50 protein-coding genes and 2 pseudogenes (1 of these 52 running past the window's edge) are annotated in these 56,789 nt (G+C 64.5%); 35 read left to right on the top strand and 17 right to left on the bottom strand.

Annotated features, from left to right (window positions below; translation table 11 throughout):
• Positions 1-142 precede the first annotated feature (142 nt).
• The 3 genes and pseudogenes from AB3X89_RS05500 (at position 143) to AB3X89_RS05510 (ending at position 1,086) form a co-directional block, all read left to right on the top strand.
• On the top strand, positions 143-265 hold the full coding sequence (locus AB3X89_RS05500; protein WP_368582233.1) for a hypothetical protein: 123 nt from the start codon (positions 143-145) through the stop codon (positions 263-265).
• Positions 219-557 (top strand): annotated as a pseudogene (locus AB3X89_RS05505) (transporter substrate-binding domain-containing protein); the annotation flags it as partial. The gene AB3X89_RS05500 and the pseudogene AB3X89_RS05505, both read left to right, overlap by 47 nt.
• Before the next feature lie 217 nt (positions 558-774).
• Positions 775-1,086, top strand: a complete 312-nt coding sequence (locus AB3X89_RS05510) for a hypothetical protein (RefSeq protein WP_368582234.1) — start codon at positions 775-777, stop codon at positions 1,084-1,086.
• 66 nt (positions 1,087-1,152) lie between these two features.
• Here AB3X89_RS05510 and AB3X89_RS05515 read toward each other — a convergent pair whose 3' ends face one another.
• The 3 genes from AB3X89_RS05515 to AB3X89_RS05525 all read right to left on the bottom strand — a co-directional run bounded on the left by AB3X89_RS05515 (position 1,153) and on the right by AB3X89_RS05525 (position 4,656).
• On the bottom strand, positions 1,153-2,952 hold the full coding sequence (locus AB3X89_RS05515) for a chloride channel protein (RefSeq protein ID WP_368582235.1): 1,800 nt from the start codon (positions 2,950-2,952) through the stop codon (positions 1,153-1,155).
• A gap of 2 nt (positions 2,953-2,954) precedes the next feature.
• Positions 2,955-3,371, bottom strand: a complete 417-nt coding sequence (locus AB3X89_RS05520; RefSeq protein ID WP_176106657.1) for a MarR family winged helix-turn-helix transcriptional regulator — start codon at positions 3,369-3,371, stop codon at positions 2,955-2,957.
• 118 nt (positions 3,372-3,489) lie between these two features.
• Positions 3,490-4,656: an HPP family protein gene (locus tag AB3X89_RS05525; RefSeq protein ID WP_368582236.1), complete on the bottom strand. Its 1,167-nt coding sequence runs from the start codon at positions 4,654-4,656 to the stop codon at positions 3,490-3,492.
• Positions 4,657-4,955: 299 nt separating this feature from the next.
• On the opposite strand from AB3X89_RS05525, the gene AB3X89_RS05530 reads away from it, so the two are divergent.
• The 5 genes from AB3X89_RS05530 (at position 4,956) to AB3X89_RS05550 (ending at position 9,105) form a co-directional block, all read left to right on the top strand.
• Positions 4,956-5,273 carry a DUF1840 domain-containing protein gene (locus AB3X89_RS05530; protein ID WP_368582237.1) on the top strand — a complete coding sequence of 106 codons (318 nt, stop codon included), beginning with the start codon at positions 4,956-4,958 and terminating at the stop codon, positions 5,271-5,273.
• 482 nt (positions 5,274-5,755) lie between these two features.
• Complete coding sequence (locus AB3X89_RS05535; RefSeq protein WP_368582238.1) at positions 5,756-7,555, top strand: chloride channel protein; 1,800 nt, start codon at positions 5,756-5,758, stop codon at positions 7,553-7,555.
• 38 nt (positions 7,556-7,593) lie between these two features.
• Positions 7,594-8,091 carry a universal stress protein gene (locus AB3X89_RS05540; RefSeq protein WP_368582239.1) on the top strand — a complete coding sequence of 166 codons (498 nt, stop codon included), beginning with the start codon at positions 7,594-7,596 and terminating at the stop codon, positions 8,089-8,091.
• Positions 8,092-8,148: 57 nt separating this feature from the next.
• Positions 8,149-8,286, top strand: a complete 138-nt coding sequence (locus AB3X89_RS05545; protein ID WP_013092287.1) for a hypothetical protein — start codon at positions 8,149-8,151, stop codon at positions 8,284-8,286.
• A 387-nt stretch (positions 8,287-8,673) separates the two neighbouring features.
• On the top strand, positions 8,674-9,105 hold the full coding sequence (locus AB3X89_RS05550) for a response regulator (protein WP_368582240.1): 432 nt from the start codon (positions 8,674-8,676) through the stop codon (positions 9,103-9,105).
• Between the two features lie 98 nt (positions 9,106-9,203).
• Here the strand turns inward: AB3X89_RS05550 and AB3X89_RS05555 are convergent, their stop codons facing one another.
• Positions 9,204-9,995, bottom strand: coding sequence for a DUF4410 domain-containing protein (locus tag AB3X89_RS05555; RefSeq protein ID WP_368582241.1), 792 nt, complete (start codon positions 9,993-9,995; stop codon positions 9,204-9,206).
• 826 nt (positions 9,996-10,821) lie between these two features.
• Between AB3X89_RS05555 and phaP the strand changes: the two genes are divergently transcribed.
• From phaP to AB3X89_RS05570, 3 genes are all read left to right on the top strand, one after another.
• Positions 10,822-11,247, top strand: a complete 426-nt coding sequence (phaP, locus tag AB3X89_RS05560) for a TIGR01841 family phasin (RefSeq protein WP_368582242.1) — start codon at positions 10,822-10,824, stop codon at positions 11,245-11,247.
• 417 nt (positions 11,248-11,664) lie between these two features.
• Complete coding sequence (locus AB3X89_RS05565; protein ID WP_368582243.1) at positions 11,665-12,123, top strand: DUF2844 domain-containing protein; 459 nt, start codon at positions 11,665-11,667, stop codon at positions 12,121-12,123.
• Between the two features lie 32 nt (positions 12,124-12,155).
• The gene (locus AB3X89_RS05570) at positions 12,156-13,427 is read left to right on the top strand and encodes a DUF3443 domain-containing protein (protein ID WP_368582244.1); all 1,272 of its coding nucleotides are present in this window, start codon (positions 12,156-12,158) and stop codon (positions 13,425-13,427) included.
• A gap of 54 nt (positions 13,428-13,481) precedes the next feature.
• Here the strand turns inward: AB3X89_RS05570 and AB3X89_RS05575 are convergent, their stop codons facing one another.
• Complete coding sequence (locus AB3X89_RS05575) at positions 13,482-14,582, bottom strand: putative zinc-binding metallopeptidase (RefSeq protein ID WP_368582245.1); 1,101 nt, start codon at positions 14,580-14,582, stop codon at positions 13,482-13,484.
• A 285-nt stretch (positions 14,583-14,867) separates the two neighbouring features.
• On the opposite strand from AB3X89_RS05575, the gene AB3X89_RS05580 reads away from it, so the two are divergent.
• The 4 genes from AB3X89_RS05580 to AB3X89_RS05595 all read left to right on the top strand — a co-directional run bounded on the left by AB3X89_RS05580 (position 14,868) and on the right by AB3X89_RS05595 (position 22,204).
• Entirely contained in the window at positions 14,868-18,353 is a 3,486-nt protein-coding gene (locus AB3X89_RS05580) for a DUF2126 domain-containing protein (RefSeq protein ID WP_368582246.1), read from the top strand.
• Between the two features lie 68 nt (positions 18,354-18,421).
• Positions 18,422-21,013, top strand: coding sequence for a circularly permuted type 2 ATP-grasp protein (locus tag AB3X89_RS05585; protein ID WP_368582247.1), 2,592 nt, complete (start codon positions 18,422-18,424; stop codon positions 21,011-21,013).
• A complete protein-coding gene (locus AB3X89_RS05590) occupies positions 21,010-21,900 on the top strand; it encodes a transglutaminase N-terminal domain-containing protein (protein WP_368582248.1) in 891 nt (296 codons plus the stop codon). Before AB3X89_RS05585 ends, AB3X89_RS05590 begins: the two co-directional genes overlap by 4 nt.
• 76 nt (positions 21,901-21,976) lie before the next feature.
• A complete protein-coding gene (locus AB3X89_RS05595; protein WP_368582249.1) occupies positions 21,977-22,204 on the top strand; it encodes a hypothetical protein in 228 nt (75 codons plus the stop codon).
• Between the two features lie 26 nt (positions 22,205-22,230).
• Here AB3X89_RS05595 and AB3X89_RS05600 read toward each other — a convergent pair whose 3' ends face one another.
• Together AB3X89_RS05600 and gcvA are read right to left on the bottom strand one after the other, a co-directional pair.
• On the bottom strand, positions 22,231-22,734 hold the full coding sequence (locus AB3X89_RS05600) for an isoprenylcysteine carboxylmethyltransferase family protein (protein ID WP_368582250.1): 504 nt from the start codon (positions 22,732-22,734) through the stop codon (positions 22,231-22,233).
• A gap of 97 nt (positions 22,735-22,831) precedes the next feature.
• Positions 22,832-23,740 (bottom strand): transcriptional regulator GcvA, encoded by a 909-nt coding sequence (gcvA, locus tag AB3X89_RS05605; protein WP_368582251.1) that lies wholly within the window; start codon positions 23,738-23,740, stop codon positions 22,832-22,834.
• Positions 23,741-23,853: 113 nt separating this feature from the next.
• Between gcvA and AB3X89_RS05610 the strand changes: the two genes are divergently transcribed.
• Positions 23,854-24,807 (top strand): DMT family transporter, encoded by a 954-nt coding sequence (locus AB3X89_RS05610; protein ID WP_368582252.1) that lies wholly within the window; start codon positions 23,854-23,856, stop codon positions 24,805-24,807.
• Positions 24,808-24,821: 14 nt separating this feature from the next.
• Here the strand turns inward: AB3X89_RS05610 and AB3X89_RS05615 are convergent, their stop codons facing one another.
• On the bottom strand, positions 24,822-25,505 hold the full coding sequence (locus tag AB3X89_RS05615) for a winged helix-turn-helix domain-containing protein (RefSeq protein ID WP_368582253.1): 684 nt from the start codon (positions 25,503-25,505) through the stop codon (positions 24,822-24,824).
• A gap of 171 nt (positions 25,506-25,676) precedes the next feature.
• Here AB3X89_RS05615 and AB3X89_RS05620 point away from each other — a divergent pair, with 171 nt between their 5' ends.
• Positions 25,677-26,372, top strand: a complete 696-nt coding sequence (locus AB3X89_RS05620) for a phosphatase PAP2 family protein (RefSeq protein ID WP_368582254.1) — start codon at positions 25,677-25,679, stop codon at positions 26,370-26,372.
• A gap of 95 nt (positions 26,373-26,467) precedes the next feature.
• Here AB3X89_RS05620 and AB3X89_RS05625 read toward each other — a convergent pair whose 3' ends face one another.
• Positions 26,468-27,397: a LysR family transcriptional regulator gene (locus AB3X89_RS05625; RefSeq protein ID WP_368582255.1), complete on the bottom strand. Its 930-nt coding sequence runs from the start codon at positions 27,395-27,397 to the stop codon at positions 26,468-26,470.
• Between the two features lie 87 nt (positions 27,398-27,484).
• On the opposite strand from AB3X89_RS05625, the gene AB3X89_RS05630 reads away from it, so the two are divergent.
• Complete coding sequence (locus AB3X89_RS05630; protein ID WP_368582256.1) at positions 27,485-28,021, top strand: hypothetical protein; 537 nt, start codon at positions 27,485-27,487, stop codon at positions 28,019-28,021.
• 275 nt (positions 28,022-28,296) lie between these two features.
• The gene (locus tag AB3X89_RS05635; RefSeq protein ID WP_368582257.1) at positions 28,297-29,109 is read left to right on the top strand and encodes a DUF4377 domain-containing protein; all 813 of its coding nucleotides are present in this window, start codon (positions 28,297-28,299) and stop codon (positions 29,107-29,109) included.
• A 57-nt stretch (positions 29,110-29,166) separates the two neighbouring features.
• On the opposite strand, the gene AB3X89_RS05640 is transcribed toward AB3X89_RS05635, so the two are convergent.
• The gene (locus tag AB3X89_RS05640) at positions 29,167-29,457 is read right to left on the bottom strand and encodes a hypothetical protein (RefSeq protein WP_368582258.1); all 291 of its coding nucleotides are present in this window, start codon (positions 29,455-29,457) and stop codon (positions 29,167-29,169) included.
• A 110-nt stretch (positions 29,458-29,567) separates the two neighbouring features.
• Here AB3X89_RS05640 and AB3X89_RS05645 point away from each other — a divergent pair, with 110 nt between their 5' ends.
• The 8 genes from AB3X89_RS05645 to AB3X89_RS05680 all read left to right on the top strand — a co-directional run bounded on the left by AB3X89_RS05645 (position 29,568) and on the right by AB3X89_RS05680 (position 37,231).
• The gene (locus AB3X89_RS05645; protein ID WP_368582259.1) at positions 29,568-30,533 is read left to right on the top strand and encodes a GlxA family transcriptional regulator; all 966 of its coding nucleotides are present in this window, start codon (positions 29,568-29,570) and stop codon (positions 30,531-30,533) included.
• Between the two features lie 63 nt (positions 30,534-30,596).
• A complete protein-coding gene (locus AB3X89_RS05650) occupies positions 30,597-31,019 on the top strand; it encodes a MarR family winged helix-turn-helix transcriptional regulator (protein ID WP_368582260.1) in 423 nt (140 codons plus the stop codon).
• 83 nt (positions 31,020-31,102) lie between these two features.
• Positions 31,103-31,525: a MarR family winged helix-turn-helix transcriptional regulator gene (locus AB3X89_RS05655; RefSeq protein WP_368582261.1), complete on the top strand. Its 423-nt coding sequence runs from the start codon at positions 31,103-31,105 to the stop codon at positions 31,523-31,525.
• A gap of 81 nt (positions 31,526-31,606) precedes the next feature.
• Positions 31,607-32,707: an HlyD family secretion protein gene (locus tag AB3X89_RS05660; protein WP_368582262.1), complete on the top strand. Its 1,101-nt coding sequence runs from the start codon at positions 31,607-31,609 to the stop codon at positions 32,705-32,707.
• 7 nt (positions 32,708-32,714) lie between these two features.
• Positions 32,715-34,286 (top strand): DHA2 family efflux MFS transporter permease subunit, encoded by a 1,572-nt coding sequence (locus tag AB3X89_RS05665; protein WP_368582263.1) that lies wholly within the window; start codon positions 32,715-32,717, stop codon positions 34,284-34,286.
• Between the two features lie 9 nt (positions 34,287-34,295).
• Positions 34,296-35,720 carry an efflux transporter outer membrane subunit gene (locus AB3X89_RS05670; protein WP_368582264.1) on the top strand — a complete coding sequence of 475 codons (1,425 nt, stop codon included), beginning with the start codon at positions 34,296-34,298 and terminating at the stop codon, positions 35,718-35,720.
• A gap of 187 nt (positions 35,721-35,907) precedes the next feature.
• Positions 35,908-36,843 carry a 2-dehydropantoate 2-reductase gene (panE, locus tag AB3X89_RS05675; RefSeq protein ID WP_368582265.1) on the top strand — a complete coding sequence of 312 codons (936 nt, stop codon included), beginning with the start codon at positions 35,908-35,910 and terminating at the stop codon, positions 36,841-36,843.
• Between the two features lie 88 nt (positions 36,844-36,931).
• Positions 36,932-37,231 carry a hypothetical protein gene (locus AB3X89_RS05680; protein WP_026228439.1) on the top strand — a complete coding sequence of 100 codons (300 nt, stop codon included), beginning with the start codon at positions 36,932-36,934 and terminating at the stop codon, positions 37,229-37,231.
• Positions 37,232-37,258: 27 nt separating this feature from the next.
• On the opposite strand, the gene AB3X89_RS05685 is transcribed toward AB3X89_RS05680, so the two are convergent.
• Positions 37,259-37,696 carry a carboxymuconolactone decarboxylase family protein gene (locus tag AB3X89_RS05685; protein ID WP_368582266.1) on the bottom strand — a complete coding sequence of 146 codons (438 nt, stop codon included), beginning with the start codon at positions 37,694-37,696 and terminating at the stop codon, positions 37,259-37,261.
• A 118-nt stretch (positions 37,697-37,814) separates the two neighbouring features.
• Here AB3X89_RS05685 and AB3X89_RS05690 point away from each other — a divergent pair, with 118 nt between their 5' ends.
• From AB3X89_RS05690 to AB3X89_RS05715, 6 genes are all read left to right on the top strand, one after another.
• A complete protein-coding gene (locus tag AB3X89_RS05690; RefSeq protein WP_368582267.1) occupies positions 37,815-39,302 on the top strand; it encodes a PLP-dependent aminotransferase family protein in 1,488 nt (495 codons plus the stop codon).
• 375 nt (positions 39,303-39,677) lie between these two features.
• Positions 39,678-40,130 (top strand): HU family DNA-binding protein, encoded by a 453-nt coding sequence (locus AB3X89_RS05695; RefSeq protein WP_013092256.1) that lies wholly within the window; start codon positions 39,678-39,680, stop codon positions 40,128-40,130.
• A 411-nt stretch (positions 40,131-40,541) separates the two neighbouring features.
• Positions 40,542-41,951 carry a circularly permuted type 2 ATP-grasp protein gene (locus AB3X89_RS05700; RefSeq protein ID WP_368582268.1) on the top strand — a complete coding sequence of 470 codons (1,410 nt, stop codon included), beginning with the start codon at positions 40,542-40,544 and terminating at the stop codon, positions 41,949-41,951.
• Positions 41,952-42,063: 112 nt separating this feature from the next.
• Positions 42,064-43,014: an alpha-E domain-containing protein gene (locus AB3X89_RS05705; RefSeq protein ID WP_368582269.1), complete on the top strand. Its 951-nt coding sequence runs from the start codon at positions 42,064-42,066 to the stop codon at positions 43,012-43,014.
• 12 nt (positions 43,015-43,026) lie between these two features.
• The gene (locus tag AB3X89_RS05710; RefSeq protein WP_368582270.1) at positions 43,027-43,827 is read left to right on the top strand and encodes a transglutaminase domain-containing protein; all 801 of its coding nucleotides are present in this window, start codon (positions 43,027-43,029) and stop codon (positions 43,825-43,827) included.
• Between the two features lie 118 nt (positions 43,828-43,945).
• Positions 43,946-44,818, top strand: coding sequence for a peptidase (locus tag AB3X89_RS05715; RefSeq protein WP_368582271.1), 873 nt, complete (start codon positions 43,946-43,948; stop codon positions 44,816-44,818).
• A 155-nt stretch (positions 44,819-44,973) separates the two neighbouring features.
• Here AB3X89_RS05715 and AB3X89_RS05720 read toward each other — a convergent pair whose 3' ends face one another.
• Both AB3X89_RS05720 and AB3X89_RS05725 read right to left on the bottom strand, forming a co-directional pair.
• A complete protein-coding gene (locus AB3X89_RS05720) occupies positions 44,974-46,164 on the bottom strand; it encodes a porin (RefSeq protein ID WP_368582272.1) in 1,191 nt (396 codons plus the stop codon).
• A 386-nt stretch (positions 46,165-46,550) separates the two neighbouring features.
• Positions 46,551-47,822 carry a YhjD/YihY/BrkB family envelope integrity protein gene (locus AB3X89_RS05725; protein ID WP_368582273.1) on the bottom strand — a complete coding sequence of 424 codons (1,272 nt, stop codon included), beginning with the start codon at positions 47,820-47,822 and terminating at the stop codon, positions 46,551-46,553.
• Between the two features lie 193 nt (positions 47,823-48,015).
• Here AB3X89_RS05725 and AB3X89_RS05730 point away from each other — a divergent pair, with 193 nt between their 5' ends.
• The gene (locus AB3X89_RS05730) at positions 48,016-48,555 is read left to right on the top strand and encodes a YbaK/EbsC family protein (protein ID WP_368582274.1); all 540 of its coding nucleotides are present in this window, start codon (positions 48,016-48,018) and stop codon (positions 48,553-48,555) included.
• 126 nt (positions 48,556-48,681) lie between these two features.
• A complete protein-coding gene (locus tag AB3X89_RS05735) occupies positions 48,682-50,241 on the top strand; it encodes a methyl-accepting chemotaxis protein (RefSeq protein WP_368582275.1) in 1,560 nt (519 codons plus the stop codon).
• A 70-nt stretch (positions 50,242-50,311) separates the two neighbouring features.
• On the opposite strand, the pseudogene AB3X89_RS05740 reads toward AB3X89_RS05735, so the two are convergent.
• The 4 genes and pseudogenes from AB3X89_RS05740 to AB3X89_RS05755 form a co-directional block, all read right to left on the bottom strand.
• Positions 50,312-51,123 (bottom strand): annotated as a pseudogene (locus AB3X89_RS05740) (SulP family inorganic anion transporter); the annotation flags it as partial.
• 326 nt (positions 51,124-51,449) lie between these two features.
• Positions 51,450-52,040 carry a YSC84-related protein gene (locus AB3X89_RS05745; RefSeq protein ID WP_176106616.1) on the bottom strand — a complete coding sequence of 197 codons (591 nt, stop codon included), beginning with the start codon at positions 52,038-52,040 and terminating at the stop codon, positions 51,450-51,452.
• A 278-nt stretch (positions 52,041-52,318) separates the two neighbouring features.
• The gene (locus tag AB3X89_RS05750; RefSeq protein WP_368582276.1) at positions 52,319-53,707 is read right to left on the bottom strand and encodes an FAD-binding oxidoreductase; all 1,389 of its coding nucleotides are present in this window, start codon (positions 53,705-53,707) and stop codon (positions 52,319-52,321) included.
• An 879-nt stretch (positions 53,708-54,586) separates the two neighbouring features.
• A protein-coding gene (locus AB3X89_RS05755) for a hypothetical protein (protein ID WP_368582277.1) crosses the window boundary here: on the bottom strand, positions 54,587-56,789 show its 3' portion. The gene runs 158 nt beyond the window's last position; only the last 2,203 of its 2,361 coding nucleotides appear in the window; its start codon lies beyond the right edge, outside the window; the stop codon is at positions 54,587-54,589.

Here is a 56,789-nt window from a genome sequence, read left to right on the forward strand (position 1 = left end):
TCAAGGCGTGCGACGACGCGGGTATTGCGGCGCTGGTGCCAAAGAGCCAAACCTCCGGTGCAAAGGCTGACGGTCGGTTCGACCGGGCCGACTTCATTTACATCGCCAAAGATGACCAGTACCTGTGACCACACAGCATCGCATGGACGAGCATATTGGCCAGCTGGTAAGCGAGCTATTCTATGAAGGTCGTCTGCAGTCAAGCCGCCAGGACGGAGCGCCTCACGCTCGAAAGCGGCCGTGCCGTCGCGTACATGATGGATGACGTGTTGCTGGCCGGCACGCGCACGCTGACCGCCAAGCCGTCGGACTGGATCATCACCGGCACGCCGCAATCGTCGGAAGCGTATGGCTTCATGTTGCGCCGCGACGATCCCGAGTTCAGAAAGCTCGTCGACGACACGCTCGAACAGGTGATGAAAGGACCCGAAATCCACACGATGTACGACCGTTGGTTCGTCAAGCCGGCGCCGCCGAAGAACATCAGCTTCGACTTTCCGATGAGCGATTCGCTGAAGCAACTGTGCGCGCAGCCGAACGACAAGGCGCTCGAATAACGGCTTTTGCCGCGACTGCATGCAGGAATCGGTTTCTGCGTGGCAGTGTTTGGCTCTTTACTCTATACCTGGCTATAGGCGGCGCGTTTCTGTTCAGCGTCGCCTATAGCGGCAACGGAGGTGAAAAGTGAAGAAGCCGATGGAAACTTCACGGCGCGGACGGGTTTTCCTCTGTGGAATCCTTCCTGCCGCGCTAGCGTTAGCAAGCGGCGTATTCATGGTGTCCGCCAACGCTGACGCGCCCATGCGCGCGATCACGATCGTATCGGGCACCTATGGCGAGAATTGCGGCGCGCCGCGCGGCAACCTGACTCGCGAACTCGAGCGTCATTGCAACGGACGGGAAACTTGCGACTACCCGCTGCCCGGCCTGCACAAAGGCGGCACGACGCTGGCATGCCCACGCGACTTCCGCGCCGAATGGCATTGCGACCACGCGGACTTCCACACCGCGGCGCTGGGTCCCGGCGCGAAATCGGGCGACACGCTCGTGCTGGGTTGCGTCGAGTCGCGCGGCGCGGGCAAATAGCTGCATGCGCGAATAAAAAGGCCGAAGCCCTCACGGGACTCGGCCTTCGACTATTGCCGCGGTTTTTCAGCTGGCTTTACGAACCGGCGCGAAGCGCCGCTTGCCGAGCGACGGCCCGATCCGACGGAACCGCTCCCGTTTGTGTTCCTCTTCGAAGTGAGCGAGCGACGGCTTGACCAGATCGCTGCGCGACACGATTCCGATCAGACGCATGCTGTTGCCATCGGCGACCACCGGCAGGCGTTCGAGTCCCAGCACGGCGAGCCGCGTCGCCACGAGCCGGCAGGTTTCGGATGAAAACGCAAAGGCGGTGTTGTGCTGCGCGAACACGTCGGCGAGCGTCATCGCGCGCTTGCGCTCCGGGTCCTCGGCGCAGAAGCGTTCGAGCGACAGGCGGTCGGCCACGCCGATCACGGCGCCGTCGCGTACCACCGGATACGCGCGGCGCAGCTGGTTCGCGCCGAATAGCGTTTGCAGCGTTGCGCCGACCGTCGTGGCTGCATCGACCGATTCGACCGAGGCGGTCATCACTTCGTCGACATAGTGGCGCTCGAGCGGATCGACGCCGTACTCGCGATAGATGTGATATCCGCGTCGCGCGATTTTCTCGGTCATGATCGAGCGCCGCATCACCACCGTGGAGAAGCCGTGCGCGATCAGCGTCGCCGTCAGCAGAGGCAGCAGCGCGTTGGCGTCGTGCGTGAGGCCGAACGCGAACACGATGGCCGTCAGCGGCGCGCCGAGCGTGGCGCCAAGCGTCGCGGCCATGCAGACGAGCGGCCACAGCGCCGGCTCGCTGCCCGGCAGCCAGTGCGCGAGTACCGTGCCGAGTCCGGCGCCGAGCATCAGCAGCGGCGCGAGCACGCCGCCGGACGTGCCCGAGCCGAGCGCGATGACCCACATCACCGCCTTCACGGTCAGCAGCAAAAGCGCGACCTGCACCGCGATGTGCTGATGCAGCAAATCGCCGATCACGTCGTAACCGACGCCGAGCGCGCGCGGTTCGAGCCAGCCGCCAATGCCGACGACGATGCCGCCGAGCGCGGGCCACCACATCCAGTGGATCGGCAGCTTGCCGAACAGGTCTTCCACTTTGTAGAGCGCGGCGGACAGGCCGGACGCGAGCGCGCCCGACAACACGCCCGCGACCGCGCATGACAGCAGCGACCAGCCATCGGGCGCGGCGGTCTGCAGCGGAAACAGCGGACCTGTACCGAAGAAAATCGCGCGCGCGAAGCCGGCGACCGCGCAGGCCACCGCGACCGGCAGGAAGCTGCGAGGGCGCCACTCGAACAGCAGCAGCTCGACCGCGAGCAGCACGGCCGCGAGCGGCGTGCCGAACACCGCGGTCATGCCGGCCGCGGCGCCGGCCACGAGCAGCGTCTTACGTTCCGCCGACGTGACCTTCACGCATTGCGCGATCAGCGAGCCGAGCGCGCCCCCGGTCATGATGATCGGGCCTTCCGCGCCGAACGGCCCGCCGCTGCCGATCACGATGCCCGACGACAACGGCTTGAGCACGGCCACTTTCGGCGACATCTTGCTCTTGCCGAACAGGATCGCTTCGATCGCCTCGGGAATGCCATGGCCGCGAATTTTTTCGGAGCCAAAGCGCGCCATCAGTCCGACGATCAAGCCGCCGATCACCGGCACGCCGATCACCCAGATGCCGAGCGTACTGGTGGCGGGCGAGCGGTCGACGAACGACAGCGTGCCGAAGAAAAACAGGTTGGTGAACAGGCGAATCAGGTTCAGCAGAACAAAAGCGGCAAACGTACTGACGAGGCCGATGCACGCGGCGAGCGCGAAAATGCCGGGCAGCCGTGCATTTGCCGCGAAGTCGCGTTTGTGGGAATCCATGCTCATGGTTAGTCGAGGTCGATCTGAGGAATCTGAAAGGAGCCTTCGAGCGATCTCAATTCGGCGCGATGCAGTTCCGCGAGCCGCTCGAGTACCCGTTCTCCCGCTTTTTCGATGTGTACTTCAACCTGGCGACGATCGGTTTCGCTGACCTGGCGGCGCACGAGACTCAGTGCCTCGCAGCGCGATACCAGTGCGACGACGCCGTGATGTTGCGCCTGCAGACGCTCCGCGAGTTCGCCGACGGTCGCCCAGTCGCGCTCGGGATAGCCCTTGATATGCAGCAACAACAGGTATTGCAACGGCGTGATGCCCTCGTTCTGCGCGGCCTGCTCCGAGAAGCGCTCGAAGCGCCGCATCTGGTAGCGAAACTCCGACAACTGCTCGAAATCGCTCTTGACGAGCTTGCGAGTCCGTACTTTCATGAGATATCCACCGTTGAGAAGAAAAGCCGAAAATATATCACGGCATGATGTATTTGAGTGGATTGCGGCCGTGGCAACGGCATCGCACGGCAGGTCTCCTTGCTCTTTTAACTGAAAATCAGGCCGCCTCGCGGGCTTGGGTGGCGGTCTGCCGATACAGGCCGGAGATCAGGTCCACCTGCGTGATCATGCCGACCACGCGCCCCGCGCGATCGAGCACCGGTACGTGGTGGTGTCCGTAGTTCGCGAACATCGGCACGAGTTCCGTGATCGGATCGGAGGCGGCGACGGTGCACACGTCGGTGGTCATCAAGCTGCCGACGTTCGACGTGCGAAGCGCATCGCCGCGCAGCCAGCCGTCGAAGTAGTTCAGGATCGGACCGAGCGCGCCGAACTTTTTCCTGTCGACGAAATCGGCGCGCGTGACGATGCCGAGCAGCTTTTGCTTCACATCGACGACCGGCAGCGCCTTCACGTTGTGGCGCCTGAACAGCTCCCATGCGGCGGCGGCGCGCGTGCCCGGCGACACCGACACGACATGGCGCGACATCACGTCTTCGCAGCGCAGTTCGTCGAAGCTGCGTGAGAAAGCCTGCAGCTGCGTTTCGCGCAGCAGCGAATAGAGGTCGTCGGTGCCGATGTCGAGCATTTCGTCACGGCGTCGCAGCACGGCCTTGACGTCGTCGCGGGTGAAGCCGACACGCGCGGCTTCGTCGGCGGCCTGGTTCGGCGTCGCGCGGTCCTGGCGTCCCGCATGCGGATAGCGATGGCCGGTTGCCGCGTGATAGACGAGCGCCGCGAACAGCAGCGCGGCCGACTGGATCGCGATCGGTTCGAGCACGAAGCGGTAGCCGAGCGCATGAATGACCGGGCCGCCCAGCACCGCGGTCAACGCGACCGCGCCCGACGGCGGGTGCACGCAGCGCAGCGCGAACATGCCGGAGATCGACAGCGCCACCGCGAGGGCGGCCGCGAGTGTCGGATCGCCGATCAGCATCGCGCAGGTCACGCCGACCGTCGCGGACACGAGGTTGCCGCCGATGATCGACCACGGCTGCGCGAGCGGGCTCGCGGGCACCGCGAACAGCAGCACTGCGGAGGCGCCCATCGGCGCGACCAGCAGCGGAATGTTGGCGGTGGGGCCGAGCAGCAGATACATCAGACCGCCGGTGAACGCGATGCCGAGCAGTGCGCCGAGGCACGAACGCGCACGCTCGTGCCACTTCACGGTGACCGGTGCGGGGAGAAAGCTGGCAAGCCAGCCGAGAGCAGGAGAGCGGGACAAGATAGGAGCGGAAAGTAGTCGATGATGCCGGGCCCGACATTACCGGGGAAACCCTGGCAACGCGAATACAGTCTGGTCATGATTATATTTCAATATGATATAAAAAGTTCTCCAGCCCCCGCGCGACACGCGAAATCTGTCGCATATCGCAGACAGTCGAGCGCGGGCCGACGTCCTTCAGCCTGGCCCCAAATCGCCAAGCCTCACGTTCTTGTTTATCACGTTGTGATATAAAATGATGGTGACCGAGTGGCAGCACTCGTTGGCCGGTTGCCTGATAGACCGATAAGGGAGCCATCATGATGATCACATTTCAATCGACGGCGTCGCCGGACGTCGTCATGCTGAGGGATCTCGCGCAATATCTGCTAGGACTGATCGGCAAGCGGCTCGGCGAGCGGGGCGTCATCAGCCACGACGAGCTGGTCCGCGCGATCGATCGTCTCGAAGCCGCCATCACCGAAGACGCGGCCGCGGAAACGACGCTCGAAGCATTGCACTGTTCAACGAGTAATCAGCGCGAGTCGCGTAACCGGCTGTCGCAGCGCGCGTGGCCGTTTCTGGACATGATGCGTGCGGCGCGCGACTCGGACGCGGACATCATCTGGGGGCTGTAGTTCGTCGAGGGAATCGCGATGAAACGATTGACGTCGCGTCGACGCTTCGCAATCCTCGTTATTTCGGTTTGCGCCGTCCCGCTTGCCCATGCGTTCTCACCTGCGCAGGAAACCGGACGATACCAGCAGCCGATGCGCGACCCATGTGCCGCGTCGCGCGACACCGGGGTGCGAAGCAAAGTGATCGGCGTGTATGGCGGCACCGTTGTCGACCAGTTGTCCAGTGGAGCGGTGGTGCTCGTGAAATGGCCGAACGGTTCGCCGCACGAGGCATGGACCCCTCGGTCGCACAGCCATGGTTTGCCAGTCGATCCCGCGGCAAACGCTGCTCATGTTTTCTTTCTGTGGCCGGAGTCATAGCCCGCGGCGTTCCTGATCGCCGCGCCGAACAAGCGCATGCGTTCAGGTACGGCTAATGCGCGCGCGATGCTGTTACGACGGCACACCCATTCCCTATCTCGATCCGACCATGAGGAGCGGCAGTGCAGACCCACGCGTCAAAAGGCGACTTCGCCACCGATACCCGGCTTCTGCGAATCACGGTGATTGCCGCCGTGGTCGGCTTGTTGAGCACCTTCGCCGCGGACTTCCTGCTGCACCTGATCCGCTTTTTCACCAACCTGTTCTTCTTTCAGACGTTGTCGATCGCGAACCGCTCGCCGCGCAGTCATATGCTAGGGCTGTGGGTGATCGTCGTGCCGGTGGTCGGCGGTCTGATCGTCGGGCTCATGGCGCGCTTCGGATCGGAGCAGATTCGCGGGCACGGTATTCCCGAAGCGATCGAGGCAATCCTGTTCGGCAAGAGCAAAATGTCGCCGAAGGTCGCCGTGCTGAAGCCATTGGCGTCGGCGATCGCGATCGGCAGCGGCGGACCGTTCGGCGCCGAAGGGCCGATCATCATGACGGGCGGCGCGCTCGGGTCGTTGATCGCGCAGTTCTTCCATCTGTCGAGCAGCGAGCGCAAAACGCTGCTGGTCGCGGGTGCGGTCGCCGGCATGACCGCGGTGTTCGGCACACCGGTCGCCGCCGTGTTGCTCGCGGTCGAGTTGCTGCTCTTCGAATTGCGGCCGCGTAGTCTGCTGCCGGTTGCGGTGTCGTGCGCGGTGGCGGGTTTTTCGCGGCCGCTATTTCTGGCCAGCGGCCCGCTGTTTCCGCTGCAGACCTTGCCGCTCGGCGCGCTCGGGCTTGCGTCGTGCGCGCTCGCGGGGCTGATCGGCGGCGCGCTGTCGTGGGGATTGTCGACGCTGCTCTACAAGGTCGAGGACGCGTTCGCGCGGCTGCCGTTTCACTGGATGTGGTGGCCCGCGCTCGGCGGCATCGCGGTCGGCATCGGCGGCTATTTTCAGCCGCGCACGCTGGGTGTCGGTTACGACGTGATCGGCGATCTATTGATGCATCACCTCGCCGTGAAGGTCGTGCTGGCGATCGTGCTGGTCAAGGCGGTGATCTGGGTGATCGCGCTGGCCTCGGGCACGTCCGGCGGCGTGCTCGCGCCATTGCTGATGATGGGCGCGGGCGTCGGCGCGGTGCTCGGTCCGGCGATGCCGGGCGGCGACCCCGCGGTCTGGCCGCTGGTGTTCATGGCGGCGGCGCTCGGCGGCATGATGCGCGCACCGATCATGGCCGTCGTGTTCGCGTTCGAACTGACGCACGACGCGAATGCATTGCTGCCGCTGTTGACCGCCGCCGCGGTGTCGTACGGCTTCACGGTGCTGTTCATGCGCCGCTCGATTCTGACGGAGAAGATCGCGCGACGCGGATATCACATCTATCGCGAGTACGGCATCGATCCGCTCGAGCGTCATCACGTGGATGAAGTGATGACGCGCACGGTGAAGACGATCGTTGCGAGCCTCAGCGTCGCCGACGCGCTCGCACAGTACTTCGGCTCGACGCAGATTCATCGCGCGTACCCGGTGGTGCAGGCGGGGCGGCTTGTCGGCATGGCGGATCGGGGGATGCTGAGCGCGGCGCTCGACGAGGGTCGCGCGACGGCGACGGTCGGAGAGTTGTGCGCGAGCGATGCGAACTTCGCGAGCGAGCAGCTCGACATCGCGTTGCCGGAAGAGACCTGCCGGCACGTCGCCGCGCGTCTGGCCGCGCGTTCGCTCGATCGCGTGCCGGTCGTCGCCGATACATCCACTTATCGGCTGATCGGCATCGTGTCACGCCACGATCTCGTCAAACCCTCGCTGTCGATCTTCAACGAGGAACGCGAGCGCGAACGGTTCCGGCGCATTTCGCTATTCCAGGGCAGGGATTCGGTGGCCACTGACATATAATTAATTGACGACTTGCCGCGCGGCGCAAGGAGGTTCTCATGTCGAGCTTCAAGCGCATTCTTCTCTGTTACGACGGAACACGCGAAGGACAACACGCGTTGAAGGACGGTGCCGCTCTCGCGCAAGATCTGAACGCGGAAGTGCACCTGCTTTCCGTGCTCAACAATACGGCGTGGATGCAGGGCGCGGACATCACGTCCGCAGTGCCGGTCGACTTCATCAACGAATCCGCCAAAGCGCTGCTCAACGAGGGCTTGCAGAAACTCGCCGCGCGCGGAATTCGCGCGACCGGTCATCTCGCGATCGGTGAACCACTCGATGAGATTCCGTTTTTCGCTAACGACCTGAAGGCCGATCTGGTCGTCGTCGGTCATCGTCGCAGTCACGGACTCGCGCGATGGTGGGGCGGCCGGCACGACGGGCTGCTGCTCGATCGCGTGACGTGCAGCGTGCTGGTGACGATGGGCGCGGCAGCCGATGCGCCGGCCGCAGTCGCAGGCACGGGCGAGACCGAGCGGTCCGCCGAACATTCATGAGCGTCGTGTTGTTTGTGTTGAGTTGCGAGTTGTGTTGCGTTGGCACGGAGGCACACCATGAAAGTCGTCGACGAACAGTTCAATCATCCCCAGCCCGTCAAGCACAGCGATAACGAAAAGAGCAAGCTGCCGCAGCGCGCCGCTGATGCGCAGCGGCCGAAAAAGAAACCCGAAGGCGAACCGCCGGTCGAGTGACGCGGGGCGGCGCCACGCCGTTCAATTCGCGCGTAAATGCTAAAACGCTGCCAGGCCCGAAAACCTGGCAGCGTTTTTGTCATGCCTGCGAGTCTCCTGGCACCTGCGACCGACTGTGCGTCTGACGATCGGAAGTCGGTGCTGATCGACCACAGGAACGTACGCGGCGCACCTTGGGTCCGGTCCGCGCAAGGAACGAAAGGTCCGGCCGGATTATCGTTCAAATGCGAATCGTTCCTATTGAAGAACTGCAACGATTTACAGAACAGATGGCAAAAGTGGGTGTTTCCGATGGCGTCATGACGCCGTGATGCGCGGTTTGACGGCTCCGCGAGGACGGTACAGCGTTTGCTACCCGCCCAAAGGTTTAATCGCAGGCCGCCATACATGTCACGAAATTCGACTACCTGCCAGAGATGGAGCGCCCGAGAGGTCCAGTTATTGCACGACGTGCCGCGCGTGCTCGTCGTCGACGACAACGAGAGCGCCGCCGAAGCACTTGCCACCTGGCTGTCCTACGAGGGCGTCGAGGCGCGCGCCGCGACCGGCTGCACGGCGGCGCTGCGCTGCGTGCGCAACTGGGTTCCCGACGTCGTCGTACTCGACATCATGATGCCGGAGCGCGACGGCTATGAAACGGCGAGCGCGCTGCGCCGCTATCTGCCGACGCACAGCCTCGGCATCGTCGCGTTCACGTCGCTGGACGAAGATCACGTGAGGGAAACCGGCCGCGAGCGCCACAATTTCGACGGCTATTGCCAGAAGGGCACCGCGCCCGCCACGCTGCTCGCATTGTTGCGACGGCTGTGGCGCGGTTAACGACGGCGCTCGCGTCGACAAAAAAACGCGGCGGCGCGGACATCTCTCCACGCCGCCGCGCTTTTCAGCCGGGCGCGCAGCCCGCCGCGCTCAGCCGCTCAGCTTTTCCGCGCGGTCTGCATCCAGCCGGCTTCGACGCCGAACTGCGCGATCTGTTTCGCGACCGCATCGGCGAGGCGCTTGGCATCGTCCGACACGCCCGCGCGCTTCGTTTCAGTCACGCCGTGCAGGCCTGCACCGGCCGCTGCCGCGGTCGCGACGGTGCCGGCCGCCGCGCCGACCCCGGCGGTTTCGACCATGCCCGGCATCTTGCCGCTGTCCGCGTTGGCCGTGAAGCTCTGCACGACGCGCGGCGCGCCCACCGCGGGTTGGTAGACCATCTGCACCGCGCTGCTCACCTCGCTCTTGCCGGCGCCGAGGCCGATCAGCGTACGGCGGCGGCGATTGCCGGCGTCGATCGTCTCGAATCTGCCTTGCACGAGCAGCACGTTCTGGCCGGCGGGCACCGGCGCGTCGGTGCGCACCGCGTGCAGACCCATCGCCTGCAGCTGATGGACGATCTCGTCGGCGACCTGCTCGCGTACCTGGGCGGCATCGGCAACCTGCTTCTGCGCGTCCGACGAACCCGACATCTGCGTCTTCAGTTTCTGCAGCAGGCCGCTGTGATCGAGCTTGACCTGCTGCGGATCGGCATCGAACGTGTACACGTAGATCGTGTCCGGATGCATCGTCGACTGCGTGCCTGCGTCGGCCGTCGCGGACGTGCTCGTCGCGCTCAGATTCGTGACGCTGGCGCCGGCGCAGCCGCTCAGCAGCGCGCTGCCGCACACGAGTGCCATGCAGGTGAAACGGGCGGCGTTCTTTTTGATGAAGTTCACTGAAGTCAACATGATGATCCTGTCGTCGGCACGCGGTGCCAGTTGGTTCGAGTCCAGCGCCGATGATCGGGCAACCGTGGGATCGTCGATCATCGGCGAAGGGATTCGCACGTGAAGCCTTTCGATCTCATGCGTCTGTGATTCGTCACGCACCGGCAGCGAACGAAGTATGGGCGCGCGGGCCGCCTAACTCCATTCAACAATTATTTCGAGCGATGTCACGGCGACATGAAGGCGCGAAGCGCGGGCAGCCGCAGCGAAGCGCGACACGAAACGGCGGGGAGGGGATGGCGAAGAGAGAAGGCGCGGAGATCCAGCCGCCGATCAGTTCAAAGCGAGCTTGACGATGCAGCACAGCACGAACACGAGCAAGGCGGCGGCAATGGCCATGTCCATTGGATAGCGCATTCCTTCACCCTGTCCTGATGTTGCGGAGCTCCTATCGTAATCACCTGACCGAAGATGGAAAGCGCCAGTGAAGCGCCAATGTGGGACAGGCAACGAAGTCGCGCAAAGCCGCACGGAGCGGGGCTGCGGGAGCGCTTCCACCCATCGGCGAGAGGCGGCAACGCACCGACCGCTCGATTGCGCTCGCATGCGCGAAGCGCGCGCCGCGAACTTCGACGCGATGCACGTCAGCGTCCACGAATGCGCGTCAGGGTGAGCGCCGCTGGCGCAACGCAGCCGGATAGCGCATGATTGCTGCGATGTGCCGTGCGACCCCCAAAAGCGTCTCGCTGTGGCGGCAGGCGCGGCACACGCAGCCGCCGGCATCGGCGTCGCGCCTGGTGCGGGCGGCGCAGAGGCGATGAGTCTTCAACCGCAAGGAGGATTTCGCATGGACCGACCCGATGCAGCCAATCCGTTTGGCGATCTGACCAAAATGCTGGAACAGTTCAAGCTCCCCGGCTTCGACGTACCCGCCATCATGGAAGCACGCCGCAAGGACATGGAAGCGCTGGTTCAGGCGAATCAGACAGCATTCCAGGGGATGCAGTCGCTCGCGCAGAAACAGGCCGAGATGCTGCGCAGCACGCTGGGCGAACTGCAGTCGCTGACTGCGCAACTCACCGCGGCCGGCGCCGCGCCGTCGAGCAAAACCGCGGAGCTGATCCAGCAGAGCCTGCACAAATCGCTCGCCGATATGCAGCAACTCGCGCAAGCCGCGTATCAGACGCAGGCGGAGTCGTATGCGGTGATCGCGAAACGCGTAGAGGAGAATGTACAGGAACTGAAGTCGCTTCTTCAGCAGCAGAAGAAGTAGCGCACGCCGCGAGTTCCGAACGATCTATGTCGCGGGGGCCGTCAAGCCCTCCGCGATTTTTTTGCCCCGTTATTCGGCAGACGCTTACATCGATAAAAAAGCGCTGCCCTCATTCACAGCATTTACACGCGACGGCCGAAATTTCCACAGCCTGCTGCTTCTAAATATCAGAAGAAAACCAAAGCATTGTCGCCAAAAGACTTTGTCCGCACGGATCGAAGGTAGTCGAACGATCCCGGAACCTCCAAAAGTTCAAATCGCATAGCAAACGATTGCCGCGTGCGATTCCCCTGACTTAAAGTTTCGCCCCGCCTTTCCGTAGACGCATTCACGCAGCCCGACCGGCGTGAAGGCAACCCGGCCTGGCCGATCAGGTGTGCGCCCCTGGTTTCGCGTTTTCACCTCGAAGGAAATCTTTTGAATCCGAAGCTTCTTACCCGCATTGCCTGCGCGGTGCTCGGGGCATGCTGCGCGTCGCCGTTCGCCGCGCACGCGACGCTCGGCCAGAACGCCAGCACCGTCGACGGCGATCAGACGCGCCTGCGCGCAGTCGCTCATGCGGCCAGCGCGCAGGGCGCCTATTCGGTGCACGCGCTGACGCTGCCGTCCGGCACCCAGGTGCGCGAATTTGTGGCGGCCAACGGCATCGTGTTCGGCGTCGCATGGGATGGCCCGACGCTGCCCGATCTGAAGGCGATGCTCGGCGCATCGTTCGACGCCTACGTCGCCGCCAGCGCGACGCGTCGCGGCGTGCCGCTCGCGGTGTCGAACAGCGATCTCGTGGTGTTCTCGAGCGGCCATCTGCGCGCCTTCACCGGCTACGCGTATCTGCCGCAGGCGGTGCCCGCCGGCGTCGACGTCAGCGTCATTCAATAACGGAGCGAATCATGCGATCGAGGTCTTCGTGGATGACTCGGCTGGGCGCGACGCCCGTCATGGTTCTGGCGCTGCTGTTGAGCGCGTGCGGCGGCGGGGGCGGTGGCGGCGGCAGCGCGAGCACCACGGCCAATTCGAGCACGTCCGGCGGCTCGCCCGGTTCATCGGGCTCGACCGTGACCAATACGTCGCCGTCGCCGCAGGTGCTGGCCGCCAACGCGGTGCGCGTGACGGTCGACTCGGGCATCAGCAACGTGCCGAACATGCCGTTCGTCAGCATCACGATCTGCGCGCCCGGCACGAGCAACTGCCAGACGATCGATCACGTGCTCGTCGATACCGGCTCATGGGGCGTGCGCGTGTTCGCGTCGCAACTGCCCGCGTCGATGAGCCTGCCGCAGCAGAAGGACGGCGCGGGCAATCTCGTCGCCGAATGCATGCAGTTCTTCGACGGCTATACGTGGGGCGCGGTGAAGCTCGCCGATGTGCAGATCGCCGGCGAGAAAGCCGCGTCGCTGCCGATCCAGGTGATCGATCCGGGCTACGCATCGCTGCCGGGCGATTGCGCGGCCGTCGGCGCGCCTCGCAATACGCCGGCCACCTTGCAGGCCAACGGCATTCTCGGCATCGGCGTGTTCAAGAACGACTGTGGCGCGAACTGCGCGCAGCAGGCGATTCCCGCTACCTACTACGGTTGCAGCGGCGCGAGCTGCACGTCGATTCCGCTCGCGGAGACGTATCAGGTCGCCAATCCGGTGCCGTACTTCGCGACCGACAACAACGGCTCGATGCTCAGTCTGCCGACCGTGTCGGGCGGCGCGCGATCGGTGTCGGGGCAGCTCGTGTTCGGCATCGGCACGCAGAGCAACAATGCGCTCGGCGCGGCGCAGGTGATCGGCGTGAGTCCGTCGAACGGCACGTTCACGACGGTGCAGAACGGCACCACGTATACGCGCAGCATTATGGACAGCGGCTCGACGGGACTCTTCTTCCAGACCACCTTGATGCCGGCCTGCGCGAGTCCGAACAGCGCGTATTACTGCCCGAGCTCGACGCAGCAGTTGAGCGCGATGATCGAAGGCGTGAACGGCACGACGAGCGCGGTGACGTTCAGCATCGGCAATGCGACGTCGATCGCGCAGACTTATAGCGGCGACTCGGCATTGCCGCTGCTGGCGGGACCGGCGTTCGTCACGTCGACGGTGTTCGACTGGGGGCTGCCGTTCTTCTATGGCCGCAACGTCTATGCGGCGATCGAGCAGCAGTCGACGCCAGGTGGGAAGGGGCCTTATGTGGCGTACTGAAGCGCTGATCGTGTGATGAAAGCCCGCTGCCGGGTGATCCGGCAGCGGGCGCTTTCATGCGCTCATGTGCTCGCGGTCGCCTCGCTGGTCGCGCTTGCCGCCCGCCGCCGTGATTACGCGATGCACGAAGCGCAGCTTGTCGACCACTGGGGCGGCGAGCGTGAACGGATAGCCGTCGGGCATGCCGAGACTGCGGTTCAGGCTATTCAGTGCATACGTGAGTGGAAACCAGCGCTTCATCAGATTGCCGAAGCTCGCATCCTCGACCGGCGTGCGGTCGGTCAGAGTCGGCTCGCTCGGATCGTCGGGCAGCAGCGCGAGTCCGTACGACGTCGAGGTATCGAGCACATCGACGATCAGCAGATAGTGCGCCCACGTCTCCGCCCAGTCTTCCCACGGATGCATCGTTGCGTACGCGCTGATGTACGACGCCTGCCAGTCGGCCGGCGCGCCGTCGCGATAGTAGGCGCTCAGCGCTTCGCCGTAGTCGGCCTGCTCGTCGCCGAACAGCTTGCGAAACGGTTCGAGCCAGCGCGGCTCGTTTTCGATCAGCTGGCTGAAGAAGTAGTGGCCGGTCTCGTGGCGGAAGTGGCCGAGCAGCGTGCGGTACGGCTCGCCCATCGCGGTGCGCACTTTCTCGCGATGTGCGTCGTCGGCCTCGGCGATGTTCAGCGTGATCAGCCCGTTGTCGTGACCGGTCATCACCGGCTCGCCATCACCGCCGTCGGCGAGAAATTCGAAGGCGAGACCGCGCTCGGGGTCCGCGTCGCGCGATTGCACATCGAGGCCAAGCTCGCCTAGCGTGTACAGCAGACGCCGTTTCGCGACTTCGAGCCGGTACCAGTAGAGCCGGTTTTCCGGTTCGCTAAGGTTCGGAATCGTGCGAGTCAACTGACAGGCGCGGCACAGCGTGTCGGGCGAATCGGCGGGGATCATCCAGTTGCAGACGTTTTCGACCGCGTAGTTGTGGCATTGCCGGAACAGCGCGCCGTTGGCCTCCGGATGCAGGCTGCGCCAGCGGCCCTCGCCGGCGTCTTCGAACGCGCTGATTTCGCGCAGTTCGGGCAGATAGCCGAGCAGCGATTCGCAGCGCTCGCAGCGGACATTCTCATAGAACAGCAGTTGCGCGCAGCGATTGCAGTGGAAGGTTTTCATTGGGCCGGCCTTGTGATCAGTGCGATGTCGGTTGCGGTGACGAACGATCGCAATCTTCATGCCGCGATTGCCAGATGTCACCGCTTTAACGCACAGTACGGTCATGATCGTGCATCGGTGCTGCGCCGCTTTGGTGCACGGTTCGACGCAGCGCAACGGCAAGACGACAGATACGCAAAACGCACACGCAATTCAGGCAACACAAAGCGATTCACGGGGGTTTGTCCAGCAACGGCATAAAGCTTGCTTTTTTGGCGGGCTGCACCTTTCGTCGAGGAGTCCGGAGTGTCCATACGCGTCGCGTTGCATCACGTTACTCATTACCGCTACGACAGACTGGTAACGCTGTCGCCCCAGGTCGTGAGGCTGCGGCCCGCGCCGCATTGCCGTACGCCGATCCTGTCGTACTCGATGCGCGTCGAACCCGCGAGGCACTTCATCAACTGGCAGCAGGACGCGTTCGCCAACTATCAGGCGCGGCTCGTGTTTCCCGAGCAGACGCGCGAGTTCAAGGTGAGCGTCGATCTGGTCGCCGAGATGGCCGTCTACAACCCGTTCGACTTCTTCCTCGAACCATCGGCCGAGCAGTTTCCGTTCGACTACGCGCCGGAACTCGCAGCCGAACTCGCGCCCTACTGCGTGAAGCGGCCGATGACCCCGCGCTTCGCCGAGTTCGTCGCGAGCATCGACCGCACGCCGGCCGGCACCGCGAACTGCCTGGTGGCACTGAACCAGCGGCTGCAACGCGAGATCCGCTATCTGATCCGGATGGAGCCGGGCGTGCAGTCGCCCGAGGAAACCTTGGTCAACGCATCGGGCTCGTGCCGCGATACGGGCTGGCTGCTCGTCGAGACGCTGCGGCAACTTGGCTTCGCGGCGCGTTTCGTGTCCGGCTATCTGCTGCAGCTCGCGCCCGACGTCAAATCGATCGACGGCCCGAGCGGCACCGAGGTCGACTTCACTGACCTGCACGCGTGGTGCGAGGTCTATCTGCCGGGCGCGGGCTGGATCGGGCTCGATCCGACCTCGGGGCTGCTCGCGGGCGAAGGCCATATTCCGGTTGCCTGCACGCCGGAGCCGGGCAGCGCGGCGCCGATCTCGGGCGCGGTCGACGAATGCGAGGTCGAGTTCGGACACTCGATGTCGATCGAACGCGTGCTGGAGTCGCCGCGCGTCACGAAGCCGTACAGCGAAGCCGCTTGGCACGACGTGCTGAAGATGGGCGCGCGGGTCGACTACGAACTCGCCGACATGGATGTGCGACTGACGATGGGCGGCGAGCCGACCTTCGTATCGGTGCGTGATCGCGACGCGGCCGAGTGGAACACCGACGCGCTTGGACCCACCAAGCGCGGCTACGCGGTCGCGCTGATGGACCGGCTGCGCGAACGCTACGGCGCGAACGGCTTCCTGCATATCGGCCAGGGCAAGTGGTATCCGGGCGAGCAACTGCCGCGCTGGGCGATGTCGCTGTACTGGCGCGCCGACGGCGAGCCATGCTGGCACAACCCGGCCCTGTTCGCCGATGAACGCGAGCCGGGCCGCTACACGGCCGGCGACGCGCAACGCTTCATCGCGCATCTGGCGGCGAAGCTGTCGCTCGACGCGGACTGCATCCAGCCCGGCTACGAGGACACCTGGTACTACCTGTGGCGCGAGCGTCGCCTGCCGGTCAACGTCGATCCGTTCGACGCGCGCCTCGACGACGAGCTCGAACGCGTGCGGCTGCGGCGCGTGTTCGACGCCGGGCTCGCGAGTCCGGCCGGCTACGTGCTGCCGATCGGCCGCGAGCGCGGCGCACCGGGCATCGCGCCGCAGTGGATCACGGGACGCTGGTTCTTCCGCGACGAACGCATGTATCTGATCCCCGGCGATTCACCGATGGGCTACCGGCTGCCGCTCGATTCGCTGCCGTGGGTGTCGAAGACCGACTATCCGTATCAGCACGCGCACGATCCGTTCGCGCCGCCGCAGCCGTTGCGCACGGCCGCGCAGTTGCGCGTGCAGTACGAGGGCGACCGCGAGAGCCGGCCGCTCGCCGAAGAACAGGCCAGCGCGCGGCAGGCGGCCGCGCTGTCGCTGTCGGCGGCCGATCTGCTGAGTGGCATGCCGCAAGGCGGCGTGCTCGCGTATGCGCCGCCGCGTCATGGCGAATCGCCGCCGGCGCGTGGCGAATCGTCGAAGGACACGTTGCGCACCGCGGTGTGCGTCGAGGCGCGCGACCCGAAGCGGGCGGCCGGCCCGAAAGCCGAAGCCGATGCGTTCGGCAGCGGCCGCACGCTGCTGCACGTCTTCATGCCGCCGCTAACCGAGCTCGACGACTATCTCGACCTGCTTGCCGCGGTCGAAGCGACGGCCGCGGAGCTGAAGATGCAGATCGTGCTCGAAGGCTATCCGCCGCCGCGCGATCCGCGTCTGAAAGTGCTGCAGGTGACGCCCGACCCCGGCGTGATCGAAGTCAACATTCATCCTGCCGCGAACTGGGACGAGCTCGTCGATCACACCGAGTACCTGTATCAGTCGGCCGCGCACAGCTATCTGAGCAGCGAGAAGTTCATGCTCGACGGGCGCCACACTGGCACCGGCGGCGGCAATCACTTCGTGCTTGGCGGCGCGACGCCGGCCGACAGTCCGTTCCTGCGCCGGCCCGATCTACTCGCCAGCCTGATCGCGTACTGGCACAACCATCCGTCGCTGTCGTATCTATTTTCGGGGCTGTTCATCGGACCGACGAGCCAGGCACCGCGCGTCGACGAAGCGCGCAACGACCAGCTCTACGAACTCGAAATCGCGTTCGCCGAGTTGCAACGGCAGGTCGATCTGCTCGGCGGCCGCGACAGCAGCCACCTGCCGCCGTGGATGATCGACCGCGCGCTGCGCAACATCCTGATCGACGTAACCGGCAACACACACCGCGCCGAGTTCTGCATCGACAAGCTGTATTCGCCCGACGGACCCGCCGGGCGCCTCGGTCTGCTGGAGCTGCGCGGCTTCGAAATGCCGCCGCACGCGCGCATGAGTCTGGTGCAGCAATTGCTGCTGCGCGCCCTCGTCGCGCGATTCTGGCGCATCCCGTACACGCAGCGGCTCACCCGCTGGGGTACCGAGCTGCACGACCGCTTCCTGCTCGGCACCTTCGTGAAGATGGATTTCGACGACGTGCTCGCCGAACTCGGCGAAGCGGGCTTCGCGTTCGATAGCGCATGGTTCGCGCCGCATTTCGAATTCCGCTTTCCGCTCGTCGGCGAGATGACGCTGAGCGGCATCGATCTGACGATCCGCAACGCGCTCGAACCGTGGCACGTAATGGGCGAGGAGGGCTCCGCCGGCGGCACGGTGCGCTATGTCGATTCGTCGGTCGAGCGGCTCGAAGTGCGCGCGCTCGGGTTGAACGGCAATCGTCACGTGCTCAGCGTCAACGGCGTGCCGGTGCCGCTGCAACCGACCGGCCGTGTCAGCGAGTACGTGGCCGGCGTGCGTTTTCGCGCGTGGTCGCAAGCGTCGGCGCTGCATCCGACGATCGGCGTACACGCGCCGCTCACGTTCGACCTCGTCGACACCTGGAGCGGCCGCTCGCTCGGCGGATGTCAGTATCATGTTGCTCATCCGGGCGGACGCAACTATCAGACCTTCCCGGTCAACGCCTACGAGGCGGAAAGCCGGCGACGCGCGCGTTTCTTCGCGTCGGGTCATACGCCGGGGCCGCTCGCCGTGGGCCGACCGCAACGCAGCCTCGAGTTTCCATTCACGCTCGATCTGCGCCACAGTTGAACAACACGCATCGCTGACACCACACGACCTTGGCCTTTCAATCGACCTTGCCCTTCGAAGCGTCCGCGATGCCGGCGGACGCTTCGTCCCTGTTGCGGTTGCTGCCGGGTCATGACGGACATTGGGACGAGCTGCGCGACGCGTCGGGCGCGCTGCGCGAGCCGTGGCGGCAGTTTTTCGCGCTGCTCGACGAGGACGGCGTAGCGCGGCTCGCGGACCATCATGCGTCGATCGCTCGGCAGATCCGCGACAACGACATCAGCTACAACGTCTACGCCGACAACGGCAAGTCGCGGCCCTGGGCGCTCGACCTGCTGCCGTTCCTGATCAGCGAGGCCGAGTGGGCGCAGCTCGAGCGCGGCGTCGCGCAGCGCGCGCATCTACTCAACGCGATCGTCGCCGATATCTACGGACCGCAGACGCTGCTCGAACATGGGCAACTGCCGCCCGCGCTGGTGTTCGGGCATCCGGGCTATCTGCGGTCGGTGAAGGGCTTCACGCCGGCCGGTGGCCAGTATCTGCAGGTCGTCGCGCTCGATCTCGCGCGCACGCCGGGCGGCGAGTGGAGTGTGATCGCGCATCGCACCGAGGCGCCGTCCGGTCTCGGCTACGCGCTCGAAAACCGCCTGATCGTCTCGACGCTGCTCGCCGAGCCGTTCCGCTCGCTGCGTGTGAGCCGGCTCGCGCCGCTCTATTCGCAACTGATCGCGACGCTCGTGCAGGCCGCGCAAGCGACGATGCGCGACGAGGAAAGCGCCGACGCTTCACCGCATATCGCGCTGCTCACGCCGGGGCCGTACAGCGAGACCTATTTCGAGCATGTGTTTCTGGCGCGCTATCTCGGCGTCACGCTGGTCGAAGGCAAGGATCTGACCGTGCGCGGCGACCGGCTCTATCTGAAGACGCTGGCAGGCCTCGAACGCGTGCACGTCGTGCTGCGTCGTCTCGACGACGCATTCTGCGACCCGGTCGAGCTGCGCGCCGACTCGACGATCGGCGTGCCGGGGCTGTTGCAGGTGATGCGCGCGGGCAATGTGATCGTGTCGAACGTGCCGGGCTCGGGGTTCACCGAGTCGCCGGCGCTGCACGGTTTCATGCCCGGTATCGCCGAAGCGTTGCTCGGCGAAGAACTGCTGCTGCCCGGCGTTCCGACCTGGTGGTGCGGCGAACAGGCGGCGCGCGAGCATGCGTTTGCCCACCTCGACGACGCGTTCGTCGTGCCGACATGGCCGCTCGCGGGACGCGATGCGCCGCCCGGCATCGAAGGGGGAGGACAGCCGCTCGCGGCATGGCGCGAGCGCATCGACGCGTGGCCCGACGCGTTCACGATCCAGCAGGAGCAGCGCTTTTCCTGCACGCCGCGCTACGAGGAGGGCACGATCGGCGGGCGGCCGTCGGTGCTGCGCGTCTATGCGATCGCCGACGTCAACGGCGGCTGGCACGTGATGCCGGGCGGCTTCACGCGCATGGCCGCCGAGCGTCAGACCACGGTATCCATGCAGCATGGCGGCAGCAGCGTCGATACATGGGTGCTGTCGAGCCAGCCCAGCTCTACGTTCACGCTGCTGCCTTCGCCGATGCAGCCCGCCGACCTCACGCGCAAGCATCGCACGGTATCGAGCCGCGCCGCGGAGAACCTGTTCTGGGCGGGCCGCTATGGGGAGCGTGCGGAAAACAACGTGCGGCTGCTGCGGCTGATTCTCGGCTCGCTCGAAGGCAACGACGCCGACGCGATGTTCGCGACGCTGGTCGAACTCGCGACATGGTGCGGCCTCGTGCAGCCTGGCGACCTGGCGTCGCCGCACGGGCCGGCCTCGCCGCAGACCTTCGAGCGCGCGCTCGTCGCGAATCTCGGCGAGAGCGCGGGCAGTGTCAGCATCAGCCAGAACCTCAACTGCCAGGCGCGCGCGAACGGCGAGGTGCGCGGGCGGTTGTCGAATGATCATTGGCGCATGATCCTCGCGGCGCGCAACGACTTTCAGGACGCGTTGCAGGTGTTGCTGCCTGCCGTGGGCGCGGGCAACGGCGGCGCGGGTGCCGCGAGCAGCGGCAGTGCGTTCGATCGCTACGATCGCGTGACGCTCGCGAACGCGCTCGAACATCTGTCGGTGCAGCTATCGGCGATCAGCGGCGCGCAGGGCGACCGCATGACGCGCGATGAAGCATGGCGGCTGCTGTTCGTCGGGCGTCATATCGAACGCGTCGCGACGATGGCCGCGTTCATGCGCGGCGTCGCCGCGAACGGCCAGCTCGCGACGCCGGCCGGCTTCGACCTGCTGCTGCAAATGTTCGACAGCACGCTCACGTATCGCTCGCTGTACCCGGGGCGTTTCGAAGTGCCCGCGCTGCTCGATCTGCTGGTGATCGAACCGCACAATCCGCGCGGCATTTATGGCGTGTACGAACGGCTGCGCAACAAGCTCGGCGAGATCGCCGTCGCGGCGGCCAGCGTTCGGCATCGGCCGTTCGCGGAGCTGCTGCCGCCGGTGGAGATGCTGCCGTCGCTCGGATCGCTGTGCGAGGTCGACGAACATGGCTCGTATGGCAAGCTGATTGCGCTGTGCGATCAGATCGGCGGCTTCGCCAATGCGGCCGCGCATGAGATCAGCGCGCGCTATTTCAGTCACGCGACCACGGTCGCCTCGCAGGTGTGGGTATGAAGCACGCATCGACGGTGCTGTCCGTTTCTCATCGCACTACCTACCATTACTCGACGTATGTCGAAACCGCGCAGCATCTGGCGACGATCCGGCCGCTCGCGTGTCCGTGGCAGCACGTGATCTCGCGCAGCGAGCGAATCGAGCCGGAGCCGTCGTATCGGCATAACCGCATCGATGCGTTCGGCAACGACGTGCTGTACTTCGCGCTCGATACACCGCACGAGCGTCTGCAGCTCGTCAGCGAGACCACGGTCGCGCTGACGCCGCGCTGGACCAACCTCGACGCCGCGGCGACCCCGCCCTGGGAGACGGTGGCCGAGGCGCTGCGGTTTCGCGTGGGCGGCGCGTTCCGTCCCGAGGCGGAGTATTGCTTCGCGTCGCCGAATATCGCGCTGCGGCCGTCGCTGCGCGCGTATGCGTTGCCGAGCTTCACGCCGGGCCGGCCGCTCGTCGCCGGCGCGATCGATCTGATGCATCGCATTCACGAGGACTTCGCGTACAAGCCGTCGGCGACGCTGTTCGATACGCCGGCCGAACGCGCATTCGAGCTGAAGAGCGGGGTGTGCCAGGATTTCGCGCAGGTGATGATCGGCTGCCTGCGCTCGCTCGGTTTGCCCGCGCGCTACGTCAGCGGCTATCTGCGCAACGATCCGCCGCCCGGCCATCCGCGTCTGATTGGCGCGGATGCTTCGCACGCGTGGGTGTCGGTGCATTGTCCGGCCAGCGGCTGGATCGATCTCGATCCGACCAATGACGTGCTCGCCGATCTCGATCATGTGACGCTCGCGATCGGGCGCGATTACAGCGATGTATCGTTGCTGCGCGGGACGATTCTTGGCGGCGGCGCGCATCGGATGGAAGTGGGTGTGACGGTGCTGGCGTTGTGAAGCGGGCGCGGCTCGTCGCAGGTACTCGACTCAGTTCGGCCATAATGGAGGAAACGTCGCCGGAGTTCACCCGCTCATGAAGTCTCTTTGCTTCGCAGCATTTCTCGTTTTCGCTGCCGGCTGCACGTCGACCTCGCCGCCGGCGAGTCCTCAGGCGGCGCACGATACTAACGCCTACCTGCTGCACGCTCCCGACGCCGCTGCGAGACCACCGCGACTCACCGTCGGCACCAGCTATTCCGACACGCAACTGATACTGCCGTGGTTCCTCAACGACATTATTAACTTCGTGAACTATCGCTAGTCTGGAAACTTTTTTCCAGAAAGCGGTCACAGCCAGCGACGCACAGACGCCTTGTAGGCCAGGTATTCCGACGGAAAGCGGCTTTCCAGATAGCGCTCTTCCCGCGGGATGACCACGAGTGACATCAGCGCCACCGCCGGCACGAGGGTGAGCAGTAGCCAAAGACTGTTGACCGAGAACGCAATGCCTAACTGGAGCAGCGAAAAAGCCAGGTAGATGGGATTGCGGCTGTATCGAAAGGGCGCCTTGCTGACGATAGCGGTGGTGGGCCGATTTCCCGGCACGGGGGTGTCGGCGGCCCGAAGCGTGCGCACGGCCCAGAGAAACAGCACGACAGCGACCAGCACCGCGCTGCCCCCGAGTGGCCCGCTCACTGTATGAGGCACAAGCTGCACTGGCCATACGAAATGCAGCAACACGCCAAGGGCGATTGCACTCAGGTAGACAAAAGGCGGCCGTATGATCCCCGGGTTTGCGACTGGCGGCGCCATCGCTGGCTCCGCCGTTTCGTTGCGGTCCTCGCTTGCCATATCCGCCTCCAACTCTCGCTGCAGCTCGACCCCTCGATTACGACGCACCGGGATTGGCGCCATAGCCCACGCTGCCGCTCCTGGCCGAAGCCAGCATTCATCTCGTGTCTGCCAGAAATCGCCGCACTTCGGCTGCTAACCAGTCGCGTAGCGCGCAGACCTTGGGATGATCGCGATTGCCGACGCGATAGACCAGATCATAGCCGCGCTCGACTTTCAGGCGAATGTCGGGAAATGGCGCGACGAGGCGTCCAGCCACGATGTCATCGCCTACCAGGGCGCTGCGTCCGAGAGCTACGCCTTCGCCACGAATGGCTGCCTCGATGGCCATGCTTCCGTGACTGTATGCGGGACCTCGACCTCTGCGGTTCCTGTCCACGTCCGCGTAGGCGAACCACTGTTCCCAATTGGCCAACATCCGGTCTTCATGCAGCAGCGTGCAGCGTGTGAGATCAGCCGGAGTCGTCAACCCGCCGACTTCTTCGCGGTAGCTGGGGCTACAAACCGGTGTCACGGTTTCTTCGAGAATCCGTTCGGACTGCACGCGAGGATAGCGACCCCCGCCGTAACGCACGGCTGCGTCGACCTGCCCATCGTCCAGATCGACATTGCGATCGATCACGTCGAGATGCACATCGAGTTCCGGATGAATCGCCTTGAAACGATGAAGGCGCGGCGCCAGCCACTTGGTCGCGAACGAAACGCTGGTACTGATCGTCATGCTTGCGAGGCTGTCGTGTCCGCGCAGGCTCTCGGCTTCCCTCGTCAGCTCGCCCAGTAGTCGAGCTACAGCAAAGTGAAACTCGGTTCCCGCATCGGTCAGGATGATCCGGCGCGTGAGGCGGCGGAACAGCGGAACACCGAGATGATTCTCGAGCGTCTTGATGTGCCGGCTCACTGCGCCGTGGGTCACGTGCAATTCCTCGGCGGCCAGCGTCATGCTCAGTAGTCGCGCAGTCGCTTCGAACGCGCGCAGGGTTTGCAGCGGTGGAAGCCGATCGAACATGATGGGCTGTTATGTGTGAGTTTTACTCACGCATTATATGACGACAAATCGTTTGTCAACGATCCGCGCGGCCGCGAATATCTCCATTCAATGTCTTTTTCGCACCAACGCCCATGTCGAGCCCAAGCCTGAGTGATGCCCGTTCCGGGGTGGTCGTCAATGACCACGCAGCCAAGACGATCACGATGCGGAGTTTCGGCGCATTGCTGGTCCTCGCGGTGATGTGGGGACTATCCATACCGGTGACCAAACTGGGACTCGAGTCGCTACCCCCGCTGACGCTCACCGCAATGCGTTTTGCCGTAGCCGTGCCGCTACTGCTCATCTTCGCGGTGGGCCGGCATCCGTTGCCGCGGCACGCATGGCCGCGCGTCGCCATGCTAGGCGTGCTGGGCATCGGCATCGGACAGGTCGCGCAGACCTTTGGCGTCTCGGGCACCTCGGCGTCTGTCGGCACCATTATTTCCGCGACCATTCCGGTTTTTATCGTGTTCTTTGCGGCGCTGCGCCTCAAACAGCATGTATCGGGTTGGCAAAAGCTGGGACTGCTAGCGGCATTCGCGGGCATCGCGTTGGTCGCGTTCGCCCGCGAGCACGGCGCAGCGACGCTGTCCGATACCACTGCGGGCGGCGCGATTTGCGTGCTGCTGTCGGCGCTCGCGATTGCGTTCTATTACGTCTGGAGCGTCGAACTCACGACCGCATATGGCACTGCGACGGTTGCAGCCTGGAGCACGCTGTTCGGTTTCGTTGCACTGCTGCCGTGGGCGGCGTGGGAGATGTGGCACGTTCCATTTCACGTTACCACGCAGGGTGTATCAGCCGCGGTATATCTCGGGGTGATCGTGACTGTTGCCGGCCTGTTTATGTGGCTCAACCTGCTGCGTATCGTTCCGGCGCGGGTTGCCGCGAGCGTTCAGTTCCTCCAGCCGATCTTCGGCATTGCCGCTGCATCATTCATGTTCGGCGACAGGGTCGGCCCATCGTTCGTGGTCGGCGTGGCTCTCGTGCTGGCCGGACTCGCGCTCACGATGGTTTCTCGCAACGAAGCGGGTAACCGCGCTTGAAACAGGAACGTCCGCTAGCCAGCGAAGCGGACTTTCGAGTCAGGTGTTCGCAGACAATAGCCTGCGCCGCGCACTGTCACGATCCGTCCTGCTCCGATTTTTCGTCGCAAGCCACACACTTGCACTTCGATGGCATTGCTGGCGATTTCCTCGCGTGGATCGCATATCCTCGCTTCAAGTTCCGAGCGAGTGAAAACGCGCGCCGGATCTTCGATCAGCGCCTGTAGCAGAGCGAACCCGCGCGGCGCCAGCGTGAGCGGTTCTCCATGCAGGGTGACTCGATGAGAGGCTGCATCCAGCATGAGGCCATCGTACGCGAGAACGGGAACCGTCCGTACCACTCTGCGACGCGTCAACGCACGTACGCGCGCCGCAAGTTCATCGACGTCGAATGGCTTGACCAGGTAATCGTCCGCGCCTGCGTCGAGTGCGGCAATACAACTTTCCAGTTCCCTCTGTGCCGTCACGATGATGATCAGGGCACCGCCACCGCACTCTCGATAACGCTTCAGCGCGTCAATAAGGTTGATTCCCGACAGGTCAGGGTCGAGCATGATGAGGTCGTACAAGCTGTAGTCCGGCCAACTCATGGGCTCGCCAACGACACTCATCCAATTGACGGTATGGCCCGCACGTCGCAACGTATCGACGACCGGTCCAGCGATCAACTCATCCTTTCCCATCAACAGCAACTGCATGGCAACAGATCCCTTGAATGCGCGGCGGTTGTTCGTCTTGTCGGTTCGGCGCGATCGTAAGGTAACCATGCTGAAGAATTGCTTAAGAGATGCGGACTGGCTGTTCGCGAGTAACGCAAACGTTCGCTACCGCACCGATTGCTCGAAAGCTTTTGCGGACACTCCTGACGAATGGACCCTTTCGATACCGCAATCCAAACTTTCCTGACGCACATGGCGCTGAGTTGCGCCATGTTGAATCACGCCATAAGAATCATCGCGGACCTATACACATTCAAGGGTTTGGTGCTCATACCCGTATTGTGGTGGATATGGTTCAAACCCAGCCAGCGTGGCGATTGGGAGCGTGAAATGGTCGTCGCGACGATCGCGAGCGGCCTTCTTGCGCTCGCGATATTCAGGCTTATTGCTCATTATTTGCCATTCCGTATACGGCCTCTGTTTAATCCTGAGCTACACCTGAGTTTTCCGTCGGGTGGTCTGGAAGCGGCCGTGTTGCCAGCCTGGAGCTCCTTCCCAAGTGACCACGCGATGCTGTGGATTTCGGTCGCAACCGGGATCTTTCTGGTGTCGCGCCGCGCCGGTGTGCTCGCGCTTTTATACACCGCGATCTTCATATGTCTGCCTCGCGTTTATCTCGGATGGCACTATCCGACCGACATAATCGCGGGGGCGGCGATTGGCGCGACCATCACATGGATAATGACTCGGGACGCCGTTAGAACACGTATTTCAGTGCCGATTCTGGGGTGGATGCACAGATTTCCCGGGCCGTCTTATATGCTGTCGTTTGCTTTATGTTTCGAATTGGTAACACAGTTCAACGAGTTACTCGTTCTGGGGCGGTCGATATTACAAGGCTCATGAGTTGAAAGCGGTCGCGGCTAGCGCGGCCGTACCGTAATCGCCAAATGGTTGCCAGAAATGGCGGCCAGACCACAGGTACTCCTGCAGACCGGCAATCAGCGCCCATTTTGGGTACTCGCCGTGCGGCTCTTCACATGATCGATGAACGCGCGCAGCTTCGGCATGATCTGCCGGCGACTCGGATAGTAGAGAAACACGCCAGGGATCAGCGGCGCATACGCCTCCAGAACGCGCACGAGCTTTCCGGTTCGCAACCCCTCGGCGGCCATCGGCTCGGGTAGCTGAGCAAGGCCGATGCCTGCGTTCGCCGCACCCAGCATGCCCAGAAAATCGCTGGCGATGAAAGGACCGGAAACGGCGACTTCGATCGGCTGGCCGTTGTCGTTGAACGACCACGACGCGAGCGCGCCGTTGGAGCGCCGCCAGCGAATGCAGGCATGCGTACGCAGATCGTCGATGTGCTCGGGGTGGCCGCGCGCCGCGAAATAGCCGGGACTTCCCACCACGACGAAGCGGAATGGCGCCGTCAACGGCACCGCGACCATGTCGGCGGCAACGAACTGGCCCAGCCGGATGCCGGCGTCGAAGCCTTCCGCCGCGAGATCGATCAGCTCCTTGCTGGCCGCAATCTCCACCTCGACCTCGGGATTGGCCTCGCAGAACGACGCGATCAGCGGCTCCAGCAGGATCGGCACGACCGCGCGTGGCACCGAAAGACGCAACAGGCCGGACGGCCGCTCGCCGAGTCCGCGCGCCACCTCGCTGGCGGCGACGAGTTCCTCGAAAGCGGGCTTGGCGCGCGCCAGAAAGCGCTCGCCGGCTTCGGTCAAGCCGACGCTGCGCGTCGTGCGAATGAAAAGCGTCGCGCCGATGCGCGCTTCGAGCACACGCACCGCCTGACTGATCGCCGACGGCGTCACGCCGAGCGCCGCGGCGGCGCCGCGAAAACTGCGATGCTCGGCCACGCTGAGGAAGACCTCGACGCCGTCGAGTGCACCCTGCCTGACTGTGAAGTTCTGCTTCATATCCTGTCAACATTGTGAGGAATAGTCGCTCGCGCGAGACGATGGTACACCTATCACCTGCGCATCCAACATTCGACAGGAGGCATCATGTCAGCGCGGCTTCTCTTTCAGATGCATCTCGTTCTGGGCTACGTTGCCTGGTTGTTGTGCTTCGGCACCTACGTGTGGCCGAAGCTCAGGTCGATGGCGCCGTTCGACGCGCAACGCGCGATCGCCACCTTGCACAGCTTCCGTTTTTTCGGGCTCGCGTTCCTGCTACCCGGCGTCGTCAGTCCGCAACTGTCCGCGAGCTTCGCCGCGTTCGCCGCTTACGGAGATTTCGCCACGGGCGTGCTGGCGATGCTGGCCTTGCTGACGGCGCGGATACGGCCGCTTTTCTGGTCGTTCGTGGTTGCTTTCAACCTGGTCGGTATGGCCGATCTGCTTGTCGACTACTACCACGCGACAGCGGCCGATCTGCCCGCGCATTCAGGAGAACTGGGCGCCATGTACGCGATCCCGATCATCTATGTACCGACGCTGGCGATCACGCATGTTGCCGCCTTTTATCTGATGCTGCGCCCCCGGCTCAGGAGGAGACTTCACGCCGCGCCCGCCGTGCGTCGCGACATATCCAAGGCGTAGCCTGCGTCACCTGCCGCAGTTCGGTAACCTAACGAAGAATCCAGGCAGACATCGAACAGCATATTTCCGCCATCTACCTGCGTTATGCTGTCGGTCGTCGAGTCGATTGCTCGCGGCCTGAGCGACGCAGGTGCGCAAACCCGGCGTAACGTGGCCGGGTGGTGACCTTCACTGGCTTTTCCGGCTTTCGGGCATGCGACCTGATGCTCGCGTCCCTTCGCCAGGCGACGCGGGCCAACGCCCGGAACAACCACTGAACTCACCGAGGTGCCGACGTGAAATACCGCTTGCTCCTGCTGCCGCTCGTTCTCGCCGCGTGCGCGCAGACACCCGAAGTGACAGCGCCGGCTCCCGCGGCGACCACGGCCGCGGCGAACCCGGCGGCGCCGACCGGCACCGATCAGCTGGCCCGCTACCACTGGCAGCTGAGCAACGCGATCGACAGCAACGGCAACCGCATCGATGCGCTGTTCGCCCGCCCGGACAAACCGGTGCAACTGGACTTCAGTCCGTATCGGATCACCGTCGTCAATAGCTGCAACAACATGGGAGCGGGTTACACGGTGAGGAAGGGGTATCTGCAGATCGGCCCGATGGTCACCACGATGATGGCCTGCAACGACCCCGCGCTTGCCGCACTCGACGATGCGATCTCGCAGCGAGTGCGCGGCAGCGTCAATGTGAACCTGCTCGCGCGCGACAACGGGCCGCGCCTGCAACTCGTCACGGATAACGGCGATACGCTGAGCTTTACCGGCGTGCCGACGGCCGAGACGCGCTACGGCGGCCCCGGTCAAATTGCATTCCTGGAGGTGGCGCCGCAGTCGGTGCCGTGCACCCATCCGTTGATGCCGGACGGGCAATGTCTGCTCGTGCGCGAACGTTTCTTCGACGAGCAGGGGCTGGCCACCGGCACGCCCGGTCCGTGGCAGCCGTTCAATCAGAATATCGAAGGCTATACGCACACGCCGGGCATCCGTAACGTGGTGCGCGTCAAGCGTTTTACGATCACGAACCCGCCCGCCGACGGACCGTCGGTGGCTTATGTACTGGACCTCGTGGTTGAATCGGAGAAGGTCGGGCAGTGATGCTTCTGCTAGCGTGCCGCCGGCCAGGCCGGCGGCACCGTTATCCCGCCTGCAACATCATCCCTTGTGAATCAGCCGCCCGAGCGGCGCGAGCGGTCCCACCGGCAAATACTCATACTTCATCAGCCCGTCGGCCACGAGCGGCAACGCGTCGAGTATCAACCTGGCCTCATCGACCGATGCGACGTTCATCAGGAAGATCGGTCCGGCCTTGTCGCGGAACCAGAACTGCTCGACCTTGCCGTCCAGATAGAACTGCAGAGTGGCCGGCACCTCGTGGGGCAAGTGCTGCTGGAGCTTGTCCGGGGTGAGGGTCGGTTGTGCGGATGCGATGGCGAATACTTTCATCTGTGACCTCCTTGGTCGACGTTCGTTGCGATGTACAACGGAGTTCACTGTAGCCCTCGTCCGGAAAAAGCTGTATCGTCGCAAATGACAACTTTAGGGTCATTTACGCCATGCGCATCGCGATCCTCGCCCTGCAGGGGCTGTTCGATACCGGCCTCACCGTCATGCTCGACGCGTTCTCGCTCGCCAACCGGTTCGCGGCCGCGAAGATGGGCGGACGGCCGCACTTCGAGCTGTCGATCGTCGGCGTGCGCAAGAAGGTCCAGTCGGGGCAGGGGTTCGCGATCCCCGTGCAAGCGATCACCGCCGACCTGAAACCGGACTGGGTGGTCATTCCCGCGCTCGGCACCGGCACCCCGGAGCAACTGGTGCCGGCGCTCGAACGGCCGGACGTGCGCGACGCCAGGGAACAATTGCTCGCGTGGCATGCACAGGGCACGTTGCTTGCCGCGTCATGCATCGGCACGTTCCTCGTCGCGGAAACCGGGCTCCTCGATCATCGCGAAGCGACGACGACTTGGTGGCTGAGTCCACTGTTCCGGCAGCGCTATCCGGCGGTGCTGCTCGACGAGTCGCGCATGCTGGTGCCAACGGAGGTCGGGGTGACGGCGGGCGCGGCGATGGGGCATCTCGATCTCGCGCTGTGGCTGATCCGTCGCGCGAGCCCCGAACTGGCCGCGCTCGTGTCGCGGTATCTGCTCGCGGATCTGCGCTCATCGCAGGCGCCTTACATCATTCCCAACCACCTCGCGCAGGCCGATCCGCTGATTCAGCGTTTCGAGCGATGGGCGCGCGATCATCTGAAGGAAGGGTTCTCGCTGCAGCACGCGGCAGCCGCACTGGCGACGAGCGCGCGCACGCTGCAGCGTCGTTGCCAGGACGTGCTCGGCAAATCGCCGTTGGGGTACTTTCAGGATCTGCGTGTCGAGCACGCGCAGTCGCTGCTGCATGGCAGCGGCCTCGGCATCGACGCGATCGCGGCCGAGGTCGGGTATGTCGACGGTGCCACGTTACGCACGCTATTGCGCCAACGACTGGGCAAGGGTGTGCGTGATCTGCGAGCGGATTTGCGGTGAGGGCTTGCAGTGCGTGCGCAGAAAAACTTGACATCGTGCATATGCACACATAGACTTCGCTCCATGAACCGTCCTGTCTCCTACGATGAATGCAACTGCTTCGCGCTGCGCCAGGCGGCGCGGCACGTCACGCAGATCTACGAGCGCCATCTCGGCAGCGTCGGGCTGACGGCTGCGCAGTTCACGATCCTGGCAAAGCTCGCGCGCACCCCGAACCTGCCGATGGCGGAGCTCGCGGACGCGATGGTCATGGAGCGCACCACGCTGGTCCGCGCAATGAAGCCGCTGCAGCGCGACGGTCTCGTGTTGGCCGAAGCGGCGGACCACGACAACCGCACGCTGCTGTTCAGCCTGACGGAAAAGGGCGTGACTACCTTCGATCAGGCCTCGGTCGCATGGCGCGCCGCGCAGGACGAGTTCGAAAAGAAGTTCGGTCGCGCCCGCGCGAAGACGCTGCGCGCGGAGCTGTTCAGCATCACCGACTAGATCGGCACCGGAGCCCGCCTCGGCGGGTTTTATAATGCCGTTTCATGTGCATATGCACTAACGAGCAAAAGGAAGGGCAGCGAATGGAAGCGCTCCTGGATGACGACTGCTTTGCGATCCGCCAAGCGGCACGTCACGTATCGCAGATCTATGATCGGCATCTGTCGAATGTCGACCTGACCATCACGCAGTTTTCGCTGCTGGGGCGTCTGAAGCGCACCGGTCCGATGACGATGAAGCAGATCGCCGAAGCCATGCGCATGCAGCGCACCACGCTGGTCCGCACGATCCAGCCGCTGCGCCGCGACGGGCTCGTGTCGAGCGAGGCACTGGGTGCGGATGCACGCACGCTGCTGATCTCGCTGACACCCGAGGGCGAACAGCGGTTAGCCTCGGCCCGCGCGTACTGGTACGCCGCACAGGCCGAGTTCGAACACCGCTTCGGCGAGAAGCGCGCGGCCGCGCTGCGCAGCGAGCTATTTGCGATCACCAAAGATTCGCTTTGACATAAACGCTGAAGGTAGCGGAGGCCGGCGCACCGCGCCGTTTTTTTCAACCTGAAGAGTGCATACGCACATATCGACATCATGTCCACAACTCCCTCGACCGTCGCGCCCCCGAGCGCGGTACAACCAGCCCGAGCGGCGCGGCGTATCCCGTGGATGCTGCTCGCGATCCTGTCCGTTCTCGTCGTGCTGGCGCTGGCCACGTCGTACTGGTTCTTCGTCGGCCGCTTCCTCGAGACGACCGATGATGCCTACGTCGGCGGCGACGTCACGGTGATGGCGCCAAAGGTCAACGGCTTCGTCACCGACGTGCTGGTGCGCGACAACGAGTTCGTGCATGCCAACCAGGTGCTGGTGCGTCTCGACGCCCGCGATTACGACGCGCGTCTCGCGCAGGCCAACGCGGAAGTGGAGAGCGCGCAGGCCGCCGTCACCGAGCTCGAAGCGAAGAAATCGCTGCAACTCGCGGCGATCAACGAGCAGGCCGCGGAGGTCCGCGCGTCGGGCGCCGAGCTGACGCGCAGCGCGGCCGACCAGATCCGCTACCGCGAGCTCGTGAAGGACGACGCAGTGTCGAACCAGGTCGTCGAGAAAGCCGATGCCGATCTGACCAAAGCGCGCGCCGCGGTCGATCGCAGCGGCGCGGCGCTGCTCGCGGCGCAACGCCAGATCGCGGTGCTCGACGCGCAGATCGGCGACGCGAAAGCGCGCATCGCGACCGCGCAGGCCGCGCAGCGCGTCGCCGCGTTGAACGTGGAATACACGACGATCCGCTCGCCGATCGACGGCTATGTCGGCAATCGGACCGCGCGCGTCGGGCTGCTCGCCAACACCGGCGTGTCGCTGCTGACCGTCGTGCCCGCGAGCGGCCTGTGGATCGATGCGAATTTCAAGGAAGATCAGCTGCGCAAGATGCGCGCGGGCGACAGCGTCGAGGTCCAGCTCGACGCGTCGAATACCGTGCTGCACGGCGTGGTCGAAAGCCTTGCGCCGGCGACCGGCGCGACCTTCAGCGTATTGCCCGCGGAAAACGCGACCGGCAACTTCACGAAGATCGTGCAGCGCGTGCCGGTGCGCGTGCGCCTCGACGTGCCGAAGGACATGCAAGGCGTGTTGCGTCCCGGCCTCTCCGCGACGGTGAAAGTGCACGTCGATGCGGGCCATCCGGCCGCGCAGGGATGAACCGATCATGACCGACGTTCTCGACAACCCCGCCGACCAGCCGACCCGCACCAAGGTCTTCGCATTCGCGCTGATGTGCGTGGGCTTTTTCATGGCGACGCTCGATATCCAGATCGTCGCGTCGTCGCTGCGCGATATCGGTGGCGGGCTGTCCGCGAGTCAGGACGAACTGTCGTGGGTGCAGACCTCGTATCTGATCGCGGAGATCATCGTGATTCCGATGTCGGGGTGGCTCACGCGCGTGTTCTCGACACGGTGGCTGTTCACGTTTTCCGCGTTCGGCTTTACGGTGACCAGCATGCTGTGCGGGCTCGCATGGGACATCAACTCGATGATCCTGTTTCGCGGTCTGCAAGGCGCGCTTGGCGCCGCGATGATCCCGACCGTGTTTACGGCCGCGTTCGTGCTGTTTCCCGGCAAGCAGCGTTTGATCGCATCGACGACGATCGGCGCGCTCGCGTCGCTGGCACCGACGATCGGCCCGGTGATCGGCGGCTGGATCACGTCGCAATGGTCGTGGCACTGGCTGTTCTATCTGAACCTGGTACCGGGCGTCGCCGTTACGCTGCTGGTGCCGAAGTACGTGCATATCGACAGGGTCGATCTGTCGCTGCTGAAGAAGGGCGACTACGTCGGCATCCTGCTGATGTCGGGTTTTCTCGGCTGCCTCGAATACGTGCTCGAAGAAGGGCCGCGCAAGAACTGGTTCGGCGACGACGTGATCGTGCTGTGCGCGTGGGTCGCGGCGATCTGCGGGTTTCTGTTCCTCGTGCATGCGTTCACCGCGAAGGAACCGATCGTCGACCTGCGCGCGCTGGCGCTGCGCAACTTCGGTATCGGCAGTCTGCTGTCGTTCATCACCGGGATCGGGATCTTCTGCACCGTGTTTCTGACGCCGGTGTTTCTTGCCCGCGTGCGCGGCTTCGATTCGTTGCAGATCGGACTCGCGTTGCTATCGGTCGGCTGTTTTCAGTTGCTCGCGCTCGGCGCGTACTCGACGCTCGCGCGCTTCGTCGATATGCGCTTGCTGATGGTGTTCGGCCTCGCGCTGTTTGGCATCGGCTGCTATCTGTACGTGCCGTTGACGAACCAATGGGGCTGGCAGCAACTGCTAATTCCGCAAGCCTTGCGCGGAATCGGCCAGCAGTTCTGTATTCCGCCGATTGTGACGATGGCGCTCGGCGCGTTGCCGCCGTCGCGGCTGCGCTCCGCGAGCGGACTGTTCAATCTGATGCGTAATCTCGGCGGCGCGATCGGCATCGCGGTCAGCAGCACGATGTTGAACGACCGTCTGAATCTTCACTACGAACGGCTCGACGAACATCTGAACGCGGGCCGTCCGGTCGTCGAATCGATCTTGCAGAAGCAGGCCGAGTATTTGTCGGCAGTCGGCGGCAACGTATTGAATGCTGCGAATGCGGGGCTCGCCGAATTGCACGAGGCATTGATGCGCGAAGCGCTGGTGCTCGCGTTTTCCGACGCCTTTCTGGCGGTTGCGCTGTGCTTCGTGGTCGCTTTGCTGAGCGTGCTGTTTTCGCGGCCGTTCGGCAACACCGCGCCCCCGCCCGATGCCCACTAGGAGTCCAACATGAAACGGATGGCGATGAAATTAGTGGCGAGCGCGGCATTTTTGACGCTCGCGGCCTGCGCGGTGCAACCGGCCACGCACGCGGATTTGCCGCATGCGGTGCAGACGCTGGCGCCGGCCGCCTGGAGCGTCGACGCACCGCAGGATAGCGTGAACACCGATGCCTGGTGGGCGCAATTCGGCGACCCGGTCATGCATCAGCTGATCGAATCGGTGTTGACCGGCAACCTCGACGTGCAAGCCGCGGCCGAGCGCGTGAAACAGTCGCAGGATCTGGTGACGCAGAATCGCGCCGCGCTGCTGCCGGAGCTGAATGCGAACGCGGGCGCTTCGATCGAGCGGCAGAACACGCCGCCGCCGCTCGGCTATGTGCGCCAGGCCGGCTTCGGCCTCGCCGCGAGCTGGACCCCGGACGTGTTCGGCGGCGAACGACTCGCGGTGCTCGCGTCGCAGGCGCAGGTGTCGGGTAGCGTTGGGGCGCTGAACCAGTTGCGGCTCGCGCTCGCGGCGAACACGGCGGCAGCATATATCGATCTGCGCTGGGCGCAGGCGCAATTGCAGATCCTCGACGACAACGAGCAGATCCGCAGCCGCGCGCTGAAGCTCACGCAGGCGCGTCTGCATTACGGACTGTCGACCCAGCTCGACGTCGCCCGCGCGCAGAATCAGTTGCAGGATTTGCAGGCACAGATTCCGCGCATGCAATCGACGGTCCAGCATCAGCTGAGCCTGATCGCCGTGTATTCGGGGCGTACGCCGGAAAGTCTCGATACGCTGCTGCTTTCCAGCGCGCGCGAGATTCCGGTGCCTGCGCAAAGCGCGCCGCAGGTATTGCCGTCCGACGCGTTGCTGCATCGGCCCGACGTGCGCACCGCTTATGCGCTCGTCGAACAGCGTGCGGCGGAAGTGGGAGTATCGAAGGCCCAGCGCTATCCGCAGTTCAAGATCAACCTGACGAATGGGCTGCTCGCATCGTCGTACCTTGGCTTGCCGACGCTGACCGACAATCTGTTCAGCGCCGCGTTGAATGCAACGAGCCCGATCTTCAACGCCGGGCGCATCACCGCGAACATCGACGCGAGCGAGAGCCGCATGCGCGAATCGCAGCTCGGCCTGCAGCAGACGATGCTGCAGGCGCTCAAGGAGGTCGAGGACAATCGCAGCGATCTCGTCAGCGGCGCGGCGCAGGTGCAGCGCCTGGCCGGTGCGCTCGATGCGTCGAATCATGCGCTGCGTCTGTCGACCGAGTTGTATAAGGGCGGCGCGTCGAGCTTCCTCGACGTGCTCGACGCGCAGCAAGCGTATCTGCGCGATTCGGAATCGCTGAATCAGGCCCGGCGCGAGCACGCGCTTTCGGCGATCGCGCTGTACCGGTCGCTGGGGGGCGGGTGGGAGCAGGGAGAAACGGTCGCGTCCGGACAGTAAGGCACGCGTCAGCGCGATTGCAGCCAGAAGGCGCGGGACTTCGAAAGCGTCCGCGCCACAGTCGAGCCTCCCCGGAACCGATTCCCAATCTTTGCTACATTCTGCACAAGAAGCACACGGCAACATCGGGATGCGTCCACCAGCGACGCGCATGATCGGCAAACCGAAATCTTTCAAGAGGCTCAAGATGCGAATTCTGGTAGTAGGGGCAGGCGCGGTTGGCGGTTATTTCGGCGGACGTCTGGCGGCGGCGGGGCAGGACGTGACCTTCCTCGTACGCGCCGGTCGCGCCGAAAAGCTGCGGCGCGACGGCCTCGTCATCAACAGCCCACGGGGCAATCTCCAGTTGCGCGACGTGAAGACGATCCTGGCAGGTGTCGCCAGCGAGCCGTTCGACCTCGTGCTGCTGAGCTGCAAAGCCTACAGTCTCGACGACGCGATCGATTCGTTCACGCCATTCGTCGGCGAAGAAACGCTGATCCTGCCGATGCTTAACGGCATGCGCCATATCGAGGTGCTGAGCGCGCGCTTCGGCAAGGAGCGCGTGCTCGGCGGCCAGTGTGTGATCGCCGCGACGCTCAATGCGGAGCAGCACATCATGCATCTGAACGACATGCAGGCGATTACGTTCGGCGAACTCGTGGGTGGCACCTCGGAGCGCACCCAGGCGATTGCCGATGCGATGTCGGGCGCGAAGTTCGACGTCGCGGTCAGCGACAACATCCTGCTGCGCATGTGGGAGAAATGGGTATTCCTCGCCACGCTGGCCGGCACCACCTGCTTGATGCGCGGTTCGGTCGGCGATATTCTGGCCGCGCCTGACGGCAAGCGCGTGATCGAGAAGCTGCTCGGCGAATGCCGCGCGGTGGCCGAACACAATGGCTTCACGATGGACGCGGACTTCGACGCGCGCGCCATCCAGGTGCTTCTGACGCCGTCGCCGCTCACCGCGTCGATGCTGCGCGACGTCGAAAACCGCTCGCACACCGAGGCGGATCATATTCTCGGCGACCTGATCACGCGCGGCGGCGACGCGCAAAAGGGCGAACACGCGTTGTCGCTGCTGCGCATCGCCTATAGTCATCTGAAGACGTACGAAGCGCGCCAGACCCGCACTTCCTGACGGCTCGCCGCGGTCGGCGCGAACGCGGACCGGGCGAACGGCGCGCCGCGCATGAGCGCCGCCGCAACCTGACGATCGGAGGTCAAGCATGCCGACTCCCACTGGATCGGTGCCCGCGCTCAGCGCCGCTTCCGCGACCGTGTTCTCGATCGGCATCGTGTTTCTCGGCTACTGGGGCATGTATGAGCCGACCGCCTGGCACAAGGCCGACATCGTAGTCTTCGTGCTCGCGCTGGCCGGCTTCGCGTGCCTCGGCCTCGTGCCGTGGATGGCGACGAGTCCCGTCGAGCCGGAGAACAGCGACTCGCGCGTGCGGATCGCGCGGCATCTGTTTCTCGCGGGCGTGACCTCGATCTGGCTCGCGGTGGCGGTTTCCGTGATCTTCTGAAGCCTCGCGACTGCCAGGGCGCGCCGCTTACTCCGGCATCTTCCTGAACGACACCGCAATCCGGTTCCAGCCGTTGATCGCAACGATCAGCAGCGTCAGGTCGCTGATTTCCTGCTCGCTGAAATGCGGCTTCACTGTTTCCCATACCGTATCCGGTACGCGCGTTTGCGCGATCAGCGTCACCGCCTCTGTCCATTCGAGCGCCGCGCGTTCGCGCGCGGTGAAAAACGGCGCTTCGCGCCACGCGGCCACCGTCGCGAGACGCCGTTCGGTTTCGCCGTGCTTGCGCGCGTCGCTCACGTGCATGTCGAGGCAGAACGCGCAGCCGTTCAGCTGCGACGCGCGAATCCGCACGAGTTCGGCGAGCGTCTTGTCGATCGTGCTCTTGCCGATCGTTTCCTCGAGCGCGAGCATCGCGCGCGTGCCGCTCGGGCTGGCCTTGTAGAAGTCGAGACGTGCTTGCATCAGAGAGTCCTGGTGAGTGTGCGAGGGGCGTCCAGATGGGCGTCCGTGGAGGTAAGCTTACGTTCGGCACTGGTCGTTCGAAATAACCATTTCGCCGTTATTTGAGGTAACCACCCGAATGGACATTCACATCGCGGTCGAAGGCCATCACGATCTGTCCGGACAGATTTATCGGCAGTTGCGCGCGGGCATTCTCGAAGGGCGGCTCGCCGGCGGCACGCGTCTGCCGTCCACACGCGATCTCGCGACCCAGCTCGGCGTGTCGCGCAAGACCACGCTCGATGTTTTCGAGCGGCTGCTGTCCGAAGGCTACCTGAGCGCGCGCGCCGGTTCGGGCACCTTCGTCGCCGACGGGCTCGAACGGCTGCCCGCCCAGCGCTCCGCGCAGGCGCGCGCGGCGGCTCGGTCGCGCGAGCGGGACGCCGCGCAAGCGAAAGCCGCCGCACGCGCGCAGCCGCTGTGGGAACAGATGCCCGACAGTCTGCCGTTGCCGCGGCCGTCGGTGCCGTCGCCGCTCGACTTCATCGGCGGCGCGACCGACAAGACGCTGTTTCCCTTCGACGTCTGGCGCCGCTGCGTGAATCACGCGCTACGCGGCCAGGCGCGCAGCCCCGGCACCTATCGCGAGGCCGCCGGTGAGCAGCAGCTGCGGCTCGCAATTTCGCGCTACCTCGCCTTCAATCGCGCGGTGTCGAGCAACTGGGACGACGTGATCGTCACGCAGGGCGCGCAGCACGCGCTCGATCTGATCGCGCGCATCACGTTGCGGCCCGGCGACATCGCGGCCATCGAAGACCCCGGCTACCCACCCGCGCATGCCTGCTTCACGGTGACGGGCGCGCGCGTGGTGCCGGTTCCGGTCGATAACGAAGGCCTGATCGTCGGCAAGCTGCCGGACAAGGCGCGGCTCGTCTACGTGACGCCATCGCATCAGTTTCCGCTCGGCATGCCGATGAGCCTCGAGCGTCGCGTCGAACTGCTCGAATGGGCGCAAAAGCGTGGCGCGGTCATCATCGAGGACGACTACGACTGCGAGTACCGTTTCGAGGGCCGGCCGATGGAGCCGCTGAAGAGCCTCGATCGCGCCGGTCTCGTCGCCTATGTCGGCACGTTTTCGAAGACGATCTTCCCCGAGCTGCGCATCGGCTACCTGGTGCCGCCGGCGTCGTTGCACGGCCCGCTGCTGAAGGCGCGGCAGATCGCCGATTGTCACGGCTGCACGCTGACGCAGACGGCGCTCGCGGCGTTCATGCTCAATGGCGACTTCGCGCGTCATCTACGGCGCATGCACAAGGCTTATGCGGCGCGCCGCGCGATGCTGCTCGAGCATCTGCAAGGCGACCTCGCGCGCTGGTTCGAACCGATCGTGCCGACTGCCGGCATCCATCTGGCGGCGCGGCTGAAGGAGCCGTTGGCGTCGCTCGGCGAAGAGGCGCTCGTGGCCGCCGCGCGTGAAGCGTCGATCGGCCTCTATGGACTCGCGCCATTTCACCATCGCGTGACACCGCAGCCTGGGCTGATGTTCGGCTATGGCAGCATCGCGGCCGAGCATATCGACACGGCGCTGACGAAGCTCGCCGGCATCCTGCCGCGCATCGCACGCTGAAACGGAACCCGGCGCAAGCAAGGCGTAGGCATCGTCGCAGCGTCGGGGTTGCGTTGCTTGACGTGTCAAACGAAGAAAATGCCTTGATTCAAGGGACGAAAACACCAGCCCGCCTCGCCACGACCGCCTCGAAACCGCCGCCGAAACGAACTGTAACGAGCGTTACTCCTGCATGTTGAAGACCTCGCGGCACACGTTTTAGCCGCTAAAACAGGTGCTAAAACGTGTTGGACCGTTGGCGCCACGCAAAAAACTTCATCGCAATACATAAAAGAGTCGCGCAAATCGCTTTAGCGCTTGTAGAATCCGGCGTTGAAGCGTGCGCATACGGTGTGCGCTTCGAGCAATTCACTGACCACAACAGGTAGGAGAAACATGCCGACTTCCGCAAAAAAGGTGGCCAAGAAGGCTGCTGCCCCGGTACCGACCAAGAAGGTTGCTGCAAAGAAAGTCCCTGCGAAGAAAGCCGTCGCAGCCAAGAAGGTCGCCGTGAAGGCGTCTGGCGCACCGACGCCGATCAAGGACACCTTCACGAAGGCCTCGTTGGCAGCTCACATCGCTGAACGTGCTGCAGTGGAACCGAAGACCGCCAAGGCTGTGCTGGCCGCGCTCGAAGACACGATCCTCGGCACGGTGCATAAGAAAGGCGCTGGCGAATTCACGCTGTCGGGTCTGCTGAAGATCGTCGTGCAGGCTGTGCCGGCGAAGAAGAAGCGCTTCGGCAAAGATCCGTTCACGGGTGAAGAGCGCTGGTTCCCGGCCAAGCCGGCAAGCGTGCGCATCAAGGCACGCGCGCTGAAGAAGCTGAAGGACGCAGCGGCTGCCTAAGCGCGTTGCGCTCACGCTCATGCGTCGGCATGGCGCGGTTGTGCTTAACCATGCCTGACGTTTGAGGGCGTGAAAAAGCGCCTGCATGCAGGTGATCGAAGTCCCCGTGGGTGAGAATCCGCGGGGACTTTTTTTATGCGCTCGCTGCGTAGCGCTCATCGCACCCATTGGCGAAACGGCGGGCGCGACTCTCATAGTGTGCTCCCTGATGGCGCGCGCGCACCTGACTGGCGCATCATGATCCACGACAGTACGATCAACGCAATTCGACGCCCTGCGGATGCGCCGCTAGCGTGCACGTCGACGCGCATCATCACGACATATTCAATGGCATAACGCTTGCTTGATCAAGGTCGAATACCGAATGCGCAGCGCATTCGCCTTTATTCGACAAACAAGACTGGGGCTGACATGCGATGCTATGACGAGATGCGCTATCACGACGATGGCGTACGGCCGCATTACGCGCGCTTCGAGCGATGGTTGGATAGCCAGGGCAACGAAGCGATCGCACGCAAGCGCGCGGAAGCGGACCTGCTGTTCAGGCGCGTCGGCATCACGTTCGCGGTGAACGGCGACCTGTCCGGCACCGAGCGGCTGATCCCCTTCGATCTGATTCCGCGCATCATTCCGCGCGGCGAATGGCAGACGCTCGAAGCGGGTTTGCGACAGCGCGTGCAGGCTCTCAATCTGTTCATCCACGACGTCTATCACGATCGCAACATCGTGCGCGCGGGCATCGTGCCGGCCGAGCAGGTCTATACCAACGCGCAGTATCGTCCGGAGATGCAGGGCGTCGACGTGCCGCTCGGTGTTTACGCGCATATCGCCGGCGTCGACGTGGTGCGCGCCGGCGACGAAGGCGAGTTCTACGTACTCGAAGACAATCTGCGTGTGCCGTCGGGCGTGTCGTACATGCTCGAAAACCGCAAGATGATGATGCGGCTCTTCCCCGAACTGTTCGTGCAGAACCGCATCGCGCCGGTCGCGCATTACCCCGATCTGCTGCTCGATACGCTGCGCTCGGTCGCGCCGGAAGGCGTCGACGATCCGGTCGTCGTCGTGCTGACGCCGGGCATGTACAACTCCGCGTATTTCGAGCATACGTTCCTCGCGCAGCAGATGGGCGTCGAGCTCGTCGAAGGCAAGGATCTGTTCGTCGACGACAACTACGTGTTCATGCGCACCACCCAGGGACCGAAGCGCGTCGACGTGATCTACCGGCGCGTCGACGACGACTTTCTCGATCCGCTCGCGTTTCGCGCCGACTCCGCGCTCGGCGTGCCGGGTCTGCTGACCGCATATCGCGCCGGCCGCGTCGCGCTCGCGAATGCGATGGGCACCGGCATCGCCGACGACAAATCGATCTACCCGTACGTGCCAGGCATGATCGAGTTCTATCTCGGCGAAAAGCCGATTCTGAACAACGTGCCGACCTATCAGTGCCGCAATCCCGAGGACCTCGCCTATACGCTCGCGCATCTGCCGGAGCTGGTGGTCAAGGAAGTGCACGGCGCGGGAGGCTACGGGATGCTGGTCGGCCCTGCCGCGACGAAGGCCGAGGTCGAGGCCTTCCGCGAGCGGCTGATCGCGCGTCCGGCCGGTTATATCGCGCAGCCGACGCTGGCGCTGTCCGCGTGTCCGACCTTCGTCGAAGCGGGCATCGCGCCGCGCCATATCGACCTGCGGCCGTTCGTGCTGTCGGGCAAGAGCACCACGATGGTGGCGGGCGGTCTCACGCGCGTCGCGCTGCAGCAGGGCTCGCTCGTCGTCAATTCATCGCAGGGAGGCGGGACCAAGGATACCTGGATGGTCGACTGATGCGCGCGGCACGCAATGCGCGTGCGCCGCCGTCGCTCAACGGATAACCAGCGCGGACTTTCGTCGCCGACGAAGGCCTCGCGCGTTCAGATCACAGACATGGAACGCCGTCATGCTTAGCCGAACCGCCGATCACCTCTTCTGGATGGCCCGCTATATGGAGCGCGCGGAGAACACCGCGCGCATGCTCGACATCAACCTGAAGGCGCAACTGCTGCCGCAGACGCCCGAACAGGAGGCTCGCGCGCAGCGCTCGGTGCTGCGCATCTCCGAGCTCGAAAGCGCCTTCGCGCAGCGTTACGACGAACCGACGCTCGAGCACGTGCTCGACTTCATGGTCGCCGACGCGAGCAATCCGTCGAGCATTCATTCATGCCTGCAGGCCGCGCGCGAAAACGCCCGCGCGGTGCGCGGCACGCTGACGACCGAGTGGTGGGAAACCATCAACGACACGTGGCTCGAATTCAACGAGCGGCTTGCGAGCGGGCAGGCCGCGAGCAATCCGGGCTCGTTGTTCGAATGGGTCAAGTTCCGCTCGCATCTGTCGCGTGGCGTGACGATCGGCACCGCGCTGCAGGACGACGCGTTCTTCTTCACACAGCTAGGCACCTATCTCGAGCGAGCCGACAATACCGCGCGGATTCTCGATGTGCGTTTCGCGAACGTCGAGCCGAACTCGCGCGACGCCGCGCGCCAGCTGGAGGACTTCTATTACTGGACCTCGATCCTGAGCTCGGTGTCGGCGCTCGAAATCTATCGCAAGGTGTATCGCGACGTCGTGACGCCCGCGCGCGTCGTCGAGCTGATGATCCTCAATCAGCAGATGCCGCGCTCGCTGCTCGCCTCGCTGGACGGCGTGTGCAGCAATCTCGCGATGCTGCGCACGTCGGGCTCGAACCAGTGCGAGCGCTTCGCCGGCAAGCTGCGCGCCGAGCTGCTCTATGCCGACATCCGGCAGATTTTCGAAACCGGTTTGCATGGCTATCTGACGCAGTTCCTCGCTCGCGTGTTCGAGCTGGGCAATCTGGTGGCGCGTACTTATCTGATGCTGCCAGTGGCCTGACGGAGTTTTCTCATGTACCTGACGATCCGCCACGACACCTCTTACCGCTACGAAGCGACGGTTCACTATTCGATCCAGCAGTTGCGCCTGACGCCCTCGAGCGGCGCCGGGCAGACCGTGCGGCGCTGGAGCATCGACGCGCCGGGCAAGCTGGACGCCACACTCGACGCCTACGGCAACGTGCTGCATACGCTCGTCATCAACAAGCCGCACGACGAGATTCATCTGCGCGTGTCGGGCGAGGTGGACACAATGCCGCTCGTCGACGGGGTGCTGCACGATCCGCCCGGCCCGATTCCGCTCGAGCATTTCACCTGCGCGACCCGTCTGACCGAAGCCGATGGCGCGATTCGCGAGCTGGCGGAATCGGTGGCGAATCTGGCGAGTCCGGCAAGCCTGATTGCGCTTGCCGAGCAGATCGTGCAGCGCGTGCAATACCGGCCCGGCGTGACCGAGGTCACGAGCACGGCCGCCGAGGCGCTCGCGCTCGGCAACGGCGTGTGCCAGGACCATGCGCATTTGATGCTCGCGTGCTGCCGCGCGCGCGGCGTGCCGGCGCGCTACGTGAGCGGTTATATCGAACCCGGCGACGTGCCGCATGGCGCGAGTCATGCGTGGGTCGACGTCTGGCTCGAAGGCAAAGGCTGGATATCGCTCGACGTCACGCACGCCGGGTTTGCCAGCGAGATCTATTGCCGCCTCGCTGTGGCGCGCGACTATGAGGCGGCCGCACCGGTGCGCGGCCGGCGCATCGGCGGGCTCGAAGAGGAGCTTCACGTGGCGGTGGCGGTCAGCACGCAGATGTCGCAGTAGCCGCGTTGCAACGCTAAAGGCTGCGAAAAAGGCCATAAAAAAGGCCGTAAACACGGATAAAAGGCGCCCGTGCGCCGCATTACAATAGGTCCGTTCCCTCGCGTTCTGCGGATTCGTTATGACTTACTGCGTAGCGATGGCCGTCAACGACGGTCTCGTATTCCTGTCCGATACGCGTACCAATGCGGGCGTGGATCACATCAGTACCGCGCGCAAGATGTCGGTGTTCGAGCAACCCGGCGAACGCATGCTGGTGCTGCTGGGTGCCGGCAATCTGTCGATCACCCAGGCGGTGCTGCACGAGCTGTCCGAGCCCGCCGATGCCGGCGAGCCGACGCTATGGAGCGTGCCGACGATGGCCGACGCCGCGCGCGTGGTCGGCAGCGCGGTGCGCCGCGTGCACGAGCGCGAAGCGGCAGCGCTGCAGAAGTTCGGCGTCGACTTCAATTGCAGCTTCATTCTCGGCGGCCAGATCGCGGGCAACCGCATGCGGCTTTTCATGATCTACGCGGCGGGCAATTTCATCGAGGCGTCGGCGGTGAATCCGTACTTCCAGATCGGCGAATCGAAGTACGGCAAGCCGATCATCGACCGCGTGCTGACGCCGTCCACACCGCTCGACGAGGCCGCGAAGTCCGCGCTGATCTCGATGGACTCGACGCTGCGCTCGAACCTGTCGGTGGGCTTGCCGCTCGATCTGCTGGTGTACGAGAAGGATGCGCTGCGCGTCACGCGGTTCGTGTCGATCGATCGCGACAACGCGTACTTCGACATGATTCATCGCACGTGGGGCGAGCGTTTGCGCCAGGTTTTCGCCGAGATTCCCGATCCGGACTGGCAGCTGTCGCTGGATGCGCCGTCGCTGCATCCGGAGCGGGCGCTGGTGCTATATCGCGCGCCGGTCGGCGCCGATGGCGTCGAGCATGAGCACGATGTGCCGCCCGCGCAGATTCTCGCGCAAGCCGATAAAGGGAAGGCGCAGCGGCGCTAGCCGTATTGGGTTCGGGGCGCGCGCCAAGCTCGTCCGAACCCGCCACCAGAATCTCGGGACGAAAAAAAACCAGCCATCGGCATCGCCTCTGGCTGGTTTGTGGTCTCTGGCTACGCAGCTCGTCAGCTGCGTAGCAGGTCCGACTCGAAGTCCGATTAGAACTTGTGGCGGATACCGAGGCTGACCATGACCTGGTTGTTGGTGCTCGACTGGTTGCCATACGAACCGATCGAAGCCGTAGCCGATTGAAGGGTACTGGTGCCCGGTACACGCTGTTCGCCGCTTGCGTGCTGCCATGCGCCGACCAGGTAGAAGTCCGTGCGCTTCGAGAGGTTGTAATCGCCGCCCAGCGACACTTGGTTATACGTTGCGGATGCGTCGCCGTGACCCTTCGTGTAGGCGTAGCCAATACCCACCAGTGCTGCCGGCGTGACCTGGTAGCCCAGGTACGCACGACCCACTTCGTACTTCTGGGTCGTCGTGAAGCCCGAGCTTGCGTCCGGACGGTATTGTGCGTTGCTGTACGACAGGTTGCCGGTCCACGGGCCCGTCACGTACTGAACCGCGACCGACGCGATGCCGATCGACTTCGATGCAGCGTAAGCCGAGTTGATGCCGGCGTTGGCCGGGAAGTTGGAGTCAAACGTGGCGCCCGGCGCTGCCGTACCTGCCCAGCCGCTATTAGCCGCACGCGTAGCCGGCGAATTGGCATTGCTTGCATGCAGGTAGCCAGCAGCGATGCTGAACGGACCCGTTGCATACGTTGCTGCGCCCGACCACGTCTGGCCCGAACCCGTCGCGCCTGCGACGCCGCCCAGAGCATACAGACCTTCGATCTGGAAGCCCGACCAGACAGGCGACACGTACTTCAGCGAATTGATGACGCGGAAGCTGTTGTCGTTGTTGTCGACGTCGCCCGGCGTAGCGAATGTGCTACCGAAGTAGTTGTCGCCCGTCAGCGGCTGGACCATGTCGACCAGCGGGTCGTACTGACGACCAGCCGTGAACGTGCCCCAGACGTCGCCCGTCAAACCGACGTAAGCCTGACGACCGAACATCGAGCCACCTTGCTGCAGCTTGCCGGTGTTGATGTCAAAGCCGTTTTCCAACTGGAAAATTGCCTTCAGGCCGCCGCCCAGGTCTTCCGTGCCCTTCAGGCCGAAACGGTTACCTTGGATGTTGCCGCCAAACAGTTGAACGAGGCTGCCGCCCTTCGGCGTAGCGTTGTTCACGTACTGGATCGACTCATCCAGCACGCCATACAGGGTCACGCTGCTTTGCGCGTGTGCGACACCGGCGACGCCGAGGAGCGCCAGCGAGAGGGTAGACAGTGCGATTCGTTTCATCCATTTCTCCACGCAGATGATTGTTCGTTGTTGCGGAAAGCAGAATAGCTCAGCGCATCCGCCCGGTAGAAACGGAAAAAAAAGAGTGTCGCCAAAAACTGACAATCGAGGCAAACCCTTGTATTTACAGTCCATCAACGATTATTTCTATTTGCGCAACATTTATTGGTCTGATGCGCATTATTGTTGATTTGTTGATAGTGACGGGGTGACTTAACGCACTTTCGGCATCGATTTGCATGCTAAATGTAATCTAGTCGTCTACCCGTCCGCTCGACCTTGTAGTGAAAACATAAAGAAACAGCCGGCGAAATGACTAGACAGGCTGGACAGAAGGACCGCGTTGTGTCCAAGCGTCGTCGAGCGGTTTGACGGCGCAACGCGTTTCAGCGCCTATCGGCGCCACGGCGCGCCATGACCGCGGCCGTGAGTCCCGCGGCGGCCGCGAGCAGCACCGAGGTCCACGGGTTGCGTCGCACGTAGCGGTCGGCGGCCGTCGCCTGGCGGCGCGCTTCGACGATGGCCGACGCCGCGAGACGGGTGGCTTGCGCTTCGACGTCGAGCACCTTGCGCGTGACGTCGACCGCGGTTTCATGCGCAGAGCGCTTTGGCGCTGCCGCCTCGATCCCTGACGGCGGCAGCGGCGCGGTCGTTTGGCTTGCAACACGCACAGCCGTGCGAGCCGACGAAACGGCGTTCCCCGCGACGGTCGATGCCGCCAACACCGACGCAAGCTTCGCGCGGCTGCCCGGCGGCGCTTCCCCCTGCATGCCCCAGCCGCCGCGCGGATCGTGCAGCCTGCCGCGCGCCGCCGAGAACTCCGCGCCAAGCAGCAGCACCAGCGCCGAGAAGTACAGCCACATTAGTAGCACCGCGAGCGAGCCGGCCGCGCCGAACGCGCTGGCCATTCCCGCATGCGCGAGATAGAGCGCGAACAGCTTTCTGCCGCCGGTGAACAGCACGGCCGCGACGACGCCGCCCACCAGCGCATCGCGCCACAGCACCCGAGCGTCGGGCAGGAACTTCAGCAGTGCGGCGAATGCGAACATCAGCACGAGCAGCCCGACGCCGAGCTGCAGCAGATTGCCGATCACGACATAGGGCGAGTCGCCCCACAGCCACTCGCCGATAAAGGCGATGACCGTATCGAGCACCAGCGACACGATCAGCAGGAACGCGACGCCGAGCACGAGTCCGAACGAAATCAGCCGTACCCGCACGAGCGCGAGCCAGCTGGCCGAGCGCGGCCCGGTGTAGGGCCATACTATATTGAGCGCGCTGTTCAGCGACGAGAACGTCGCCGACGCGCCGATCGCCAGCAGCGAGAACGAAATGATCGTCGCGATGCCCCCTTTGGCGCCCGCGTGATGCGCGTTCTCGACGATCGTCTGCACGCCGGCCGCCGCCTGGTCGCCGATCAGGCCGTTGATGTGGCCGAACAGCTCGCCGCGCGCGGCCGCCGGGCCGAAGAACCAGCCGGCCACCGCGATCACCATCACGAGCGTCGGCGCGAGCGAAAACGCCGCATAGAACGCGATGCTCGCCGCCATCTCCAGACAGCGGTTCTCCGTGAACTGCCGAAGTGCGCCCATCGCCCAATTGGCCTGGTGACGCGCGGCCTGCTGGAGGTTCTCGCGAGAAAGGGTATCGATGTCCATGATCGTGTCTGAATCGTGACGGCGCTTTCACGGTGTTTGCCTTGTCGCTTTGCGCAAACCTCGTGCCCGTCACTATACAAGTTAAGCGGTGAGCTTCACGGCCTGTTTTCATGGCCTGCTTCGATGGCCCGCTCCGCGGCCGCCCGCCCGTACCGCTAGAATGCAGCGGGTTAATGTCACCTTTCCGCTCATCATGCATTCGCACGAACTCGTACGGCAACTGGACGTCATCGAGCGCGACCAGTGGAGCGCGCATCTGCCCGCGCATGTCATCGAACAATTGCCGGCGCACGGCATCACGGTGTTCGCCGTTACCGACGACGCCTCCGACACCGCAGCATTCAGCGCGCGCTATGGCTTCGGCCTCGAAGACTGCGCGAACACGATCGTGATCCGCTACAAGAAAGACGGTGGCGAGCACTACGCGGCGCTGGTGTCGCTCGGCTCGCGGCGGCTCGACATCAACGGCGCGGTGAAGGCCGCGCTCGGCGCACAGCGGCTGTCGTTCGCGAAGCGCGAGGCCGCGGTCGAGCATAGCCGGATGGAGTTCGGCGGCATTACCGCCTTTGGTCTGCCGGCCGACTGGCGCGTGTTGGTCGACGCCGCGGTGATGGACCGTGCGCAGATCGTGATGGGCGCCGGCGTGCGCGCGGCCAAGCTGCTGATGTCGCCCGACGTGCTGCGGCAATGGCCGCGCTGCGAGGTGGCGGCGCTGACGCTGCCGGCGGACTGAAGCCCGCAACCTTGAAGCAGCACTGAAGTTTTCCGCCGTCGCGCCGTTAATCCCGACAACGACATGAAACGTTTGCGGCTGTCCGCTCGCGCCGACAACCGCGAACCACGACAAGGGATACGGAAGATGGAACGGTTTCGCCTGAAGGTGCGGCTGTGGCTCGCGCTCGCGGTGATGTGCATGGGCATTCTGGCGATCGGCCTGTGGGGTGCATACAAGACGCGCGACACGATGATCGCCGATCGCGAGGACGAGCTGAAAAACGTGGTCAGCATCGCGTACAGCGTGCTCGATCGCTACAACGCGCTCGCCGCGGCCGGCACGATGCCGCTCGCCGACGCGCAGCGCGCCGCGATGGACGACCTGCGCGCAATGCGCTACGACGGTGCCGGCGGCTATCTCGTGCTCGAAGACAGCCGCGCGCGCGTGCTGATGCATGCCACGCGCGCCGACCTCGTCGGCAAGGACATGAGCACCGTCACCGATCCCGACGGCCGCCATGTGTTCAAGGAGGGTTCCGAGCAGACGCAGCGCGAAGGCGAGGCATTCGTCCATCTGATGTTCCCGAAGCCCGGCACCAACCAGCTCGCGCCGAAGAGCAACTACATGCGGCTTTACAAGCCGTGGGACTGGACCATCGTCACCGGCGTGTACACGGACGACATCGAGGCGGTGTTCTACCGCACCCTCGCGCAATACGTGATCGCGGCGCTGGTGCTTTGCGCGCTCGTGTCGCTGGTGATCGGCGTGATCGTGCGCAGTATTCTGCGTCAGCTTGGCGGCGAACCGGCGTACGCGGTGCAGATCGCGTCGCGAATCGCGGACGGCGACCTCGACGTGATCGTCGACACGAAGACCGGCGACAGTACCAGCCTGCTCGCGGCGATGAAACGGATGCAGCAGCGTCTCGCGCAGGCGATCGAGCAGATTCGCGGCGGCGCGACGCTGATTTCGTCGGTATCCAACGAGATCGCCGCGGGCAATTCGGATCTGTCGCGCCGGACCGAGCAGCAGGCGGCTGCGCTCGGCGAGACCGCGTCGAGCATGGAGCAGATCACCGCGACCGTGCGTCAGAACGCCGACAACGCGAAGCAGGCGAGCCAGCTCGCGCACAACGCGTCTGAGACCGCGGCGCGCGGCGGCGCGGTGGTCGGTCAGGTGATCGACACGATGCGCGGGATTTCACAGTCGTCGCACCGGATCGGCGACATCATCGGCGTGATCGAAGGGATTGCGTTTCAGACCAACATCCTCGCGTTGAACGCGGCCGTCGAGGCGGCGCGCGCGGGCGAGGAGGGCCGCGGTTTCGCGGTGGTCGCGGGCGAAGTGCGTACGCTCGCGCAACGCAGCGCGGCGGCCGCGAAGGAGATCAAGGCGCTGATCGAGGAATCGGCCGCGCAGATCGCGGGCGGTTCGGAACATGTCGGACTCGCGGGCGACACGATGCAGGAAGTCGTGCAGGCCGTACGTCGTGTCAACGACATCATGGGCGAGATCAGCGCGGCGTCGGTCGAGCAGACCTCGGGCATCGAGCAGGTCAACATCGCTGTCGCGAGCATGGATCAGACGACGCAGCAGAATGCGGCGCTCGTCGAGGAAGCGAGCGCGTCCGCCGATGTGCTGAAGACGCAGACCAGCCAATTGTCGGCGGCGATCTCGGTGTTCAAGTTGCCGGAGCAGCGCTAAAGCGCCAGGCCGCGTTGCCGACGCACGCGCGAGCATTCACCGCACGCCCGCTCGCAACGCGGTGCGTGTGTCACGCGAAGCCGATTCCCGCGCGGCTCAACAATTGGCGGTTGCGCTCCGACAGGTTCTGCATCCGCAACTCTTTGCCCGCGTTGCGATAGCGCTCGGCCAGCCCCTGCAACGCGGCGAGCGCCGAATGATCGGCGAGCAGGGGTGACTGCAATCGACAGTCACGCTCGCCGGGTCTCGCGCGGGATCGAACAGCTCGTGAAAGCGCGTCGTCGACGCGAAAAACAGCGTGCCGCGCGGCACGTAGGTCTTATGGCCCGCGCGATCCTCCGCGGGCGCGTGAATTTCGCGCGCATGCTGCCACGCGAAGTTGAGCGCGGCGATCACGATGCCGCACATCACCGCGATCGCGAGATCGGCAAATACGGTGATGACCGTGACCGCGACGATCACGAGCGCGTCGTTGCGCGGCACCTTGCCGAGCACGCGCAGCGAGCCCCATGCGAAGGTCTGCCGCGCGACCACAAACATCACGCCGACCAGCGCCGCGAGCGGAATCCGCTCGATCAGCGGCGACAGGAACAGGATGTACAGCAGCATCATCACGCCGCTGACGATTCCCGACAGCCGCGAACGTCCCCCCGAATTCAGGTTGATCATGGTCTGGCCGATCATCGCGCAACCGCCCATGCCGCCGAACAGTCCCGAGGCGATATTCGCCGCGCCGAGGGCGACGCATTCGCGATTCGGCTGACCGCGCGTTTCGGTGATTTCGTCGGTCAGGTTGAAGGTCAGCAGCGTTTCGAGCAGACCGACGATCGCAATCAGCACCGCGTACGGCAGGATGATGCGCAGCGTCTCGAGATCGAGCGGGCGTTGCTGCGAATGCCGGACAGCCAGGCGGGCCGACCGGAAGCGGGACTAGCGGTGATCATGTTTTACGAGGTGGCGCGCGAGCGCAATGCTGAGGCCTGCATGCGCTGCGCTGAACGGGCTTGGCAACGCGCGCGGCTGCGCGAAGGATACGTCCGCTGAACACGGACGGTTTGCGAAAGGCGTGGATTTTTCCGTAGCGCGATGAATGGCGCTGGCGAAGCGGGCGGAACGCGATGGTTTGAACGCGCGGCGCGGATCTGTCGTGCAGTCGCGCGGCGCGCTCGCACCACAAATCCGCAAGAGCGGAGGCTCCGCTCAGATACTCAGATAATCAGCCGGGACACCTTCGTGCCTTCGAGCGACACGCCGGCCATCAAACCGCCGTTGGTCAGCACGAAAGCCTGCACCGGGCTCGTTGCGGTCGAGGAATCCACCGCGCCGTTCGCGCCGACCTTCAGCACGGCGACGGTCGCATTCGCGCCGACCGCCCAACCCTGGCTGTGCATGAATTCGTCGAGCGCTTCCTGCGTCATGAACAGAAACACGAGCGCCTTCGACTGCGCGCCGATCTGCAAGCCGAACGAGCCCGCGACCGTGCTGAAGTAGCCGACCGTGCGGCCGCCGATGCGCATCGCCCCTTCACCATACTGCGCGCCGACCCAGAAGCCGGCCGAGATCACCGACGGAAACACCAGCACGCCGCGCGCTTTCGCAACGAGCTCGCGCGAACCGTCGACGTTTTCGTAGAGGCGCGCAAGCGTCGAGTCGACGCCCGCGTTGATCGTGTCGCGCTTGCCGGCATTGGCCGACGGGGATGCGTTCGAGGACGGCGAAGTCGTCGTGCAACCGGTGAGGCTCAGGCCCGCGACGGCCAATGCAGCGCTGCCGGTCATGATGAATTGTCGTCTGCGCATGACTGTTTTCCTTTGCGTTTCTCACGCATGTTGTACGTTATGGAAGAGTGCGGCGAATCGCCCGCCTTGCTTTGCTTTGTTCTCATTTGCGCACGAGAGGTTCCGTGCGCGCGGTGATTGTCGTTGAGCGGGCGTGCCGCGACGCGCGACGCACGCATCGCGAGCAGTCACAGCTGACATTAGCAGGGAGCGTGCCCAAGCGCCGCGCCGCCTTGCGCCAGGGCGGCGCGGCCACTTGCAGTTCGCGGTTTCGCGCTGCTCGCCGTTGCGCGTCGTCGCTACACGGTTGGGCGAATGTTCTGGTTGTGGCGGAACAGGTTGTGCGGATCGTAGCGGTTCTTCACGGCGACGAGCCGCTCATAGTTCGGCCCATAGGCATCCGCGATACGGCCGCTTTCTTCCTCCGTCATGAAGTTGACGTACACGCTGCCTAGCGCAAACGGGCGCGCCGCTTCGAAAAAGGCGCGCGCCCATGCGACGCAGCGCTCGTCGTCGCGCGCATCGTCCCAGCGGCCGTGCACGTTCATGCCGTATAGCGTGTTGCGGGCCGGGTAAGCGGTTGCGTCGACCGCCACGCGCTGCGTTTGCGCACCGATCAGCCCGAAGAAAATTTCGCATTGCGTGGACGGCAACGTGTCGATCGCGCGAAGCAGTGCGTCGATCAGACCATCGTCGATGGTGCCGAGGTTGTGCGACTTCCAGTAGTTGCGCGCGCCTGGCGTCAGCAGCGGATCGAAGGCCTGTTGCCAGATTTCGTAGGGCATCGGACCAAGATGTTCGCCGAGCGGCTTGCCGAAGCCGCGCACGGCTTCCACCGCGGCCGGGCCTTTGTCGACCGGGCCGTTGTAGCACATCGCGAACACCAGCACGGGTTTGCCGTGCACGTCGGGCGGCAGGAACGGCAGCGGCGGCGCGAGCCGCGCGACCGCCCAGACGGCCAGCTCGTCGGGCATTGCCGGCGCGGCATCGCGGTATTTGATCAGTGCTTCCTTCGCGTCGGCGAGCGGCAACACGACGAGGCCGCCATACACGAGCGGGCCGACCTCATGCAACGCGAACTCGAATAGCGTAACGACGCCGAAATTGCCGCCGCCGCCGCGAATCGCCCAGAACAGATCGTCGTGCGAAGTGGCGCTCACGTGGCGCAATTCACCGTCGGCGGTGACGATGTCGGCCGCGACGAGGTTGTCGATCGTCATGCCGTAGCGGCGGCTCAGCCAGCCGAAGCCGCCGCCGAGCGTCAGACCTGCGACGCCGGTCGTCGAGTTGATGCCGAGCGGTGTCGCGAGTCCGAATGCCTGCGCTTCGTGATCGAAATCATGCAGCGTCGCGCCGGGTTCGACATACGCGCGCCGCGCTTGCGGATCGATACGCACCGATTTCATCGTGGACAGATCGAGCATGAGGCCATCGTCGCACACAGCGCTGCCGCCGATGTTGTGGCCGCCGCCGCGAATGGCGAGCGGCAGGCCGTTGTCGCGCGCGAAGGCGACGCCGCTGCGCACGTCGGCAACACCCGCGCAGCGCAGGATCATCGCGGGCGTACGGTCGATCATCGCGTTCCAGATGCTGCGCGCCGTGTCGAAGCCCGGCGTGTCGGGCAGCAGAAGCTGGCCGCGCAGTGTGGATTTGAATTCGTCGACGGCGCTGCTGGAGATAGTAACCATGTTGTACCTCGTCGGAGAGGGGAGGGCGCTCGCAGAACTCTGCTCAGCAGACCAAACAAAATGCGGGCGGAGAATGAAAGCGGATTGAGAGGTTCGGCTGCGTGCAGTAAACGGGGCGGCGCGACGAAGTCAAACAAAGGTTTACCCGCGTATGGGGGCGATCCCGCGCAGTAGCTTGCGGGGACGGGCGTTTGCGGGCAGCGCAACCCGACGATACGCGACGCTGGCGCCGAAGATGGTGGGAATGCTCCGGAAAAAGCGTGCGCGCCAATGTGTTGGTTATCTGACGCGCTGGTGGTTGTGCCACGACACTTTGGATATCGCGTGGGTCGCGATGGTGTGTGGCTGAGGCGCACGTTCGGCGACTCTGCGAGGCAGCGCGCATCGCCACATCGCTTTTTGCGACGCGCACGCGTTATGCAACTACGCGTAATGTTTCGCGCGCGCATTTCCGTGATTTTTATGGTGTTGTCTATTGGATTTCTCTCATTCGGCTTTCCCAATTTTCATTCTTATGTGCGAATGGCCACATGAATAAAACGGATGACGTGTAAATGGTGTCGGAATTCATCCGATAAAACCGAATGTTAATTTTCTTTTTGTCGGTTAAATTGCATCGCGGGTGATAGTTTTAGCTTCCCGTCTGAAGAATCTGGATTAGCGGATTTGACGGACGCATCGTCGTTTCCCCCTGCCTGGAAAGCCGTCTCGCCAATATCGCATTGCGTGGTCTAACGCACGGTCGCGCGATTGCACTGCGAATAACTTCAACGTCCATCAAGCCTCGCTGTGCGGCTCTCACGATCACGTGCGCGCACGGCCAGCCCATTCTCTCGAAGCACGCCAAATCGGACCGGGGATTTTCCGTGAGAGAAGTATTTAGTGCGAGCGCATTTTAATTCGCATTAGGCGAAGTTGCGCAAAGGCTTTGACTTTCATTTTTTTGACGAGCCGAGATTCACTCGTTAATTGGACCGGTCGCTCAGGGGAAATAATTAGGAGGGTGAAATGAAAAAGCAAAACGGGGACGCGTGGATACTTGGCACGCGGCGGGCGGCGTTGGCGGTCGCGGTCAGTCTTTATGCGGCGATGGCGGGTGCGCAGACGAATTCGGGGAGCAACGCCGCGCCTGCAACCAATCCAGGAGTGATGGCGCTCGCCGAGGCGGGCGTGCAAGGCGGATGTCCGTCGGGCGGCGGGCCGGGCTGCACCTCGCACGGATTCGGGCAGCTCGGGGCGGGTGCCCTCGGCATCGCGGCGGCGGGGCTTGGCCCGACGTCGTCCACCGGCTCCTCGGCGGGCAACGGGACGTCGTCGACGGGCGCGGGCAGCAGTGGCGGAAATAGTTCGGCTAATTCCGGCACGGGCGGGGTGGGCTCGGGAGATACCGGCGGCAACAACGGTAATGGCGGTTCCGGCAACAACGGTAACGGAGGCGCTGGAAGCGGCGGTGATGGTTCGGGGAATGGCGGCACGGGCGGCGATGGCGGCAACAACGGTGGCGGTGATAGCGGTGGGGATGGTGGTGGGCATGGGCATGGCCACGGTGGTGATGGTGATGGCGACGGTGGTCATGAGCACGGCCATGGCGGCGATGGTGACGGCGATGGTGGTCATGGGCACGGCCATGGCGGCGATGGTGATGGCGACGGTGGTCATGGACATGGCCACGGTGGTGACGGCGATGGCGATGGCGGTCATGGCCACGGCCATGGCGGTGATGGTGATGGCGACGGTGGTCATGGTCACGGCCACGGCCATGGCGGTGATGGTGACGGCGACGGCGGTCATGGACATGGCCACGGTGGTGACGGCGATGGCGATGGCGGTCATGGACATGGCCACGGTGGTGACGGCGATGGCGATGGCGGTCATGGACATGGCCATGGTGGTGATGGTGATGGCGACGGCGGTCACGGACATGGCCACGGTGCTGACGGCGATGGCGATGGCGGTCATGGCCACGGCCATGGCGGTGATGGTGACGGCGACGGTGGTCATGGTCATGGCCACGGTGGTGACGGCGATGGCGATGGCGGTCATGGCCACGGCCATGGCGGTGATGGTGACGGCGAAAGCGGTCATGGCAACAGCCATGGTGGCGATAGTGACGGTGATGGCGGTCATGGTCATGGTCATGGCCACGGTGGCGATGGTGACGGCGATGGCGGTCATGGTCATGCCCACAGTGGCGACGGTGACGGCGATGGCGGTCATGGCCACGGCCACGGTGGCGACGGTGACGGCGATGGCGGTCATGGCCACGGCCACGGTGGCGATGGTGACGGCGACGGCGGTCATGCCCACGGCGGAGATGGGCATGCCGGCCACGGCGATGGCGGCCATGGCGACGGCGGCCATGGCGATGGCGGTCATGGCGAAAGCGGCCATGGCGACGGCGGCCACAGTAGCAGCGGTGGCGAAGGCAAAGGCGGTTCCGCCAACGGCGGCCATAGCGGTGGCAGCTCGGGCAACGGTGGACATGGCGGTGAAGGTGGCGGCCAGGGCAGCGGCGGTTCCGGACACGGTGGCCATGGCGGTGAAGGCGGCGGCCAGGGCGGTGGCGGCTCGGGCAACGGTGGCCGTGGTGGTGAAGGCGGCGGCCGGGGCAACGGAGGCTCCGGACACGGTGGCCATGGTGGCGAAGGCGGTGGCCAGGGTAACGGCGGCCCGGGCAACGGTGGCCATGGCGGTGAAGGCGGCGGCCAGGGCAACGGCGGCTCGGGACACGGCGGCCATGGTGGTGAAGGCGCCGGCCAGGGTAACGGCGGCTCGGGCAACGGTGGCCATGGCGGCGAAGGCGGCGGCCACGGCAACGGTGGTTTCGGACACGGCGGCCATGGCGGTGAAGGCGGCGGCCAAGGCAACGGCGGCCATGGTGGTGAAGGCGGCGGCCAAGGCAACGGCGGCCATGGCGGTGAAGGCGGCGGCCAGGGCAACGGCGGCTTCGGACACGGTGGCCATGGCGGCGAAGGCGGCGGCTACGGCAACGGTGGTTCCGGAAACGGCGGCCCTGGCGGCAACGGTGGAGGGGAAGGCAACGGCGGTGGCCGGGGCGGAAACGGCGGCGCCGGTGGTGGCC

This window comes from Paraburkholderia sp. BR14320 (assembly GCF_040948665.1).
In the GTDB taxonomy this organism is placed as follows: domain Bacteria; phylum Pseudomonadota; class Gammaproteobacteria; order Burkholderiales; family Burkholderiaceae; genus Paraburkholderia; species Paraburkholderia youngii.

Excerpts from the sequence above, each read along its gene's own strand:
- AB3X89_RS05515 (WP_368582235.1), bottom strand. The coding sequence starts at position 2,952 with ATGAGCATGGATTCCCACAAACGCGACTTCGCGGCAAATGCACGGCTG.
- AB3X89_RS05690 (WP_368582267.1), top strand. The coding sequence starts at position 37,815 with ATGGACATTCACATCGCGGTCGAAGGCCATCACGATCTGTCCGGACAG.
- AB3X89_RS05600 (WP_368582250.1), bottom strand. The coding sequence starts at position 22,734 with ATGGCAAGCGAGGACCGCAACGAAACGGCGGAGCCAGCGATGGCGCCG.
- AB3X89_RS05620 (WP_368582254.1), top strand. The coding sequence starts at position 25,677 with ATGGACCCTTTCGATACCGCAATCCAAACTTTCCTGACGCACATGGCG.
- AB3X89_RS05730 (WP_368582274.1), top strand. The coding sequence starts at position 48,016 with ATGCATTCGCACGAACTCGTACGGCAACTGGACGTCATCGAGCGCGAC.
- AB3X89_RS05655 (WP_368582261.1), top strand. The coding sequence starts at position 31,103 with ATGGAAGCGCTCCTGGATGACGACTGCTTTGCGATCCGCCAAGCGGCA.
- AB3X89_RS05750 (WP_368582276.1), bottom strand. The coding sequence starts at position 53,707 with ATGGTTACTATCTCCAGCAGCGCCGTCGACGAATTCAAATCCACACTG.
- AB3X89_RS05745 (WP_176106616.1), bottom strand. The coding sequence starts at position 52,040 with ATGCGCAGACGACAATTCATCATGACCGGCAGCGCTGCATTGGCCGTC.
- AB3X89_RS05520 (WP_176106657.1), bottom strand. The coding sequence starts at position 3,371 with ATGAAAGTACGGACTCGCAAGCTCGTCAAGAGCGATTTCGAGCAGTTG.
- AB3X89_RS05700 (WP_368582268.1), top strand. The coding sequence starts at position 40,542 with ATGCGATGCTATGACGAGATGCGCTATCACGACGATGGCGTACGGCCG.
- AB3X89_RS05720 (WP_368582272.1), bottom strand. The coding sequence starts at position 46,164 with ATGAAACGAATCGCACTGTCTACCCTCTCGCTGGCGCTCCTCGGCGTC.
- panE (WP_368582265.1), top strand. The coding sequence starts at position 35,908 with ATGCGAATTCTGGTAGTAGGGGCAGGCGCGGTTGGCGGTTATTTCGGC.
- AB3X89_RS05645 (WP_368582259.1), top strand. The coding sequence starts at position 29,568 with ATGCGCATCGCGATCCTCGCCCTGCAGGGGCTGTTCGATACCGGCCTC.
- AB3X89_RS05650 (WP_368582260.1), top strand. The coding sequence starts at position 30,597 with ATGAACCGTCCTGTCTCCTACGATGAATGCAACTGCTTCGCGCTGCGC.
- AB3X89_RS05500 (WP_368582233.1), top strand. The coding sequence starts at position 143 with ATGGACGAGCATATTGGCCAGCTGGTAAGCGAGCTATTCTATGAAGGT.
- AB3X89_RS05590 (WP_368582248.1), top strand. The coding sequence starts at position 21,010 with ATGAAGCACGCATCGACGGTGCTGTCCGTTTCTCATCGCACTACCTAC.
- AB3X89_RS05555 (WP_368582241.1), bottom strand. The coding sequence starts at position 9,995 with ATGTTGACTTCAGTGAACTTCATCAAAAAGAACGCCGCCCGTTTCACC.
- AB3X89_RS05530 (WP_368582237.1), top strand. The coding sequence starts at position 4,956 with ATGATGATCACATTTCAATCGACGGCGTCGCCGGACGTCGTCATGCTG.
- AB3X89_RS05685 (WP_368582266.1), bottom strand. The coding sequence starts at position 37,696 with ATGCAAGCACGTCTCGACTTCTACAAGGCCAGCCCGAGCGGCACGCGC.
- AB3X89_RS05585 (WP_368582247.1), top strand. The coding sequence starts at position 18,422 with ATGCCGGCGGACGCTTCGTCCCTGTTGCGGTTGCTGCCGGGTCATGAC.
- AB3X89_RS05545 (WP_013092287.1), top strand. The coding sequence starts at position 8,149 with ATGAAAGTCGTCGACGAACAGTTCAATCATCCCCAGCCCGTCAAGCAC.
- AB3X89_RS05640 (WP_368582258.1), bottom strand. The coding sequence starts at position 29,457 with ATGAAAGTATTCGCCATCGCATCCGCACAACCGACCCTCACCCCGGAC.
- AB3X89_RS05510 (WP_368582234.1), top strand. The coding sequence starts at position 775 with ATGGTGTCCGCCAACGCTGACGCGCCCATGCGCGCGATCACGATCGTA.
- AB3X89_RS05575 (WP_368582245.1), bottom strand. The coding sequence starts at position 14,582 with ATGAAAACCTTCCACTGCAATCGCTGCGCGCAACTGCTGTTCTATGAG.
- AB3X89_RS05715 (WP_368582271.1), top strand. The coding sequence starts at position 43,946 with ATGACTTACTGCGTAGCGATGGCCGTCAACGACGGTCTCGTATTCCTG.
- AB3X89_RS05695 (WP_013092256.1), top strand. The coding sequence starts at position 39,678 with ATGCCGACTTCCGCAAAAAAGGTGGCCAAGAAGGCTGCTGCCCCGGTA.
- AB3X89_RS05735 (WP_368582275.1), top strand. The coding sequence starts at position 48,682 with ATGGAACGGTTTCGCCTGAAGGTGCGGCTGTGGCTCGCGCTCGCGGTG.
- AB3X89_RS05615 (WP_368582253.1), bottom strand. The coding sequence starts at position 25,505 with ATGCAGTTGCTGTTGATGGGAAAGGATGAGTTGATCGCTGGACCGGTC.
- AB3X89_RS05610 (WP_368582252.1), top strand. The coding sequence starts at position 23,854 with ATGTCGAGCCCAAGCCTGAGTGATGCCCGTTCCGGGGTGGTCGTCAAT.
- AB3X89_RS05710 (WP_368582270.1), top strand. The coding sequence starts at position 43,027 with ATGTACCTGACGATCCGCCACGACACCTCTTACCGCTACGAAGCGACG.
- gcvA (WP_368582251.1), bottom strand. The coding sequence starts at position 23,740 with ATGTTCGATCGGCTTCCACCGCTGCAAACCCTGCGCGCGTTCGAAGCG.
- AB3X89_RS05550 (WP_368582240.1), top strand. The coding sequence starts at position 8,674 with ATGTCACGAAATTCGACTACCTGCCAGAGATGGAGCGCCCGAGAGGTC.
- AB3X89_RS05670 (WP_368582264.1), top strand. The coding sequence starts at position 34,296 with ATGAAACGGATGGCGATGAAATTAGTGGCGAGCGCGGCATTTTTGACG.
- AB3X89_RS05705 (WP_368582269.1), top strand. The coding sequence starts at position 42,064 with ATGCTTAGCCGAACCGCCGATCACCTCTTCTGGATGGCCCGCTATATG.
- AB3X89_RS05660 (WP_368582262.1), top strand. The coding sequence starts at position 31,607 with ATGTCCACAACTCCCTCGACCGTCGCGCCCCCGAGCGCGGTACAACCA.
- phaP (WP_368582242.1), top strand. The coding sequence starts at position 10,822 with ATGGACCGACCCGATGCAGCCAATCCGTTTGGCGATCTGACCAAAATG.
- AB3X89_RS05595 (WP_368582249.1), top strand. The coding sequence starts at position 21,977 with ATGAAGTCTCTTTGCTTCGCAGCATTTCTCGTTTTCGCTGCCGGCTGC.
- AB3X89_RS05680 (WP_026228439.1), top strand. The coding sequence starts at position 36,932 with ATGCCGACTCCCACTGGATCGGTGCCCGCGCTCAGCGCCGCTTCCGCG.
- AB3X89_RS05630 (WP_368582256.1), top strand. The coding sequence starts at position 27,485 with ATGTCAGCGCGGCTTCTCTTTCAGATGCATCTCGTTCTGGGCTACGTT.
- AB3X89_RS05625 (WP_368582255.1), bottom strand. The coding sequence starts at position 27,397 with ATGAAGCAGAACTTCACAGTCAGGCAGGGTGCACTCGACGGCGTCGAG.
- AB3X89_RS05725 (WP_368582273.1), bottom strand. The coding sequence starts at position 47,822 with ATGGACATCGATACCCTTTCTCGCGAGAACCTCCAGCAGGCCGCGCGT.
- AB3X89_RS05665 (WP_368582263.1), top strand. The coding sequence starts at position 32,715 with ATGACCGACGTTCTCGACAACCCCGCCGACCAGCCGACCCGCACCAAG.
- AB3X89_RS05570 (WP_368582244.1), top strand. The coding sequence starts at position 12,156 with ATGACTCGGCTGGGCGCGACGCCCGTCATGGTTCTGGCGCTGCTGTTG.
- AB3X89_RS05540 (WP_368582239.1), top strand. The coding sequence starts at position 7,594 with ATGTCGAGCTTCAAGCGCATTCTTCTCTGTTACGACGGAACACGCGAA.